Genomic DNA, 57,671 nt, shown 5'->3' with positions numbered 1-57,671 from the left:
TCAGCTCGAGGGCAAGATTCAGGAGCGCTACGGCATCGAAAAGGACCGTGTTCGCCGTGATATCGACGATTGGTATGGCCGCCAGCACTAACGATCAATGATCTTGGAAACCCCGCTCCTGCGGGGTTTCTTTTGTCCGACGCACGACAGAAAGGGAACTTTGTCCAGCCCAGCGAGTTGTTGGCAGGGCCACGAAAGTGGCCGTTTATGAACCCGAGGGAAGAATCGACACCGATGGCAAGATCCGCGCAAAAGAGCAGGCCGACAGCTCAAAGAGACGTCGTCTACGGCTGGAGCAACATCTACGACCTGACCGAATTCATCCGCGCCTATGATCTTCCGCCGCTGGAAGCCCGGCCATTGTTTCAGCAATATGGTCTGTCGCGACAGACACTTGACGCCGCCATGAAAGCACGCAAAAGTTGCGATTGACGCCACGTTTCGAAGATCGAGAAGTTCCTGCAAGGAGATAAAATGCGGCTCTTCCAGTGCGGCGCCTGTGGCCAGACGATTCACTTTGAAAACCGCAGCTGCGTGCGTTGCGGGGCCACCTTGGGATTCGATCCGGGCGATCTATCGATGCGCGCCCTGGTGCCGCTCGACAACGGGCTCTGGCAGATCCACGGCGACGGAACGCGGACCTTTCGTTTCTGCGACAACGCCGCCATCGATGTCTGCCATTGGCTGGTGCCGGCCAATCAGCCCGATCGATACTGCGCCGCCTGCCGCCACAACACCATCGTGCCGACGACCGACGGCGTCGGCCTTGAACGCTGGCGCAGAATAGGCCTGGCGCAGCGCCACCTGTTCTACTCGCTGCTGCGTTGGCGATTGCCGCACCCCACGCGCGAGCAGGATCCGGAGGGCGGGTTGGCGTTCGAATTCCTCGCCGACGCCGTCGACGCCTACGGCAACACCATTCCCGCCCGAACGGGCCACGAGAATGGTTTGATCAGCCTGCGCGCCTCCGAGGCGGAAGACGTCTTACGCGAAAGCGTGCGGGTTTCCATGAACGAACCCTACCGCTCCTTGCTCGGGCATTTTCGCCATGAGATCGGTCACTTCTATTGGCAGAAACTCGTTGCTGACGAGGCAACAAGGACCGAGGCGCGCGCGCTGTTCGGCGATGAAACGCAGGACTATGCGGCGGCACTGGAGCGCCACTACCAACAGGGCCCTCCCGACGACTGGCAGGAGCGGTTCATCAGCCCCTATGCGAGTGCCCACCCGTCAGAAGATTTCGCCGAGTGTTGGGCCCATCTCTTCCACATCGTCGACGCGCTGGAGACCGGGCGCGCCTTCGGCATGAATCTCGACCCGGTCGGGCATGGTGCGCTCGAAGCCGAGATCGCCTTCGATCCCTACCGGGCAGCGAGCGCAGAAGTCATTGTCGCGGCGTGGGTGCCGCTCAGCGTCGCTCTCAACGCCATCCAGCGGTCGATGGGCCAGCCCGACAGCTATCCCTTCGTCCTATCGCAGCCGGTTGTCAAAAAGCTCGACTTCGTCAATCGGCTGATCCTCGGTGCAGCGACCTCAAGCCGTTGAGAACGGCTGGGTCTAGGGTCAAGACGCAAGCGGAACAAAATCGCATTGTGCCGCGTTGCCCTGCGTTAGCAAGCGCTTGCGGAGGGAATTATGAGCCGCGCAGAAGCATTGGCGGCAGCGCTGGCGGGCGCAGCGGGGTCGCAGACGATTGAATCCAGAGCGATTCTCGACAGCCTTCCCATCGCGATCTACACCACGGATGCAGCTGGGGTCGTCACCTATTTCAATCGCGCCGCGGCAGAATTGGCGGGGCGCGAACCGCGGCTCAATGCCGACCGCTGGTGCGTCTGTTGGCGCCTGCATCGCCCCGACGGCACCGGGCTGCCGGCCGATCAGTGCCCGATGGCCGAGGCGCTTCGCAGCAAGCGCGCCGTTCGTGGCGAGGAACTGATCGTCGCGCGCCCGGATGGAGCGATGGTGCCGGTGCTTCCCTACCCGACGCCGATCTTCGATGCAGAAGGCGAGATGATCGGCGCCGTCAACGTCCTCATCGACATCGGCAAACGCAAGGCGGCGGAACAGGAACTGCGCGCCAAGACCAACCGTATTCAGGCGCTCGATCGCATCTCCAGGCTTCTGTCCAGCGACCTCAATGTCGAGCATATCGTGCAGACTGTGACCGACAGCGCCACCGAACTCACTGGTGCGAAATTCGGGGCGTTTTTCTACACCGTCGTCGATGAGACCGGAGAGCATTTCCAGCTCTTCACCCTGTCTGGAGCTCCGCGGGAAGCCTTCGAGAAACTCGGCCTGCCCCGCAACACGGCCGTATTCGCGCCGACCTTCAAGGGTGAACGGGTCGTGCGCAGCGACGATATCCGCAAGGACCCGCGTTACGGGCTGAGCGAGCCGCATTTCGGCATGCCGCAAGGGCATTTGCCCGTTGTCAGCTACCTTGCTGTTCCGGTGATCGCCCGCTCCGGGGCAGTGCTCGGCGGACTGTTCTTCGGTCATGACGCACCGGGTGTCTTTACCCGCGATTCCGAGGACGTCGTCGTTGCCATCGCCGCCCAGGCGGCAATCGCCATCGACAATGCCCGACTGCTCGCCGACAGCCAAAGACAAACCGAGAGCCGCCGGATCGCCGAGCTTTCGGCCCGCCACCTCGCATCGATCGTCTCATCCTCCGACGATGCGATCGTCAGCAAGGATTTGAACGGCATCGTCACCAGTTGGAACAGGGGCGCCGAGGCGCTGTTCGGCTATAGCGTGCAGGAGATGGTGGGAACGCCGATCATGCGCCTCATTCCGAAAGGCCATGAGGACGAAGAGGTGCAGATCCTCGACCGCATTCGCAGAGGCGAACGTGTCGATCACTATGAGACCAGACGACAACGCAAGGACGGCACCCTCGTCGACATCTCACTCACGATATCGCCGATCCTTGATGACGATGGGCGCATCGTCGGCGCTTCGAAGATTGCCCGCGATATCAGCGAGCGCAAGGCTTCCGAACTGGCGCTCGCCGAGCGCTTGCGGGAGCAGGCCTCGCTCTATCAATTCACTGAGCGGGTGCATCGCGCACGTTCGATCGCCGCCGTCTATGAGGCGGCGCTTGATGCCATTCAGTCGGCGCTGCGCTGCAGCCGGGCATCCATTCTGCTCATCGACGAAACCGGTACCATGCGCTTTGTCGCGTCCCGCGGGCTTTCGGAAAGCTACCGCCACGCTGTCGATGGTCACACGCCGTGGGGCGCGGAGGCACAGGATCCCAACCCGATCCTTATCGAAGATGTCGACTTGGCCGACATCTCGGACGACCTGCGCAAGGCCGTTGAAACCGAAGGAATCGGAGCGCTCGGTTTCATCCCGCTGGTTTCGGCCGGCCGGCTGATCGGCAAATTCATGACCTATTATGACACGCCGCACCACTTCGCCGGTTCCGAAATCGATCTCGCGCTGACCATTGCACGCCAGCTGAGCTTCAGCGTGCAGCGCATCCGGTCAGAAGAGGCAAGACGGCGAGCCGAAGATCTGCTGCGGCACAACGAGGCAAAGGAGCGCGCCAGGGCGACGGAGGTGCTTGCGCTCATGGAAGCGGTGCCTGCCCCGATTTGGATTGCCAGGACCCCGGATTGCCGGGTCATCAGCGGCAATAGAAGTTCGTTCGAACTGCTGCGGTTGCCGCCCGACAGCAATCCTTCGCTCTCGGCACCGGCAAGCGAAAGGCCCGTGCACTTCAAGGTCTATTCGCAGGACAGTTTGCTGTCGCCGGACGAAATGCCCGTCCAACGCGCTGCGCGCGGTGAAGAGGTCCGAAACTTCGAACAGGAGATCCGCTTTGACGACGGCACGTCCCGGCATCTCCTGGGCAATGCCACGCCGCTGTTTGATGCTTTGGGGATTCCGCAAGGCGCCGTCGCCGCATTCGTCGACATCACCGAGCGCAAGGAGAACGAACAGGCAATGCGCGACGGCGAGCGGCGGCTGCAGATGGCGCTCGAAGCCGGCCGGATGGGGGCGTGGGAATGGAACTTCGACACCGGCAAGGTGATTTGGTCGCCGGGCCTGGAAGCCCTTCACGGACTGGAACCGGGTACCTTCGGCGGCACACTGGATGACTTCAAGGCCGACATCCATCCGGATGACCTCGCCATGGTCGAGCTAGAAATCCGGACCGCGATCGACACGCGGGAGGACTACCACACATCCTATCGCATCTGCCGCCCCGACGGTTCCATTCGCTGGCTGGAAGCGTTCGGGCGTTTTCTGCCGAGAGCAGGTTCGTCGTCGCAGCGTCTGGCCGGTGTTTGCATGGACATTACCGAACGAAAGGATGCCGAGTCCCAGCGCAATCTGCTGGTCGCCGAACTCAGCCACCGCGTCAAGAACACGCTGGCGACGGTCACCTCAATTGCCCGCCAGTCCTTCGCTATGACCCCCGACCGCAAGGAGGCCGAGCAATCGTTCCATGCCCGTATCCGGGCACTGGCGCAGACGCATACCCGGCTTGCGGAGGCGACCTGGGCCGGGGTTTCCTTGGAAACGATCCTTTGCGACGAGCTGGCACCCTACAAGAACGAGAATGCCGGCAATGTCTCCTTCGGCGGTCCAGCGATCATGCTGTCGCCAAGGCACGCGCTTGCCCTTGGCATGGCCGCCCACGAGCTTGCAACCAACGCGGCGAAACATGGCGCGCTTTCGGTGGAGAGCGGGCATGTGGACGTCAGCTGGAGCCTGGACCCCGTCAACAAGGCGCTTCATATCGATTGGTGCGAAACGGGGGGACCCGCCGTAGCGTCGCCTTCGAGAAACGGGTTTGGCCGGCTGCTGCTCGAACGCGTCGTTGGCGCGGACCTCGGCGGCGAAGTCGAACTGGATTTTGCCAAGAGCGGCTTGAGGTACACGATCAAAATGCCCTACTCCGCAGGTGCTGAACGATGAATGGCGGACAACGCAGCGTCTTTGTTGTCGAAGACGAGTATCTGCTGGCGATCCAGATCCAGGATGATCTGTTGGCCGCCGGCTTCGCGGTCATCGGTCCATTCACCAGCCTGCGCAGTTCGATCGCGGCGGCAAAACGGGAGACCCCTCAGGCGGCGACACTCGATGTCAATCTCAACGGCGAGTTCGTCTACCCCGTAGCGGACGAGTTCCTCGCCCGAGGCGTTCCGGTACTGTTGCTAACCGGTTACGCCGCGTCCGACCTTCCCGAGCAGTATCGCAGTCTTCCCCGCCTCGCCAAGCCGTTCAACAGTCAAGACCTCATCCGCACCGTCGAGGCCCTGCTGACCGGCAAGTGACGATGGTGCGGCTCAGGTCGCGCGCTTCTTCGCGCGCGCGGCGTATCGGAGGAACCGCAGCAGACGATCCTCCTCGGCGCGCAACAGGCTGCGTTGCCTCGGCCGCGCCTCGAGCCGCCGCAGGTTGATCTTGGCATCCTTGTCGGCCACGGCGAGGATATCAGGGTGAACGTAGCTCTTGCGGCAGACGGCCGGGGTGTTGTGCAGCACGTCGGCGGCAGCTTCGCACATTCGCTTGACCGAGGGACGCCGACCCTCGGTAAGCGTCAGGCGGGCTTCGGCAAAGGCCGCGACGCTGCCCGCCCAGGTGCGAAACGTCTTGGCCGAGATCGGTGCGCCGGAGATGTCGGCGAGGTAGCGATTGAGCCGGCCGGAATCGATCGGATGCAATTCGCCGTTGGCATCCTTGCTGACGAAAAGCTGGCGTCCGGGCAGGTCGGCAATGTCCTCCAGCAGCCGCTGCAGCCGCGGACTGCGCAGTCGGCGAACCACACGCTTGCCGCCCTTTCCCATGAAGCGAAGCTCGATGCCCTCGTCGCGCAACTTGAGATGCCGTTTTAATAGCGTCGTTGCGCCATAGGTGCCGTTTTCCTCGACATAGGTGGCGCTGCCGACGCGGAGGCACGCCTGATCGAGCAGGGCCGCAAGCGCCGCCAGCACCGTGCGGGCATCGTCAAGCGGCCCATCCATGTGCCGGCGAAGGGTACGGCGAATTTTCGGCAGAGCCTTGGCGAAGTCGATCAACTGATCGAACTTAGCGTGGTTGCGCATTTCCTGCCACGCATCGTGGTAGCGGTACTGCTTTCGCCCGCGCGCATCGTAGCCCGTGGCCTGCAGATGGCCATTCTGTTTCGGGCAGATCCAGACGCGCTCATAGGCAGGCGGCAGGCCGAGTGCCGTGATGCGCGCCCTTTCGCCCGGATCCTTGAGGACGGAACCGTCCGGAAGGCGATAGCTGAAGCGCTTTCCCTTGCGGTAGCGCCTTATGCCCGGATCGGCATCAGTGACGTAAATGAGGTCGGGATCCATCGACGCAGATGACACGCGTTATGTCCAAGTCAAATCCGCCCCATTAGCACGAGGATCAGGAGAACGACGACCAGAACGCCAAGTATGCCCGAAGGGCCATAGCCCCAGTTGGTCGAATGCGGCCAACGCGGAAACGCACCGATCAGCAGCAGGATCAAAACGATAAGCAGAACAGTACCAAGCATGGCTCAATTCCCTAATACGTTGTTACGTGTTGGGAAAATGCAGCGGAGCCGCATTGGTTCCGCCGCCCGTCCAGCAGCAAACTCGCGGCTAGCTGCGACGGCCGTGGCGTCAACGCCTATGGCTCCCGTTCCCCGCTTCAGCTCGCGACGCGAATTCAGCTGCACTTGGAACCGAACCGGTCGCTCGCGAATTGTAACCAGACCGCAAGGGCATCGACGAGGGAGGAACAGGACCCGGATATGCTTGATCAAACAGGTGAGAAGCGACAGCACGTCGATGAAGACGGTTGGTGGACGGTGCATCGTGGCGATATCCCCATTGTCGGCACGGCGATACATGACGGGCATGGCCTGCGCGCCGATCTCCGCTCGCTCGTGGCGTTGTCCGACGACCAGCGCCTGCGGGAAGAAGACCCCTACACGGCCTATATCATTCAGGACCTGGCAAATCGGATAATCGTGCATCGTTCGCGCTTCGAGGTCGATCTCAACCGTGCCCGCGACGGTGCGGTCTACGTCGATCCATCGCAAGCCTGGGGGCTTTCCGTCTGGCGAGATGCGCTTCCCCGCGGGCTTCACGAGCGCTCGCTCGTCCTGCATGACGAATATTATCGCATGCTGCGGTCGATGCTGCTGTCGATCGAGCGGCGGCATGGCGGGTTCATCGTCCTGGACGTACACAGCTACAACCACCGCCGCGACGGACCGGACGCCACCCCTTCCGACCCCGCCGGGGCGCCCGAAATCAACATCGGCACCCATTCGATGGACCGCAGCCGCTGGGCGGATGTGCTTGAGACGTTGCTCAACGCCCTTCGACGCTTCGAATTTCGGGGCAGGCGATTCGACGTTCGCGAGAACGTCGCGTTTCAGGGTCGCGGCGAACAGACACGTTTCATTCATGAGCACTTTCCGCAAACGGGTTGTGCGATCGCCATCGAGTTCAAGAAATTCTTCATGGACGAATGGACCGGCGAGCCGGATTTCGAGGTGCTTGAGGCGTTGCGCGCGCTGACGGCGTCAACCGTACCCGGTCTCGTCAAGGCACTGGATGCACGCCAATGAAGAGTGCTGCCACCCAAAGAAACCGCGACCTTACCGATCATCCGGAAGGCGACCGCCAGGGACCCGATGACCGGAGGCTCGGCGAGATCATCGCCTGCCTTCAGGCCGGCAAGGCGGTGCGGCGCGACTTTGCCAGGGGCGGGCGCCTGCACATCGATCGACCGCTGCCTTTTCTCTGCGTGCATATTGCTGAGGCGAAGCACGCCGCCGTCGCACGCGAAATCACCCAGTCCAATGCGTCCTACCTCATCGCACCGGACTCCACGGCGGCGACAGCTATTGTCGAGGCGGTCGGCGGCGTGCTTCGCCAGCGGCTCGGCGCCTTCTTCGTGCTCGAATACGGCGAACTCGAACACGACGATCCACCTACCAAAGATGCACCCTATCTGCCGCCTTTCACCATTGAGGTCACCGCCGGCGAAGACCCGGTGGCGCAGGCCGCCGCGAAAGCCTTCGTCGGCTCCGTCAGCACGATCGAAGGAAAGTTTCGCACCGCCCATATGGACCTGCTCGCGCCGCAGTCGGCAAAAGAAACCGGCGGCAAGCCGTTGACAACATTCCCTCACATCCGCGTGCGATTTGCGCCGATCTATCGCGAGCCGGGAACCCGGAGGATCTATCCGGAGCTGCGGGAACGCCTGATTGCCAACATCTTCGATGCCGGTCTCAAGGCGCTGGCGGCAGCGACGCAAAGCGCGACAGACACGAGCGTTTCGACGCACCGGGCCTTCGGGAGAAAGACCTTCGTCGAGACGGTGACACGCACCGACCGCGCCATCGACGAGATTGCCTCGAGCTTCGATTTCCTCTTGGCGGTAACACCGATCAATGCCGATGCCGCCTTAGCGGAATTTGCTTCGAGCCGGTACGAAGTCAGCCCGCGGCTGCTCTATCGGCCGCTGACGCTTGAAGTCGAGGCCGCGAAGAAGAAGCTTTTTTCCATCAGCTTCGAGCACCTCGAAGATCCGCTCCTCTACGCGCTCTATCGCCAGAAGCAACAGGAACTCGACCTGCAGCTTTCCATGATCTCGGCCCGCGAAGGCCGCACGTTCGTCGAACTCGGTCGGGCACTCTACGGTCCGGTCGAGGCCAAACTTTTGGATGTCGCGACGGACATCCTGATGCGAACGCAAAAGCGGGTCGGCGAGCCCAGGCAGAAGCCAGTGGTTGACGACGTGGATTGCGCCTATGTTCGCAACCGGGCGCAAACGATGGTTTCGGCCTACAAGCGGCAATATGCCGATTTCACCGCCTCGGTGGAGCTGCGCGACGACATTCCCGCCGGAATGCTGGTGTCGAGAAGCCAGCTTCTGATTGCGCGCAGCACAACGATGAGCCGGCACCGTGTCGAGGCCCTGCTCAATCACGAAATCGGCGTGCATCTGCTGACCTACTTCAACGGCTCGGCGCAGGGACTGCGGCTCTTCCGCTCTGGTCTGGCGGGCTATGAGGGCATGCAGGAGGGGCTCGCCGTGTTTGCCGAGTATTTGAGCGGCGGCATGACGCTGGCGCGTCTGCGTCTCATCGCGGCCCGTGTGGTTGCCTGCGCGGCGATGCTGAACGGTGCGCTTTTCCCGGAGACATATCGGCTGCTCGTCGATCAGCATCGATTTCAACCGAACGACGCCTTCAATATCGTTCTGCGGATCTATCGCGGCGGCGGACTGGCAAAGGACGCCATCTATCTGCGCGGTCTTCTTCAACTGCTTGCCCACCTGGCCGCCGGCGGCAGCCTCGAACCCTTCTGGATGGGCAAGATCGCCGCCTCGCATTTTACCGCCATGCAAGAGTTGAGCTTGCGCGGCTTGCTGGGTGCGCCGGCGGTGCGCCCTATCTTTCTGGATGACGCCCATGCACGCGCCCGGCTGGACCGGGCACGTGGGGGAATTGCCCCGCTCGACATGGTCGCAGAGTAGGAGACCTGATGCGCATAGCCTTCTTCGTCAACGCCATCGAGACCGAGACAGCGTCCTATACGACGACGTCGCTGGCGCTCGCCGCACTCTCCCGAGGGCACGAGATCTGCTATGCCACCCCAGGGGATTTCATCCTGCGGCCCGACGACACGCTGATGATCCGGGCGCGCAGCCTCAACGGCACGAAGCCGAAGAAGCCGGAGACCTTCATTTCAGCCCTGAAGGCCGACGACGCGAAAATGAGCGTGGTCGACATCAGCGAGATCGACGTGCTGTTCTTGCGCAACGACCCCTCCGAAGATGCGGAGGGCCGGCCCTGGGCCACCAATGTCGGCGCGAACTTCGGTCGCGTCGCCTCGGAGCGCGGCGCGATCGTCGTCAACGATCCGTCCGGCCTTTCGCTTGCGCAGAACAAGCTCTATTTTCAGGACTTCCCCCAGGCCGTGCGCCCGACGACGCTGATCTCGAAAAACATCGAAGAGATCCGCGCCTTCATCGACGACCATCGTGACGGCGTTATCCTGAAACCGCTGCAGGGCTCGGGCGGCAAGAACGTCTTCAAGATAAAATCCAGTGACGAAGCCAACCTCAACCAGATCTTCGAAGCCGTCAGCGAAGTCGGATATCTGATCGCCCAAAGTTATCTGCCCGAAGCCACTGCCGGCGACATCCGGCTTTTCCTGATGAACGGCCGCCCGCTGGTTCGCAACGACGTCTATGCCGCCTTCCGGCGTGTTCCTGCCAAGGGCGAGGTGCGGTCCAACATCCACGCGAGCGGCACCGCCCAGGCGGCCACCATTACCCCGGCCATACTGGCGATTGCCGAAAAGCTGAGGCCCAAACTCATCGACGACGGCATGTTCCTGGTGGGCCTGGATATCGTCGGCGACAAGATCCTGGAGATCAATGTCTTCACGCCCGGCGGCCTGCAATCCATTCGGGCCCTGCATGCGATCGATTTCGCCGAAGAGATCGTAATCGCGCTTGAAAACAAGCTCGCCATTCGCGAAGCCTATGGCGGAGCCCTGTCGAACCGGGCGCTGGCGACCCTCTGACATCCCCTTCATCGCTTGGCCCACCGGACCAGGCGAATTCCGAAGCAGCGGAGCCGGGCATTACTCCTTGCGCGACGCCAGCAGCTTGTCGATGCGCATGCCGTCCATGTCGATGATTTCGAAGCGCCAGTCCTGGAAATCGAAGGTTTCGCCAACGTGCGGAAGATGGCCGAGGATCTGCAGCGCGAAGCCGGCAATGGTGTGGAAGTCGCCCTCCGGCCGGTCATAAATGCCGAGCCGCTCGAAGGCGTCGTGCGCCGACATCAGTCCTTCGATCAGCAACGAGCCGTCCGAACGGGTGACGATATCCGGATCGCTCGCTTCCGTGTCCGGCAGGTCGCCGGCAATCGCTTCCAGGAGGTCGGTCTGGGTGATGATGCCTTCGAGGCTGCCATATTCGTCGACGATGATCGCGAGGCGAACGGGTGCGGTCTTGAACGTTTCGAGGACGCGGAAGACGCGTGCCGATTCGTGCAGCACAAGCGGTTCGCGCATCGCCTTCATCGGATCGAGCGTCTGGCCGTCGAGCAGCTGATCGAGCAGGTCCTTCTTCAGCACCATGCCCAAGGGATAGTCGATACCGCCCCGGCCGATCAGCAGCTGCTCGTGATGGCAATCCCGGATGGTGCGCAGGATTTCCTCGCGCGTATCGTCGGCATCGATCCAATCGATTTCCATGCGCGGCGTCATGAAATCGGAAATCCGGCGATCGCCGATGTTGAAGATCCGCTCGACCAGCTCCTGCTGTGCAACATCGAGAAGTCCGGCCTCCTGGCTTTCAGCGACAAGCAGCTTCAGCTCGGTCGGCGAATGCAGCGATGCTTCGCCGGTGCCCGGCCGCAGGCCGACCAGCCGAAGCACCAGATTGCCGAGACCGTTGAGAGCCAGAATCGCCGGGCGCAACAGAAACAGAAAAAATCCGAGCGGGCGCACAACAGCAAGAGCCGTAACCTCGCTGCGCTGGAGCGCCAGGCTCTTCGGCGCCAGTTCTCCCAGCACGATATGAAGCGCGGTGATGATGATGAAGGAAATAGCGACCGCAATTGCATGCGAGCCGAACGACGCCCACGCCATCGGCAGTCCGCTCAACAGCGGCTCTATCAGATGCGCCAGGGCCGGCTCGCCCACCCAGCCGAGGGCCAGCGACGATATGGTGATGCCGAGCTGAGTGGCGGCCAGATTGGCATCGAGATTATCGACGGCATGCTGGAGCGCGCTCGCATTCATTCGTCCCCGCGCCACCAGCTCGGTCACCCGACTGCGGCGGACGGAAACCAAGGAGAATTCGGCCGCAACAAAAAAGCCGTTGGCGGCGACAAGCAGAAACACGGCCAGTATCCCGAGATAATCGAACATACTGCCATCCGAGCCGGACATGATCTCCCTTCGGGCGCGTCGCGCCTCGTGCTGTTGATATTGCGATCAGCCTAACATGCTCTTGTCGCACGCGGCAGACGGGGCGCAGGCGATCTTCGCAGCTCCCCCAGCATCCCAGAATGCGCCCCGACGGCCCTGCCAGCCGGCCGTATCGCCTGGTGCTAGTTACCACCTTCGAGATTCTTGAGCGCTTCCAGATCCGCATGCGAAACGAACTCGCATGCGAGCAATGTCTTGCCCGGAATGGCTTCGCTTTCACGCGCAACGATCGACACGACGCCCATTTCCGCCGTCGGCTGTTCGGCGTCCGGCAATACGCGCGCATAGCCCTTGGTGGACGTGCCGAGAATGCTGCTTTTTTCCCGCTCCAGCCGGTAGCGGGCCGCGAGTTCGTCCGCACGCGCGCCTTCGATCAGGACGCCGACGGAGCTACCGGCAAAGACAACCTCATTGGTCTTAAAGCCATCGCGCTCGATGTCGGAGGGCAGCTTGTAGACATAGGCCGTCAGCAACGACGTGTCGGGTTTCGTAAGCTTCTCGGCAGCGTCATAGAGCTCGGTTGCCGATTGCATCGTGTAGGGCGGGTTGCAGAGGGCGCCATCATAAAAGGCCGCTACGTCATCGGATGCAAGGGCCGCAGCTGGGCTTGAAACGGCCAGGACGGCAAGGGCACGCAGAAAAACTCTTGAAAACAAAATCATTACTCCAATTGGCCGTTACCAGGGCCGTTCCCCGTCCGGCTGATCGCCGATCGGCAGTTGCAGGCATGATCCAATACAGGCAAGGATTCAAAGTCCTGTCACCCAAGATCACAACATTCCCGAACTTTGCAGGCTTCGATCCCACGGGTCCTCGCAAATCTTGTTCGCACTGCAGCTGGCGGCTGTTGACAGCCGACGCGTCCCGCCCGCGCCGAGAGCATTACCGAGCCCGAAATCAGCGCAGCGGAACGCTGGACGTCCTGAACTCAGCCGTTGGTCAACGACCGGACTTGCTCCGGCGCAACCATTGTCCCACCGACCGCAAAAGTGGCTGAAGACAGCAAGTTCATAATGCATCAGAGGGATCGTGCACCGATTTCACGATAGAATAGCCTTCCGCCGTGAACGCATCGGCAATACTCGCGGTCAATGCCTCGCGCCATCGCCCACTGTGGCCTTCCGCACCGTCATGAGATGCGGTGAACGCATCCGCCTGAACCGGTTTAGCCGTCGAACCGGCCGTTCGAGATGTCCTCCGCCGACTTCACGGAAATCGCGACGCTGACACCTTTCATGACCGAGCCTCCCGCCTTCTGGAGATCAACGACGGCCTGCAAGGCGCCTTTGACCGGTACCGTCATCGGTGCAACCGTCCCTGCCTCCAGGTCGACAATGTAAAGGCCCTCCTCGCCGACGAGGCCTAAGATAGCGACTTTTGCCATGCTTGCTTCCCTTCTGTGTTCTATTCTCAGAAGCCTGCCTTCTTGAGACCTTCACGATAGATGTCTTTGTGCCATTTTTCCTTAATCGGCACGATGGACAACCAATTATCCACGTCAAACTCAGGATGGGTTTGGCGGACTCTCGTAACAAACACATGCGCCTTGTCGCGATGGCCGAGCATGGCCCAGCTCGCGGCCGCCAGCCGGTCGGCCAAGCTGGCATCTGCCATTCTGTCGATGTAGCCCAGAGCCGCCTCGAAACGCCCGAGGCCGTAGCAGGCGCCCGCCGCCGTCCACAGGTACGAATCCGGGCTTATGGGGTTGAGTTCAATGGCGCGCTCGATCGTCTGACACGCCGTATCCAGACGCGAACAATGGGCCAGGGCGTCGGCATGGTCGGCGATGACATCGGCATAATGCGGACTAAGCGTCTCCGCCAATTGCAGGGTTTCGACGCTCTCGTCGAGAGCGCCCTGCAGCAGCTTTGCCACGCCAAGCTCGCGGTAACCATCCGCCATATCGCTGCTCGTCTCAATTGCCTGCAAGGCATAGGTTTCCGCCGACCTCAGCAAATCTGCCTCGCCTCGCGCTGTGAGCAGCCACTCTTCCGAATAGGTTCGTGCAAGCGAACTCAAAGCCGGCGCGAAATTGGCGCTTTCCTGCAAAACCGCCTTCATCTCCTTTCGGGCCCGATGCAAATTGGGCAGCGTCAAGCGGTCGAAGAACTGCCGTCCCAGGAGATAGCGGTGATAGGCGGTCGGATTCCGATCGAAATTGGATCGCGTGATCCGGTGCCGCTCGATCTCGCTTGCCACGGAGAAGGCCAGGCGCCCGGATATGTCACGTCTGTTCTGCGCGAAACGCGCGCCATCGAGGCTGAGCCGCTCGGCCCAAACGATCTCGCTGGTCGGGAGAAACACGAGTTGCGAGAACAAGGAAAGTTCCTCATCCACGCCGCTCAACCGCGTCTCGAGCACATAGGTCAGGCCATGGTGCTCAAGCATCGCCAGTTGGTCTTCGGTCTTGCGGCTTATCTGCAACGCCGAATAGGGTGCGAGCACCTGAACGCTGCTCAGGACGCAGAAACCAATGGTGATGTCCTCCAGAAGCGAGGTCACGATCATCGCGGCGGCGGGTTCGCGGCTGTAGTTATTGGGTGGCAGCAATGCCAGGCGCGGCAGGCAAGCTGTTGGAGGTTCAACCAGTCCGGCCGGATTGATCGCCTCCACGGTTGCTGCGCGGGCGGCGATCTTGACTGGCGGCGATTGACGCTTCTCCTTCATCCAGGATGCGAGCATCTCGTTGCGCCGTTCAAACGTGCGTCGAAGATGATCGACCTCTCCCTGCACATCGTAGGCCTGCAGCAGGAATTTTCGCGCGATCTGGTCGTTTGAGTCCGTCAGGAAAACGTGAAGCGCAGCCTGTTGAACGACGGCGCGTTGCTCGGCTGTCTTGGCCAGAGACGCCATTGTGCGCAGGGCGTGCTCAAGCGCGGCCGACTGCCGCTCTCGTTGCTGCGCTACCCAGCGACCAAACAGGGGATTCCGAAGGTCGGTTTCGCCCAGAAACACCAATCTGAGCCGGTCGACAAGCGTTTTGAGTTCATCGAACGAGCCCTGAGGTTCGGCCGTCGCCAACAGCGAAACATCACATTTGAGCAAGGATGGCCTGATCTCGACCTCGCGGCTCGAAAATGCAAGAAAATGCGCATCGAGTTCCGTTTGACGGCTCCTGATCCGCAAGACCAACCTGCGAAGATTGGTAAATGCCGTGGAAGGCGCTCCTCTACCCCAAAGCAGTTCGGCGACTTCCGTTCTGGTCGCGGTCCGCCGCCCGGTCGAGATGAGGTAAGCAAGGATCACCAGTGCCTTTGCGGAAAAAGGGATGGCCTGCCCTCGCTCATCGAGCAACTCCAGACCACCAAATGTCCGCAGGGAGAATGCAGTGGACTGTGGTTCGCCGCCTGAATCCAATCGCCCGACCCCTATCAGATTCCAACACGATCCTAAGTTGAAGTATTCAGAAGGCCATGGCGAAGTCAACTTACAGTACCAAAAAGGGCGTTGAGACTATTACGAAACGCGCGGAAGGTTGTTCCGATCAGCACCACCCGTCTAGGGTCAGGACCTAATTCGGGGCGATCGCCTTCGCCCCGGCAGAACTGAGATGAGCGCACCGCCAGACGCCATAGGCGGAGTGCGTGTCCCAATCGTAGTAGAAAGCGGCCGCCAACCGCCCCGACGACATCAGCTGGCGAAAGACCGACCGTATCGCCGCAACCGCATTGGCACGCTTTCGGTCGTCAAGCGGGCAGGAACGGGCGGAGTTTGCCACACCCCATTCGGTGATCCAGCAGGGCTTGCCACTGTCCCCCGCCCCGCAGAAACGCAGGAGTTCACTGATATATCCGGTAAGCTTCGGCCCCACCTTACGTCCCGGATAGACATGAATGCCATAGGCATCGATATGGTCGTCGAGCCCAAGCAGTTTAAGGAGCGAGATCACCTCCTCCGGGTCAAGCCGCTCCATGCCCCTTTGATCTGCCTCGTCGGCACTCATGTCGGACAAACCGGCGGAGATGACCGCCGCATCGCTACTATGGATCGTCGCCTTCAGCTCCTGCCGGGTAATTCTGGCAATCTCGACATAGGTTGCCAAACCACGCTCGAAGGCCACGCTGGTGCGGATATCGGAGGCGCGACGCGGCGTCGAAGCACCAGGTTTTCGAAAGACGATCAGGTCGCCATTGTAGGCACTGTAGTTGATCTCGTTACCAGGCTCGACCGCCATGAGCTTGACGCCGGCCTCGTCCATCCGTCGAAGCGCTGCCTTGAGGTTTTCGCGGTATCTCGCCGGGTCGAGGTCGGAAAGCCGGCGAATGTCCCAGATGCGCCCGAAGCCGGTGCGGGCGCGCACCTCATCCGCATAATAATCCGGGTTGCTCAGCTGGATCTCCAGCAGGATCTTCAGCCCGAGGCCATGGGCGATTTCGACCGCGTCGATGCTCCGGTCGACCGGGGCCGACAGGGAGAGCCGCACGTGGGTTACGCCGCTTGCGGCGATGTCGCCCAGGATTTTTCTCTGCTCGTCCGGTGTCAACCAAGCCAGGTTGACCCGATTGATTCCAACAATACCGGCCGGCTTTCGGTCCCGTCCGAACGCCGAGCCCGGTTCTAAGGCAAGAAGCGAAAGCAGCGCGCAAAGAAGCACCATGCGCGCCGCAACACTCGACCGTCCGCGCTCAAATGCCGATCTGACCGAGCACATTTCTGAAGTTGGCCTCGCAGGCCTGATAGCGGTCGATGGCCGCCTCTGAGTCGATCTTGGACAGGAAGTTCGAGAGATAGGTCCGCTTGTCCGCCTCGCGGTTCCAGGTCGCCGCCTCGATATAGGGGAAGCCGATGAACTCCAGCATTTCACGCATACGGTCGTCCACCGCAATCATCAATGCGGGCACACCGGCCTGCATGCCGATGATGCAGCCGTGGAACCGGCGGCCGAAGCACATGTCTCTGGTCGTCGTCCAGCCTCGCCATTGGTTGGTGTCGAAGAAAGCGATCAGCTCGTGTTCGCGCTGCCACTTCTCCTTGTGCTTGTACTGCGTTGCCCCGGTAATCCGTCCACTTGCACGATCGTAGACCGGGATCATGTCGTCTCCCGGCAGATCGAGATTGTAGGCGATGACCTCGTCCTGGACGACATAGCTGGCAACGGACTTCGGCCCCAGCAATGCGTGCGCGTCGACGAGCGTGTCGGCCACGCTGCCGAGGTAACCACCGAAGGCGATCCTTTGCGCGTCGGCCAAAGCAGGATTGGCGAGTGCTGTGAGTGACCGGACCATCTCGTTCGGCGCGAAGTAAAGCGAGGGGCAACCCGTCGGCTTGACGAATTTCATCCCCTGCTCTCTCAGGAACTCCGCGGTAAAATAGCCGCGCGTGAGAAAGAAGCTTTCGCGGTTCCTGAGCACGTCCAGGAACTTGAGCGTCCCGGCCGGCAGCAACTCCTTGAGCCCTTCCTTGCGCTGGATGCCGATGCCCATCACCACCACGGGCATTTTCAGCTTGGCGAAAACCTCGGCTTCGAGATCGGCAGAGTATCCGGGCCGCAACAGGTTGGCGGAAGCAAAGACGCAGATATCGAATTCGCGGTTTGCCTGCTCGTAAAGATCGTCCGAGGTGCGATTGTTGACGAGGTGCCAGAAGGGCACATAGGTGACGTCATGCGCCCGAAGGCTTTTGGCGGCACCTTCGCCGATCAGGTAGTTGCCGGTATTGGCAATTCTCCTGACCTGGGAGAGGAAGTCCTTCTTCGCCGTCACCTCGTCGAAGAAGGGTCGGTGGTGCACCGTCAGGCCGGAAACCGAGCCGATCGTGCGCTGCAGATACGAGGGGATCCCTGTCAGTAAGATACGCATAACTGTCCTTTGAACGAGCAGTAGGGAGGATGTCGGGTTCAGCTAGTGACCGATGCCGATTTCTCGCAAAGTCGAACGGAACGTACGCTCGCGATCGGAATATCTGTCGACGAGTTCCGATGCATTGAGCTTTGCCAGGTGCCCGGCAACGAATTCGCTGCGGTTCTCAGCACTGTCGATCTCGTTGATATCGACTGCGGGCAATCCGGTGTAACCGAGCATTTCGCGCATGCGGTCGTCCACCGCGACCATCAGGCTCGGCACGGCCGCCTGCATGGCGATGATCGAGCCGTGAAAACGGCGACCCAGATTGAAATCCATCGACGAAGCCCAGGCTCGCCACTGGTTGGTGTCGAAGAAGGTGCGCACCTGGAAAGCCTTGCCGAGCCTGTCGGCCCCGGGATAGGCGAGGTTGCCCACCATCGTTCCCGACGCGGTGTCGTAGACGCGTCCCTCAGCATTGGGCTCGACGCTCATGTCGAAGTGGAGAAACTCGTCCTGGACCACGTACTGCGGCACGCTGTTGCCCCCGGGCAGGGCCTTCGCATCCAGGACCGTATCCTGGTTGCCGCCGAGGTAACCGGAGAAGATCGTCCGCGCCTTGCCGACGTCGACCTCAGGCAGCTTTCGTAGCGATTTGCGCATATTGTCGGGCATGAAGTAGACGGACGGGCAGCCCGTCGGCCGCACGAACTTGAAACCTTGATCCTTGAGAAAACCTTCGGTTTCGAAGCCGCGCGTTAGGAAAAAGTGCTCACGCTCCTTGAGAATGGCCAGCAGCCGTTTCGTGCCCTCCGGCAGATTGTTCTCCAGGTCCTTGCGGTTCTGCTGCCCGATGCCGAGCATGACGATCGGCATCTTGAGTTGCTCGAGCACATCCGCCTCCGCGTCAGCCGAAAGCCCCTTGCGCAGCAGATTGGCGCAGGTGAAGACGCAGATATCGAAATTCGCGTTGAATTCTTCGAGGCCGACGCCATTCTTGGCGCAATTGTAGAGATGCCAGAACGGCACGTGCTTGGCGTGGGGTGAAAGCGCACGCAGCGCCCCTTCGCCAATGAGGTAGTTGCCGGTGTTGCTGATATTGCGCAGCTCCTGCAGAAACTCCTCTTTCGTCTCCGGCTGTTTCTGGCGCTCCGCATAGGAGACGGACAAACCGTGGGCGCCGTTGACCAGGCGCGTGTAGTGACCGGGAATACCCGTCACAAGAATCCTTGCAGGCATGCAATCGACCTTTCTGCTTAAAAAACCGGCGTGGGCTCAACCGGCCGCCCGAATGCCAGCGTCGACCGCTGGATCCGACGGAAAGACGGCGGTTCTTGCCTGGGACGAATTGTCGACCCAGGTGTCGCACCACGCGAGAAACTGCGAAAACGAGGATGTCCACGAACGGCGGGATGCAGTCTTGATGCAGCCCTCGATCAGCGGAGCAAGTTGGTCCGGGTTGCGGGCAACCGTTTCGATGGCCTCGGCCATTGATCTCACGACTTCGGGATCGGCTGCCGCGTGGATCAGCACACCGTCCTCCCCATCGATGATCAGTTCGTCGACGGCCCCAACCGACGTGGCGATCGGAACGCATCCGAGCTGCTGCGCCTCGGCAATGGCGAGCGGCGCACCCTCCCAGCGCGAGGGCATGACGAGCACATCCGCCCAGGACAGCGCCTTGATGAGTTCCTTACTGGCGAAGGCCGGCGGACGGACGTCGACGCCGAGATCCCTCAATCGCTCTGTCCATGAAACGCTCGAATCGGCAAGGATTTCGCCGCCGACGGCGCGCGCCTCGAATGGCACATTCCTCGCCCTGAGCTCAGACAGCGTCGCGGCCAGTCGGTCGATCCCCTTCTGCCGGTCAAGCCGCCCCAGGTAGAGCACGCGCAGGCGCGCATCGCTGCGTGGCTGCCGCCGGGCGGCAACAACATCGGTCTGAACTTTGGGTGGAACCGAAAAGCCCGCGCTGTTTGCGACCGCAAAGACTTTTGCATGCGGCACGCCGAAGCTGTGCAGATAGGTCTTCAGCTGTTCCGAGCAGGTCAGGAACGCGTCATAGCAATGCTCGTGGGCGATGGCGGCAAAGGGCTGTCCCGCGGGGCGCTTGAACGCGGTGTTGTCGACGACGTGAAGGTAACATGCCGTGCGCGTCCCCTCGGAGCGCAGCCGGGCGATGAGCGGATGGACGGCCATGACATGGTTGTTGATCACCAGATCGAACCCCGAAAGCTGGCCCTTCAACGCCTGCCAATCGACCCCATGCTCTTCGGCGATGAAATCCTGTCCCAAGAACGAGCCCGAGCCTCCCCAGGCAGGAACGCCGGCGTCCCAGAAGTGGATGTGATCAAAGCTGGAATCGAATTCGTCGATGACATCCATCTTGGCGCTGCCGAGGACGAACAGATGCGTCTCGAAACCGGTTCGCTTCAGTTCTCGCGCGACGGCATAAACGACTTTCTCGGCTCCACCGAAAGAGGCGTTCGGTACCAAGAGGGCGACGGTCCGCTTGCCGGAACTATGGCCGAGCGGCAGGATCGGTGAACCGCCGACTTCCCTTCGCAACTCCCTGTATAGCTCTCCATAGGGCACCAGCCGCGACGGACGCCATGTCCACCGCTTGCCCGCCGTATGGCGCAAGGGGCTCGAAGCAATGGCATTGATGCAGTTGATCATCATCTGCTGCGGCGTGATCAGCGATCGGCGCGGCAGGCTTTTGGGGAAGGGAAAGCGCACTTTCAGCAACGTCACCGTCGGCCAGACCTGCTGGTTGCCGATCGATGCGAACCACTCCAGCGCATTGTTCTGGATCACGTCTCTAACCAGCGGCGTCGGAAGGAAAACAAGGTCAGCCGGTCCGACATTCTGCGAACCCGCCGGCAGGGCAATCGCCTCGATCCCGCGCTTCACACCGTCATTCGCAAGCTGCACGAACAACGCATTGGTGTTTTCGCTCAACCGCTCCAGGTGGGCGAGAATGTTTGGAAGCATGCGCGAGCGCAGCAGCAGATCGAAAGCCGAACCGCTGCCCGCCACGAGAAAGGGGGGGAAATGCACATTGTCGGGTTCGCCGACATTCGCCCAGAATGCCGGTATGATGTCATCCAGACGGAGCACGGTCGGCGTCTTGGTCGGATCGGTAAACAGCGAGATCGACGCATTTTCGGTACGGGCGAAGAGATAGCGCGGGGCTTCCTCATGCTCGAAATCGACGAGCATCGGCCGTCGATACAGGGCCTTGTGGCGTTTTCGCAGATAACTTACCGATGTGGCGCGTTCCCGATTGGCTTCCTTGAAGCGGCTTTCGGCGCGCAAGCGATACTCAAAGACCGTGTCGTGGCATGGCACCCCGACGAAGCCGTTCTCAATGCAGGACAACCAGAATTCCCAGTCTTCAAATCCGTTCTGCCTGTCGTCGCTGAAGCGCACGCCGGCGCGGAAAACGTCGATGGAAATCAGGGATCCCGTGTCGCAAATATTGTCCGTGATGCAGTGAGCCAGCCGCGAATACTGATTGCCGTAATGCGCGCGCCAAGACACCGAGAACGTGTCGATGTTGGTATAGACCCAGCCACAAGCACTGCTGTTGAGCCTTTCGTAGAGCGTCTCGATCGTGCGGGGCAGAACGCGATTGTCGGCATCGAGGAAATACACCGCCCGAGCCTCGGGCAGATGCTCGACAATGAAGTCGATGGCGCGGTTGCGGGCACCACCCGGTCCCGCATTGCGGCCGAATATCACGTGAATGAAAGGATGGGCCGCAGCGTAGAGCAACAACTGGTCGAACGTTTCGTGGCACGGGTCTCCATCGACCGATACGACGATCGCAAGCCGGGATGTGCTGAGATCGGATGCCAAAGCGGATTCGATGGCTTCCAGGACAAGTGCCGCATGACCGTAAAGCGGCATCGCGATGGCGATGAGATCGGCCTCCGGATTACCTGGCATTCAGGGCCTCCGTCGATTGCTTTACCAGTCGGAAGCTCGACAACTTGAGCCAGCAAAAATCGACGGTATCACCCACGGCCCGGCTGAGGATGATCAGATCCATTGGAACGCGGATCGCCTCGTCCATCTGCATGCTGATGCTTATGGATTGCTGAGCACCGACCTCCCGCCAGCCGCTGAACAGGGTCGAAGGTTTTGCCGACCCCTTGCGTGCGAGTTCGGCGACTTCCGAGCGGGCGTTCGAACTGGCCGGGCTCAAGAGAAAGCTGACGGCCGCCGGCGCGCCTTTGGGATGATCGATAATGGCGCTCGCCGACAACGAGACCGTACCAGGCTCGATGGCGCGATTGATCGCGCCGGCTGAGATACCGCTCGGCAAAGGGTGACAGACGATCGCATGTTCATGTTCCAGGAACCGGATGGTCTGGAAATCCGGGACGATTGGGGTCACCGAAACGTCGGCGATCTGGCTGAGCTTCTCCAGCCCAAGCCTGTAGTCGACGGTGAATTGCCCTTCCAGCAAGCTGGTGGGGGCAATCATGTTCGCCGTGCTCGCAGGCTTCACCCCCGGCAAGCCCGTAAATACGCGAAACGCGAGCGGGCGCAGATCGAGATCTGGATGCGGGTGTTCCGATCGCGCCGAGTATCGCTCACTGGCGATATGGTGCCCGAGCGAAAGGCCAAGCGCGTCCGAGCCGCTGGCAGATACACGCAGACGAAGGGTTCTGGCAGCCCCGCCACAGGCACGCGGCAGAGAAAAGAAGTTCCAGCCGGAGACCAGGCCGACAAAGGGAACATTCCATTCCGCAACACCTTCGCCACTCTCCAGATAGGTCAGCGTGACGATCAGTTCGCCACTGCCCTTCGGCAGCGAGTGAAGGTGAAGGGCGAACCCGGCGACACCGAGACTGGAGACGGGCAGAAGCTGCTCAATGAACGCGCTGCTCAGCAGCTGCCCCACACCCTCATCCTTGGGATCGGCAAAGGGATCATGGGCAAAAACTTCGGCAACCGGCTCCCAGTTTCGCGCGTGGAAGGCGTCTTCCAAAAGGCGATAGTTTTCAAAGAGCTCTTCGCGCTCACGCCTGAGCATGGCGAGTTCTGACGTGATCGAAGCCGTATATCGGGCAAGCCGCCCCACGCCGTCTTCGGCAAGCGCACGCAGGAGAGCCGAGCTCTCCGCCACATTGGCGGGGTCAAGACGCAAGACCGCCAACTCCGGGATCGTGCGCAAGCCGGACAGCCGCGCCAGCCCCTTCTTCAGGTCCGCCTCACCCTTGTCGGAAAAGGCGACCGCGGCGAGCGGAAACGCATCCTTCAACGTGTCGAAGGAACCACCATCGGCTTCCAGGTAGTCCACCAGATGGGCAACATTGCTGCCCTGCAAGATCGCCCGATCGCGATCCGATGCCAGCAACAGCTTCTTCAAACCGAGCCGGGGCCCCAGGGTGGATTGTCTTACTTCTTGCACGTAACGCCCTCTGAAGAAACGATAACGCATATCGATGGAGTTTCTGAATTGGCATCGCCTATATTAGCGAGGCGCCATTCATCACACAGACTACGTAGCAGTGAATTTCGCAGTGCACAACGGGAAAATACATGCAAACGGCGACAATAAACTTCGTATATACTTCAATATTTGAAGTAATACTTAGGTCGTTATCAAGCCATTGCCGGCCGCCCCGTCATCGTCGTCATGAGATCCCTCTGGCGCAGCAGGCAATCCTCCAGCCGGAAGCGCCGCTCGATGGTCCTTCGCGCTGCCGCCCGCATGCCGACGGACGCCTGCGGATTGCTTACGGCGCCGAGGATTGCTTCGGCGAGCGCGTCGGCGTCGAAGAACGGCACCAGAATACCGTTGTGACCCGTGCGGATGACTTCGCGAACTGGAGGCGTGTCGGATCCGATGACCAGGGCACCGCATGCCATGGCTTCGAGCACGGACCAGGAAAGCACGAAGGGGTAGGTCATGTAGACATGCGCCGCAGAGACCTGGAAAAGCTGGCGAAGAATATGATGCGGGACGACACCTGGAAAAATGATGTTGTCCGGCGCCACGTCGAGCGAGGCGAGCAGGTGCGATTTCCACGAACCACCACCAGGAGGAGGAGGCCCGTAACTGGTTCCGTCACCTCCGACGAAGACGAAAACCGTGTCGGGACGCTTTTTGACGACTTGAGCGGCAGCCTGCAGCGCCTGGGGAAAACCACGATAGGGTTCGAGATCCCGCGCCACAAAGGTGACCACCGGCGGATCGTTGGCCTTCAGCACACGACCGTCCGGAAGCCTTACCGACGCGGCAGGGTTGGGACGGAACTGCGCGGTATCGATACCTTCGTGACAAACGGCAATGCGCTCCCGCGTATCGGCGGGATAAAGGCTCTTTTGCCACTCTGTCGGACTGATGCCGCCGTCCATGGATTCCAGCGACAGCAGTTGCGCGACATTGCGCAGCCGCAATCTCTTGCGCTCTTCGAGGTCAGGTTCATCGTCCGGCGCGAAGCCGATGTCAGCGCCGTGCGACCGATAGAAGAACTCGCAATAGCCAAGGGCCGGAACACGAGGAAGGGCATCCTTGACGAACATCATGCTGCCCCAGCCGATGTGGCCGACGACGATATCCGGCGTCATGTCCTGTCGTGTCATCGCATCGAGCGTTTCGGCGACGCGATGTCCGATCCTGGCATGGTGATCCGGCACCGCCATGTGTCGAGCGATCGCCGCGGACATGCGCGGCCCGGGCTCGGCCCTATGTCGAATGACACGCACGGACGGAATCTTCTGATCCACGGTTTCGGTGATCAGGCTGACGCTGTTGCCTGACCGCACCAGATCAGCCGCCAACGCGGCGAACTGGCCGAAGCCGCGCCGATGAACAAATGCCACATGCATGCTATCTAATCCGCTACCTGAGTGACGTACACATTGAGTTCCGCCCGGTCACATGTCGTAACGTGACACGCTGCCCCAAACGAGTTCGAGTTGATGCAGGGTCTGGAAGGCGGTCTCCAGGTTCTGGCGATCCTGATGACCACGATTGAGCGCCCGCTCATAGGCCATCGCTGCATCGCGCAAGTTCGCCCTCAGCAGCCGGCCTTTTTCCGTCAGCTTGATGCGCGCCGAACGCTTGTCGCGCTGAGAGGCAACCCGATCGATGTAATCCCCATCGGCCAACTGCTTCAGGTAGTACGACACGTTCGAGCCGACATAGTGTCCGCGATCGAGCAGCTCGGCCACCGAAAGCTCGGCATCTCCGATCGCCAGCAAGACCATGGCCTGAGCTGGACCGATGTCGTCGACACGCAGCTTGGTCAGCTCGGCGCGCACCAAACCGGAAAACCGCCTGCTCACCCTCTCCATCAGGCGCGCAAGCTCGAAATAGGTTAGCTGTCGGCAATCGCTTGCGGCTTCGGCTTGATCGTGGGCTCCTACCGCCTTCGATGTCTGGTCCTCCTGCTGGAGCAACGACACATCTTTGATCCCCGTGGACGGATAGAGTACTCTTTCATTCATCCAACTCTCCATTTCGAAATTTACTTCAAATCTTGAAGTAAATTGAACTACAACACTCCCCTCCCACGACCCCGAACTTGCATTACCTCTTACTTTTGTGCCACACATGGCGAAGCAATACTATTATTCGCCCTAAATGTAAGCCAGACGTCCTCCACGGATGGCTTTAACGTTAACTTCAGGCAACCGCCCATGCGTGATACTGTTCGGAACGAGACGAGAAACAACGGTCAAATTTTAGGGGTTATGCGCCGGGATGAGATTATCAATCCAAGATTGCTAATACTGCAAGCCAAGCGTGTGTTTCTATCCGTATCGCTTTACGCCGCGCTGCTCAGTGTCTGCATAAGCCTGCTTCAGCTCACGATACCGCTGTTCATGTTGCAGATTCATGACAGGGTTCTCAACAGCCAGAGCTTTGATACGCTCACCATGTTGACGCTCCTGGCGATCAGCGCATTGGTCGTCTATGGGGTCCTGGATCTCATCCGAGCCCTTGCTTTCCAGGCGATGGGCAGCGCCATCGTGCGAAGGCTAAATGCTCCGGTTCTGGCATCGGCGGTCCAGGCGTCGGTGAACCAGGGGCTCAGCCGTGCCGCCCAATCCCTTCGCGACCTGTCGGAACTTCGCGGTTTCCTCACGTCATCGGCAGTGGTCGCGCCGCTCGACGCCGCATGGTCCCCGATTTTTCTAGGGGCGTTGTTTCTGCTGCACCCACTGTTCGGCCTCATCGGCGTCGTGTCGATCGCATTGCTCGTTTGCTGCGGGCTCGTCAACGACATGATGACGCGCCAGCTCACCAAGGAGGCCAACCAGGCGAATGTCGAAGCGGTCTCCAAGATCGCCGGCTCCCTCAGGCACGCCGAAGCGATCGAGGCGATGGGCATGTTGCCGGCGCTCGCCAAGCGCTGGCGCGCCCTGCAAATTCACGCTTTGGGCGCGCTCGAAACCGGAGGAAGCCGAAGCAAGGCGATGACGTCGCTGACGCGCAGCCTGCGGTACTCGATCCAGGTCATCACGCTTGCAGCGGGTGCGCTGCTGGTGCTTGACCAGGCCATCACCCCCGGCGCGATGATGGCCTCAAGCATCCTCGTCGGTCGCCTGCTTATCCCCTTCGACACGATCATCGAAAACTGGCGCCAATGGGTGCTCGCCGTCGCCGGCTGGCGTCGGATCGAGGCGGCGATCGGCGAAGATCTGGCGGTCCGCCAGACGACGCCGACACCGCATTCGGCCGGTGACATGATTGTGGATAAACTCGTCTACGCCGTCCCCGGCGTCGAAGTGCCAATCATCAAGGGCATTTCCTTCTCGCTTTCCCCCGGCGAAGTGTTGGGCGTGGTCGGCCCATCGGCCGCCGGCAAGTCGACGCTTGCCCGGCTGTTGGTCGGCATCTTGAAGCCGACATCGGGCGGGGTCTTTCTCGATGGCCACAACACCTATCTCTGGGAGCGCGGGTCCTTCGGGGAATCGGTCGGTTATCTCCCCCAATCGGTATCGCTGCTGGAGGGCACGATCCGGGAAAACATCGCCAGAATGGAAGATGGCGATCCCTACAAGGTCATCGAGGCCGCGCGGCTGGCGGAGGTGCACGAGATGATCGGCCGTCTGCCGCTCGGCTACGACACGCCCGTCGGCGATGGCCATCTTACGCTTTCCGGCGGACAGAGGCAGCGCATCGCGCTGGCACGTTGCCTTTACAATCGCCCGCGCCTCGTCGTCCTCGATGAACCCAATGCCAATCTCGATTCCCTGGGAGAACGCGCTCTGGTCCGCGCGATCCAGCGCATGCGCGACCAGGGCGCCATCGTCATCATGATCGCGCATCGACCATCGATCATGCAGGTCGCCGACAAGCTTCTCGTCCTCGAAAATGGTCGTATCAGCCAGTTTGGGCCGCGAACGGACATATTGACTGCTGTGCCAGGGCCTGGCGAAACGTTGCGCGAGGTTGCTTCCGCATGACAGAAAAACCTATGCTTCCGCTTCGCGTGCAGCCGTCCGAGGTCGACGTCAAGCCCCCGGTAAACGTAACCTCTCAGCCAGCACCGACCGCGGCCGATGCCGATGATGCGCATGCCGAACGCGCTCTTCGCCGCCTGATGGTCGCGGGGCTTGCGACGATCATCGTATCCTTCGGCGGCTTCTTCACATGGGCGGTATCGACGGAACTCAGCAGTGCAACCGTTGCCAATGGCAGCGTCATCGTCGATTCCAAACGCAAGACGATCAGTCATTTCGAAGGAGGCGTGATGGGACGCCTTCTGGTTCAGGAAGGCGAACAGGTCACGGTCGGGCAACCGCTCATCCTGTTGGAAGACACGCGGGCACGTTCGAACCTGAACGCGCTCAACAGCCGTCGCATCGGCCTCATCGCCAGGCTCGCCAGGCTTAAAGCGGAACAAGACGGCGCGGCCGCAATCGCCTTCCCGAAAAAATTCGGCGAAGCCGGCGAGATCGCGGTCGATGAAGCGATCAAGGCGGAGAATGTCTTCTTCGACAAGCGACGCGAGGCCAAGGCGGGGCGCGTCGACGTTCAGACGAAAACGATCGAGGAATATGGAGAGCAGACGAAATCGCTGCTCATCCAGCTCGAAGCGACCGACCGGCAGATCGCGCTTATCACCGAACAGCGCACCGCCATCGCCACGCTGGTCGAGAAAGGCTTCGTGCAGCGCGCAAAGCTCATAGAAGTCGACACGCGCCTGAGCGAACTCGCCAGAGCGCGCGGCGAACTGGCAGGCGACAAGGCGCAGGCTGAAAAGGCAAGGGCTGGCGCCCAGCTCGCACTGATCGGCATCGAAAGCGAGTTTCAATCGACGATCGCCGGAGAGATCACCACGGCGCGCATCGACCTGACGGATGTCGAGGAACAGATCATCGCGGCCAAGGATGTCCTGCGGCGCATGGAGATCCGCTCTCCGCAGGCAGGCGTGGTCAGCAACATCTGGCTGCGCACCCCCGGAAGCGCGGTCACGCCCGGCCAGCCGCTGCTCGAAATCGTACCTGAAGACGAGCCATTGGTCGTCGAAGTACGCGTGAACCCGCGCGACATCGACAGCATATCGGTGGGCTCCGCGACGCAGATCAGGCTGACCGCCTACAATCAGCGCTCTCGCCTGCCCTTCAATGGGGCGGTGACCTACGTTGCCGCAGACCAATCGGTCGACGAGAAGTCGGGCGTCTCCTATTTCACCGCTCGCGCGAAGATCGATGCGGCGTCTCTTGCCGCCGATCCCGATGTTCGCCTGTATCCGGGCATGCCGGCCGAGGTGCTGATCGTGCACAAGGCGCGCCGCGCTATCGACTACCTGGTATCTCCGCTTACAGAAAGCTTCAATCGCGCTTTCAGGGAAGATTGAACTGACGGCCGTGAGCGGGATACCGAGTAAATTACTACAAATATTGAACTAGTTTGCGGATAAACTAACTACTTATTTGCTGAACAATGTGCATAGTTTAATTTTTGTATTGATTTCACATGAAAAATAACAATAATGTCGCGAAGATTTCATGATTTAATCTGGAATCCCTGTTGAAATATATTCCAGGCCGATGCACACTCCCGGCGCATCAACATCGACGCGGTCGGTGGACGTGCGATTTATCCACCAAGAGGAGAGGCAGATGGCCACACTAGAAGGCGGCGCATACGACGACGCGCTGTTCGGCTCTCGCTTCAACGATTTCATCCACGCCCGAGCGGGTGATGATTTCGTGAGCGGCGGCAACGGACATGACATCATTTTCGGCGACGAAGGTGACGACCAGCTATTCGGCGGCAACGGCAACGATGCGCTGTTTGGCGGCGAAGGCGACGACGTTCTCTACGGCGAGAACGGCAACGACACGCTGATCGGCGGATGGGGTGACGATCTCCTATTCGGCGGCAAAGGCAGCGACATATTGCTCGGCGGTCAGGGCAACGACTTCCTGTCCGGCGGCAAAGGCAGCGACACGCTGTTCGGCGCTGGTGGCAATGACGTCATCGACGGCGGCGCTGGCGACGACCTCCTGGTTGGCGGAGCCGGCAGCGATGTCTTCGTATTCGACGGCGGCGGCGGTAACGACGTCATCCTCGACTTTACGCCCGGCGAAGATCTGCTGCAGATCTCGAAGGGCATCAACGGTCTCGATATCACCACGCCTGACGACCTCGCCTCGCGGATCACTCAGGTCGGCGGCAATGTCATCATCGACCTCGGCCACGGCGATTCCCTGACCCTGGTCAATGTCGACGTCGACGACATTCACGCAAATCCCGAGAACTATTTCACGGTTCACTAAGCGTGGACGAGGCGTGCCCTGCATTCCTCCCGCAGGGCGCGCACTCCAAGAGGGATCGAATTTGCCGTTCAGCGAAATCAAGCAGCCGAATGCCGATCACCGGGACGCAAAGGCATTCCGTTTAGGATCGGACCTGGCTGTTCTCATCTGGGATTTGCCGCCGGCGCTGCCAAGTCCGACGCGGCCGGTGCTGACGATGTCAAAACCGCCTGTGCCGCTCGTCAGCGTAACCCTCCCGCTCGTCGACGGACGACAGCGAACGCTGTGGGCCATGCGCACGACGAGGGTGCCGATGTCGGCCGTCATTGCCGTCGAAGACGGCGTCAGCGCGGTCCCGATCAGCATCGAACCGGCAAGCAGCCTGCCTCCCCTCGACATGGAGCAACTGTTCCTGGAACTCGCGCCCGAGGCGCGCATCAGATTTCTCAACGTCTTGCTGTCGACTTGGCGAAGCGCATTCAAGGTCGCCGGCGATCCATATTTCTCACTTATCGTCGAAGACGCCCTCAACGCATTGGCGCCGATGCCCCGGCCGGCGCGCATTGCCTGCGAGCTTGGCCGTGGCCGGTTTTTGATCGAAACGACGATCAATCCGGAGTTCGACGACAAGCTCGCCATCTATGTTGTGGGCTCGGCAAGCGTCAGCCAGTTGCGACCCAAGGCAATCATACGCCGCCGCACGCGAGGAGCCTGGCAGGCCTGTCACTTCATCGCCGAGATGCCAAGCCTCAGCCCACCTTTCCAACTTGTGCTCTTGAGCAAGAACGGCGGCGCCATAAGGCAGCTTTCCGAGCGCGAAGCGCAATGTCCAAACCTGACGCGCTGGTGGGCAGACAATCGCGACGCCGTCGAACTGCGCGAACTGCTCGTTCAGCATCTCGCCACCTGGCCGAACGGTGGACCGGCTACCGCGATCGACCTGCAGGTCCGGGCGCCGTTGAAAGAGCGGCACGTTCCGAGAGCGGCACAGCAGCCATCCGGCCAGGTCGACCTGGCGCTCGCACTTTCCGACAGCCTGCTCGTCGGCGGCTGGTATCATGATCCATCATCCATGCTGGCCGGCATCGACTATCTGCAGGCGGATGGGAAAACGGTGCCGCTCGACGGCAATATCTACGAATTTCCCGGATGGGCGCAGACGCAGGCCGACAAATCGAAGACGGATGTGACCGGCTTTGTCGCCCGGCTACCTCTCGATCAATCGCTCGGCCCGCTGCTTCAGCCACGTTTTCAGATGCGGTTGGCCTCTGGCGCTGTGAAGCCTCTCATCCCGCCGCCGCAACCCTTCGAACCCGTGCTGCAGCGAAACCAGATCCTGCGCGCTGTCCCGCCGCAACACGCCATCGATGACGCATTCCGCACGATACTTGCGCCGGCGCTCAGAGAGGTGGAGCAACGTCTGGGCAAGACGGTAGAGGTCAAGCGGACGAGGGACTACGGCCTGCCGCAGCATGCGCCTCTCGTTTCCATCGTGATCCCGCTCTACAAGGTCCTCGACTTTCTTCGCTTCCAGCTGTCGGGCATGGCCACCGACCCCTGGCTCATGGAAAACGCGGAACTGGTATTCGTTTTGGATTCCCCGGAAATTCAGGACGAGACCGAGCACCTCCTCGGTGGGTTGCATCTGCTGCACGGTTTGCCCATGCGACTGGTGGTCATGAACCGGAACGGCGGCTACGCGCGGGCCTGTAATACCGGGGCGCGGATGGCGCGCGGCTCCATGCTCGTCATGCTCAATTCCGATGTCGTCCCCTGCGAACCCGGCTGGGTGCAGACCCTGATACAACCGATCATGAGCGGGGCATTCGGCGCAGTCGGCCCCAGGCTGATCTTCGAAGACAGATCGCTGCAGCATGCAGGTCTCTATTTCGGGCGCGACCAGCGGGGGATCTGGCTGAACCACCACTTCTACAAAGGCATGCCCAGTGACTACGTGCCGGCGCAACACGCTCGAACGGTTCCCGGCGTTACCGGCGCCTGCCTCGTCACCTCGAGGGATATCTACGAGAGCGTCGGCGGCTTCACCGAGGACTATATCATCGGCGACTATGAAGACAGCGACCTCTGCCTGAAGATCCGTCGGGCCGGCTTCGAGATCGGCTATGAGCCGTCGGCCTGCCTGTATCATTTCGAGCGCCAGTCGATCCGGCGCAGCCAGGACTACATGCGCGGGGTCGCCAGCCAATACAATTCTTGGCTCCACACCCAGCGCTGGGACGGTGACATCGCCGCGCTGATGGCGCGCGACTATCGGTCGCCGAGCGGATCCAAGATCGCGTCTCCCGATCGCACAATTGAATGGACGAATGCATGATCGATGCCCTGCCGCGCGATGAAATCGGTGCATCACCGCCACTGGACGACGCACATCTTCGCTGGCTGACCGACAGCGTGTCGCGCAACCGGTTCCTTCCGCAGCCGGACGCGAACAGCATTTTTGTCGGCGACGGTGATTTCCGGGCGATCGGCGCGGAGTTTCTCGGACATTTCATCCGCATGGGCGGCTTGCGTGCCAGTCATCGCGTTCTCGATATCGGCTGCGGCATCGGCCGCATGGCTGTGCCGCTCACCCAATATCTCGATGGCGACCGCGGCCGTTACAATGGCCTCGACCCCGTAGAGGGCGGCATCCGCTGGTGCCGGGCAACGGTGACGCCAACCTATCCGAACTTCACCTTCCAACGCCTCGATATCGCCCATGATCTCTACAACCCGACAGGGACGATCAAGGGCAGGGAACTGAAACTGCCATTTGCCGACGCGCAGTTCGATTTCATCATCATGACGTCGGTCGTCACGCACCTGCCGGCTGACGAGGTCATGGCCTATCTGGCGGAGATCGTCCGGGTCCTGGCACATGGCGGCCGTTTGTTCATGACCGCCTTCATCGTCGACGACATCGCCAGGCGAAATGCCACGGGGCGGCGCGATCCGCGCCTTGCCTTCGAGCGCGCCGGTCAAGGGCCTTGCTGGTTCGTACCGGGTCAGCCACCGTTGGCCGCCGTCGGCTTCGATGACGGCTTTCTCGAGGGCGCGTTCAATCGTACCGGCCTCTCGGTCGCTCTCAAGTCCTACGGCCATTGGCGCGAGCCGGGCGGCACGCATTATCAGGACGTTCTTGTGGGTGAGCGTCAACGGAGCCGCGCATGAGCAAGCGCATTCTCGTGGTGGCCCACAATCACCCGGCCCTTCATCCCGGCGGCACTGAGGTCTTCGCGCATGACCTCTTCCGCGCCTACCAACGAGCAGGTCACGAGGCGCTGTTCCTGGGCGCGGTCAATCAGGTTCATCGCGAGGCGAGACCGGGCACGAGTTTCCAGGCCATCGGGCCGACGGGCGACGAAATTCTGCTTTGGGCGGGTCATTTCGATCGCTTTTTCATGAGCCAGATCGACCTCTATGGTTTCGTGCCTGATCTCACGGACCTGTTGCGCGAATTCCAGCCTGATGTCGTGCATCTTCACCATATCCTGCTGATGGGCGCCGAGTTTCCGCATATCGTGCGCAGGACCCTCCCTGCATGCAAGATCGTCATGACGCTGCATGACTACTACCCCATCTGCCATCATGACGGTCTGATGGTGCGAACCGACAGGCGGGAGCTCTGCCATGGTTCAAGCCCGGACCGCTGTCACGCGTGCTTCAAGGACATCAAACCCGACCGCTTCGCGCTCAGGGAACAACATCTCAAGGCGCTCCTGAGCACGGTTGATTGTTTTATCGCGCCGAGCGAATTCCTGAAACGCCGATATGTCGACTGGGGAATTGCCGAAAACCGCATCTCCGTCATTGCCAACGGCCTTCCGCCCCGAGCACTCGAAACCGGCAAAGACAAGCCCAAGACCGGCCGCCCCGTCTTCGGCTATTTCGGCAACCTGAACCCTTGGAAAGGGATCAAGGTGCTGCTGGAGGCGGCGCGCCAGCTCATCGCCGATGGCGTCGACTTCGAGCTGCGCGTCCACGGCGGCGCGCCGTTTCAGACCCAGGAATTCGTTGCCGATATCGACCGCCTGTTTTCCGAAACCGCACCCTTCGTCCAGCGGCGCGGACCCTATCGACGGGAAGACGTCGCGGCCCTCATCGGCGCCGTGGACTGCACCGTCGTCCCCTCCATCTGGTGGGAAAATGCGCCGCTGGTGATCCAGGAGGCGCAGGCTCAAGGCCGCCCGGTGATCGCCAGCAATATCGGCGGCATGGCGGAGCTGGTGAGGAACGGCGTCAACGGACTGACCGTCGCACCCGACGATCCGCGTCAGCTTGCTGCGGCCATGCGCCAGATCGTCGAAAAGCCGACGCTTCTTCGTCAGCTTTCCGGCCGAGCCGTTCGCCCCGATGACATCGACACGACAGCCGGGCGTTACCTCGCTCTTTTCAATCTCCAGCAGGTTCAGGCCGCATAAAGAGGACCCATGGCTCAAGTCGCAGAGAAACTCGACACGCCGCCGCCCGAGAACGAAGGCGCCAAACCCATCAACGGTCGCGTCGATGCCATCGATGGCGGACGCATGTTCGGCTGGGCTCACGATCCCGCCGCCCCCGGCCAACGGCTTAAAGTGCGCGTGCTCCTCGATGGCGCACCGGTCGCCGAAGCGATCGCCGACCGCAATCGCCCGGACCTCCGGCGAAACGGGATCGGTGACGGCCAGCACGCATTCGAGATCGCCCTGCCGGAGGCGGTGCAGAAGCGCAGCCGCGATCTCGTCGTCATGGCGTTTACGGGAGACGACGCGGGGCAGCCCCTGCGCGTACCGCAACCAGACGAACAGGCCGCCGAAGCGCTGATCGCGGCACCGTTAACCAGGGTGCTCGACAAACTGGATGTGCTGATGGCTGCGCAGCGTCAGCTGCAGATTTCCCAACGTTCGCTGCAGCGTGTACCTCATATCGGTGCAGATGCGGCGGAGACGGACGGAGCGGACGATCCGAACGCGGGCATCGATGGCCTTCGTGCGGAGATGAGCCGGCGGCTTGACGATCTGGACGTGCATCTGCTGCGGATGGATGGCGTCGTGGCAGGCATGGAGAAGACACTTGCCGCTCTGCAGAAGCGCGCCGGCGGCGACACCAAACCGCTCGTGCTGCTCCTCTTCGTTCTGATGGGGTTTGCAGCGGGGGCGCTGCTGGCATTGCTGGCAAGATGATGATGCGGCCGGCGACAGCGACCGACGAAAGGTCCACCAGCCCGACCGGCTCCCGGACCGATGGAGCAGCCTTGCGCCTCGGGAAGGGCCGCGCCCTTTGCAGCAGGATCGATCAGGAAACCGTGCTCGTCCTCGGTAGCGGACGTGCCGGGGGCCGTGCCATTTCGGTCAGGGCCAATGACGCGAGGTCCTCACTGGACGGCGCTTCTGTTGCAAGCTGGGCCTTGTCGGCGTCATCGCCAACCGCGATGCGCGGCTTCGCCGCGCTCCTGACACAGCCGAAGCCTGACATTCCCATCTCGACGATCGACGTTGACGATGGGCGTATGAGCGAGCGTTTCATCGTCACTCCCAGACAAATCTCGATCGAAGAGGCGGCAACCCTTATCGCGCAAACGGCGGCAGGAGAAACTGTCGCCGTCGCCAATCGCCTCGTCGACCAGCTCATGGTGCAGCCGACGAACCGCAACAGGATTTCCGCCGGACTTTCGCTGATCAAGGCCCTGCAGCCGTCCGACGGCTTCATCGAATTGGTCGGAGAGACCCATGATGGTGTCATCGTCATCATGGGTTGGAGCCGCGCGTTCGTTCCCGGCCGTTGCCAGGCCTATCTTCTAGCCGGCGCAACGACAGTTGCCGATTGTTTCGTCGCCAGTTTTGCCCGACCTGACATACCGGAGGGCGAACTTGGCTTCATCGCCGTTCTGGAAACGGGCGGACGAGTGCGCGCCGACACTCTCAAAGGCATCATATACAATGCCGGGGGAGGCTGGCACCTGACACCGGCGCATTCGCGCGTGCAGGTCAGCGCGGCCCTGGACATCCCGGACCACATCCGCTCGGTACTGCTTGAAGCCCGGGCCACCCCAGAGGCCATGCTGCGCCTACGTTCGGCGGCAAACGGCTTTACCGGCAAGGACACGGTATCAAGCCTCCCATTGCCGGTTCGCATGGACGTCGATCGGGTTTTCGAGACCGATGACGGCGACATGCTGATTTCCGGCTGGCTGCTCGACCCGGAGCACCACGTCTCCTCCGTCAAACTGCGGCGACCCGGCACGGAGGCCAGGCTCGATGACGTGTGGACGCGGCTCGATCGGCTCGACGTTTCGCAAAGCTTCGCCGATCAAGCCGCATTCCGGGCATCACTCGACGGCGACGATCAGGCCCACGGATTTGTCGCCCATGCGAGACTGTCTGGCGGCAATCTCGACGCAACACCCTATCTTGAGCTGACCTTAAGAGAGGGTCGCCGCGCCTTTCTGCCCTTGACGCCCAAGCGGATGCCCGCACGAAGGGCCGCACTCCAGCAATTGTCGTTGTTCGATGCTGCCAACTGGGCGCTGCCCGCGATTGTCGATCATCAGATCGTTCCGCTGCTCTCCAAGGCCGCCTGCGCTGCGCCGCGCGTGGAAACGATCATCGACGTTGGGGTGTTCGACGAGACCGCCGGCGTTCCCATCGTCGTTGGATCCACCGTCGGTATGACTGAAGTCGGGCCGCTCCTTGCTCTGCTTGCCCTTGATCCGCAGACGTGCTGCGCTCCGCTCGTGATCGTTGTCAGCAAGCCCGCCTTCCAGAGGGATCTCGTCCGTTTACGGCAGCTGGTACGGTTTTACGGGCTCTCGGTCCGACTGGTCTGCGCAGCCGCAGCGCAGGATCGCTTCGATCTGATGGCGGTCGGGGCGGAAGTGGTCTCGTGTGGGACCATCGTAACGATGTCGGGGTCGCTCGTGCCGATGGCCAAAGGTTGGTACGGCGCACTGACGATGGTCGGAATGGCCCACGTCGGAAGCGTGATTTCGCCGATGCTCGCCTATGACGATCACTCGGTGAAATGGGCGGGAAGCTGGCTCTCCGAGGACGGCGATCAAATGCTGCTCGATCGCTATGCTGGTTATCCGCTGATGGCGATTGCGGCACTGCAATTAACCCGCGTCGACGTCGCGTCGCTCGAATGCTGCATCATGCCGCGTGAGGCCCTGAAGGACGCGATGCGCGATTGCGGCGTCTATCTTGGCTCAAAACAAAAGGCCTGCGAGATAGGCCTGCGGATCAACCAGGCAGGCATCGCTGCCTACTTGCTGCCATCGACCCAATTGCTCGGCTGCGACGAGCCGACGTCGGCAGAGCAAAACGGCAAGCTTGCCGTGCTCGCCGAACGCATCGATGCGGAAATACTCAAGTCGCGGTGGCGAAGCGGCCACCAAAGCCAAACATCGTTTGACAGGATTTCCGCATGAGGGAGCAAAAGCTTCGCGTCCTGGTGATCTCGCATGCGCATCCCTCGTTTTCGCTCGGTGGGGCGGAGATCGCCTCGCACAACCTGCATCGCGGGTTGAATGCGATGGAAAACGTCGAATCCGTGTATCTGGCGGCTGCATCGCCTCCGCTGCAAAGACACGCGTCGTCCGCGCTCATGAGTGCGCGCCTCCCACAGGAAGAGGTGCTGTTCCACACGGATACCTATGATCATTTTCACCTGGCGAATGAGGACGTCTTATCAATTGAGCGCGACCTCCTGCGGTTCGTGCGCGATGTGAGACCGGATGTCATTCATTTCCATCACGTTCTGGGCTTCGGTCTCGAAGCGCTCTATGCGGTGCGGTCGGCGCTGCCCGACGCCGTCGTGCTTCTCACCCTTCATGAGTTCGTGCCGATCTGCCACAATCACGGGCAGATGGTGAAGCGGCCGACAGGCCAACTTTGCGAACAGGCCTCGCCTACGGCCTGCAACAGCTGTTTTCCGGATATTCCAGCATCAAGGTTCCTAAGGCGCGAGGCGCTCGTGCGCACAATGCTCCTCGACATGGTCGATGCGTTCGTTGCGCCGAGCGCCTTTCTCGCCACGCGCTACGCCGAGTGGGGCATCGATCGACAACGCATTCATGTCATCGAAAACGGGATCATGGGCGAAGAGGCGACGCCCGCCCGCGAACTTGCGCGAAGCGACGCGCCCCGCAATCGCTTCGCCTTCTTCGGTCAGATGACGCCGTTCAAAGGCGTCGACGTGCTGATCGATGCCGTTGGCCGCGTACCGGATGAAATTTGGGGGGACGACGCCTACCTGATGATCTTCGGCGCGAATCTCGAACGCCAGCCGGTCGAATTCCAGGAGCGGATGAAGAAGCTGATCGAGCGAGCCGGTCGCCGCGTGCGCTTCTACGGCAGCTACCAGAACGCGGATCTGCCAAAGCTCATGCGCTCCGTCGACTGGGTGATCTTTCCATCGATCTGGTGGGAGAACTCACCGGTCGTCATCCAGGAAGCGCTGCTGCACCGCCGGCCGATCATCTGCTCCGACATTGGCGGCATGGCCGAGAAAGTCCGCGATGGTGCCGATGGCCTGCATTTCCGCGCCGGCAACGGCCAGCATCTCGCGGACCGGATCGTCGAGGTCCTGAACGACGACACGGTCTGGGACCGCTTGCGCAGCACCATGAGGGGTCCCTTCAGCGCCAAGGATTGCGCCCGGGAACACCACAGCGTCTATCGCAGCCTGCTGCGCGCGAAAGACAATGCCGCGCAGCGCGAACAGCGCGTCGAGATGCGCGTCTCGTCACAGTTTCAATGACGGAATAAAGCTTTTGGCACGCATATTGGTCATGATCCCCGCCGGCGAAGTCTACGCCCATGACAGCGTTCGCTGGTATCAACATCAAGACGTCCAGTCTCACATCAACACCTACCATAATATGGGTGATGCGTTCGTCTTCGACTCGTCGCTGAAGCTGTTACGTTTCGAAGAACTCGGTGTCCTCGAAATATCGGAATTCAGGCCACGCGAAATCGCCCGGCTTCGGGAGGAATACGATTACGTATTCCTGCGCGGATCCAATTACATTCACGACGCCATGAACTGGGAGGCGGCCGCAACGGTCCTGAAGGCGCTCGGCCTGCCCGTCATCGGCTTCGGTATCGGCGCACAGGCGCCGGTGGATGGCAAAATCAGGCTCTCCGACGATACGCGCGCCGTCCTGCACTTGATGTCCGAATCGACGACCTCGATCGGTGTGCGTGGGGCCTATTCGGCCGAAGTTCTCTGGGACCTCGGCATCCGCAATGTCCGGATCGTCGGGTGCCCCACCGCCTTCCGGCTGAACGACCCGGAACTGCGCATTACGCTGCCGCCGCTGGAACAGGTCCGCAACGTCGGGGTCACCGTCAGGCGGGAAGTCTCCGACGCCTACGCCAAGGACATCGAACGTTATCTCGGCTTCCACCGAGACCTGGTGAAAACTATGGCCGGACGCTTCGAGACCGTACTGTTGACGCAAGGCGAGGTCGAGGAGAAGAAGCTCGTTCTGGGAAACGAAGCGCAGCGCGACGAAGCAATCGCTGCGCTCAAGGCCGACCATTGGACATCATCATGGTATCTCGATGAAACGATGCTGCGCCTTTACCAGCAAAGACTTTTCTATTCCGATGTCGTTGCCGATTACGAACGGCTGATCCGTGCCCAGGATCTCGTGCTCGGCTATCGTCTTCACGGCAATCTCATGGCGCTGGCGAACGGGGTACCGTCGATCTACTGCACCTATGACAGCCGAACGGCCGAATTCTCAGACACATTCAAGATCCCCAGTTTCGACATCTTCGGGCAGGCGGAGTTCTGTCTCGAGGACTATTGGGACCAGGCGCTTTTCGACAGGTACAACCGTGCCTGGTTCCACACCTACGACGAAATGTACCGTTTCCTCACTGAAAATGGTGTCGCGCATAAGATGCACGACATCCTCAAATCCCCACAGGCGAAAATCTCCCGAGTTGCCTGAAGCGAAGAGGTGTGAACATGCAAAACGCGAAGATGCAGAACAAAGTGCGCAAGGCGATCATCCCGGCCGCCGGATTCGGTACGCGAATGCTGCCGGCGACGAAAAGCGTTCCCAAGGAACTCCTGCCGATCGTCGACCGGCCAATCCTTGATTACATCGTCAGCGAGGCGTTTGCCGCGGGCATCGAACACGTCATCATCGTCACCGGCCGCATGAAGGGTGCGATCGAGGACTACTTCGATCACGCATTCGAGGTCGACGCGACGCTTCGGCGGGCCGGCAAGAACCCGCTTGCCGATCGTCTGGCGACGGCAACGCCCGATGTCGGAAGCATCTCATTCGTGCGCCAGCAACAGGCCCGTGGCCTTGGACACGCCGTCTGGACCGCGCGCCACATCGTCGGCGACGAACCTTTCGCGGTGCTGCTGCCTGATATGCTGATGGTCGATCACGAGCCCTGCCTCAAATCCATGACGAGCCTCCACCAGCGACACGGCGGCAATGTCGTGGCGGTCGAGCGGTGCCTGCCGGAAGAGGCCCACAAGTTCGGCATCGTTTCCTTGAAGCAGACCATTGCGGGCGCTCTGGTCGATGGCCTCGTGGAAAAACCGGCACCGGGCACGGCGCCAAGCAACCTGTTTATTTCCGGGCGCTATATTCTCCAGCCCGAGATCTTCAACATCCTCGAACGCCAGGAGCCCGGCGCAGGCGGCGAGATCCAGCTGACCGACGCCATGATCACTCTGATGAAAGACCAGGAAATTCGCGCCTTCGAATTTGGCGGCCGCACTTTCGACTGCGGAAATCCTGCCGGCTTCGTCGCGGCCAATCTGCATATGGCAATGACGCGCGCCGACATTGCAGCGGGGATCTCCGGCGAGATGCATGCGCTGATGGCGCCCATCCGCGCAATCGCCTGACAGCGTCACCCCTGTTCTTGGCGCGTTGCTATTCGGCCCTCCGGCCGATCTCGGGCCGGCCGTCTTCGCCTGAAGTCGGCCGGTCAACCAAACGCCGCGAGCTTCGTCATGCGCATTGACGTCGGCGTTGGCCTGGTGGAGGGGGAGAAGCTCGCAACACATCGCCTTCAAAAGCCCACAACGGATGCCCGGATCAATCCCGGCGCCTGCCCCTCACGATGGTGCCCGCTCCGCTTCCATGTATATTTTTTTCATTTCATCACCGTAAGCTCACAAACCGCGCCATAGTGCGCGCATGTCGCTATGATCCGCGATACTCCAGAGTTGAGCGATTTCCCTTGACCATCCAAGAGTACTGGTCACATTTGTTGCGCATCGCCTAATATTCCGGTGGCAAGACAGCGTCGTTCTGCATAGAAATTCGACACATCACCGAAGTATCCCCGTTGACAGCCGCGCTCGTCTATCACACAAATTGTGAAAATAATTTTCAACGACGACCCGGAATACACAAGGACATCCCTGCCCCAAGACACGGGCATGCGGACAAGTTGACAGCACGATATTTCGAGGAGCAATGCGCATGACCAGTCAGCGACTCATCATGCTGATCTTTTTCCTCCAGCCGATCGCTTTTGGCGCCTGGCTGCCACGCATTCCCGACATTCAACAAAAGCTCGGCCTCGGACCGGCGGAACTGGCACTGGCACTGCTCGGGATGCCGGCGGGCATCCTGCTCACTCTGCCTTTCGCCGGACGCTTCGTCGCCTGGATCGGCGGCCGCGCCACCATCCTCTATGGCTTTGTGGTATTCCTCGGGCTGGTGTGGCTGCCGACATGGGCGCCAAACATCGAAGCGCTTTTTGTTACGCTCGCCGCCGTCGGGGTGGCATTGGCCACATTGGAGCTCGGCCTCAACGTCGAAGCTGATGCCATCGAGAAGCGTTCCGGCCAGTTGATCATGAGCACATGCCATGGCTTCTGGAGCCTCGGCATCATGGCCGGCAGCTTGGTCGGCATCGGTTTTGCCGCGGCCGGTGTGTCGCCGGAATGGGCCGTGCTGATAGCAGCGGCGATCATGTTACCGATCAGCCTGTTGGCAGCAAGAGCGCTGCCGGACCTGCACCCAGCAGAAGCGCACCAGGCGGACACCACCCAAACAAGGCGCCGCCGACCAAGCCGGGCGTTGCTTGGTATCTGTTTCTTCGTTTTCGGCATCACCATGACCGAAGGCGCGGTGGCCGACTGGTCGGCGGTTTACCTGCGCGACGTCTTCGGGCTCACCAGCGCCAGCGCCGGTTTCGGCTATTCGATCTTCGCCTTCATGGTCGCGGCTGGGCGTTTTGGCGGTGACCGCCTCAAGGCAACTTACGGGCCCATCGCCGTGGCCCGGGCATGCGGACTGGCGAGCATCGCAGGCTTGTTCCTGGTGGTGGCAAGCCCCGCGGCCTGGGCCGCGCTCGCCGGCTTCGCCGCGATGGGCTTCGGCGTCTCGGTAGGCTTCCCGCTTGCCGTCACGGCCGCTGCCGACCAAAAGGACCGGCCAGCGGCAGCGAGCGTCGCCATCCTGTCTTTCGTGGCGCTCCTCGGCTTTCTGATCGGGCCGCCGATGATCGGGCTCGTCGCAGAGCACAGCGACATGCGTTTCGGCTTGGGCATGCTTATTCCATTCCTCGCCGTAAGCTTGATGCTGACCGGTAGGTTGAAGCCAACCACGAACGCAGTTCCCGCGTTGGCATCGACCTGACGTCGCAATTGGTGGGCGCTCCAAGTGGTGAGACCCGAAATGGCCACGCTCGTCCTCGGATCAAAGCCATTGTCGATTGCCGCCTCGCCACTCAGTGGTGGTATCACGCCGCCCTTAGATGCCGTGCTGATTCAGGAGATATTTCGTCGCCGCACCCTGGTCGAAGCTTTCGCAGCCTTGCGCGGCATCATCCAGTGAAACGCGGATGAAACCGCCGAGGCTAGACCGTCTCCGCGGCAGCGCGTCGAAGGAGCCGCAGCGGGACAATGCGGAGCACTTCCCGCTATCGACGACGCGGTAGACAAGCGCCGACTTCTGCTCAATGTTTGAAAACGATCGCATCGCGCGACCGATCGCGCCGGATTGACGAGCCCGCGATCGGCATCTTGATATGACAGCAATCCGATGGCTCAGATTGCTTCGGGAGGTGGCATGGCATTTGAACTTTACTACTGGGATGGCATCCAGGGTCGCGGTGAATTCATACGCCTGGCGCTGGAAGAGACCGGTTCGAACTATGTCGATGTCACGCGGGAGCCGGACCGCGGGACTGAGGAGATGATGCAGATCATCAATAGCTCGTCAGAGGCGCATATTCCCTTCGCGCCTCCCTTTCTCAGGGACGGCGACCAACTCGTCTCGCACGTCGCCAATATTCTTTTCTATCTCGGCCCGAGGCTTGGTCTTGCCCCATTGGATGAAGCATCGCGCTGGTTTGCGAACGGCCTTCAACTGACGATCACCGACTTCGTCGCGGAAGTGCACGACACGCATCACCCGATCGCAACCTCAAAATACTATGAGGACCAGAAGGACGAGGCGAAGGCGCGGTCATTCGAATTCGTCAGGAATCGTCTCCCGAAGTTCCTCGACTACTTCGAACGCGTACTGACACAGAACTCGGCACAAGGCGGCCATCTCGTCGGTAACGGCCTTACCTATGTCGACCTGTCGATGTTCCAGATGATCGAAGGGCTGCTCTATGCCTTCCCCAAGGCGATGACAGGCCACGAGTCCCGCTATCCCGGTCTTGCACGCCTGCACCGGCTGGTGAAGAACAGACCCGCGATCGCTGCTTACCTCGCATCGCCGCGACGATTGGCCTTCAACGAAAGCGGCATTTTCCGCAGGTATCCCGAACTCGATATCGATCGATGATCGCGGCGCGCCATAGACGCCCAAACTAGGCCCGATGCCTCGGGGATAGTCCGTGGAAGACAAGACCGGCTATCTGCGGGTCATGCGCATCGGCAGCCGAAATTCGACATCGCATTCGAGAAGACCATCTGTCCATCCTGCGGAGGGAAGATGCCGACATCACGCGTTTTGCGTTGCCGCGACAGATTTCATTGCGTCCGCCCGTTTCTTCCAACATAGTTGATGCAGCCCACGTTTATTCACACACGTGAGGAAACCTGCATGCGCCGCGTCGAAGAAGAAGAGCACCGCCACAATCGCGACCCCCTGCTGATCTCAGCGATTATCGCGTCGACATTGTTGATTCTCGGCGCCACGTTGCTGATGATGCTGATCTAGACCCGTCGCCCGGCTTGGGGCCATTGCCGAAGCGCCTTAAGTACGGCCGCCAGCCGGCCCGTGTCCTCGCGCGGTGGCCCTGCGGGGCGGGCGGCGACCCCGAACGCTCTTCGGGGCAGCTGGCGCAGCGTCTCGTCTAGAGCGTCTCGCAATCTCCAGGATTCGCTTGCTGCGCCTCACGCTCTTTTTTTGCGCATGTCGTTATCGCAAAATCGCTGCACACTTTTGCGCGAACTTTAGTGAGCGGTATAAGCGCCATCCACCAGATGGTAGCTACCGGAGATAAAGCTCGCTTGTTCGGACAGGAGAAAACAGACGAGCGCTGCAACTTCCTGCGGTGTACCGCGTCGACCCATTGGCTGAAGCGCTTCCAGGCGGCGGTTGCTGGCGAGCTCGGACTGCTCGGACAGCAGTGGCGTTTCGATCAAGCCGGGGCCGACAGCATTGATACGGACACCCCTCTTTGCATACTCGATTGCGGCGACCTTCGTCAGGCCGACAATCCCGTGCTTGGCTGCCGTATAGGCCGATGCGGTCGGCAGGCCGACGGACCCCAGAATGGACGACATGTTGACGATGGAGCCGCCCCCTTGCGCCGCCATCGCAGCAATTTCGTACTTCATGCAATAGAATACGCCGTTGAGATTGACGCTTATCAGCTTGTCCCAATCGTCTACCGGGTAATCTGCCGTCCCCCTTCGGACGCCGTCGATCCCAGCATTGTTGACGGCCAGATGCAGGCCCCCGTGTGTCTGAACAACGGACTCGACCAGCTTCTCCACTTCCGCGGCCCTGGCAACGTCGACCGCCAAGGAAAAAGCATTGCCGCCGGATGAACAGATCTCGGCCGCCACCGCACGCGCGGCGTCGGCATTGATATCCGCTACGACGACCCTCGCGCCCTCGGCGCCGAGCTGACGGGAAACGGCAGCACCTATTCCAGATCCTGCGCCGGTTACAAGCGCGACTTTGCCGGCGAAGCCAAGCTCCATTCTGTGCATCCTTGTTCGAGAGCCCAATCGACCAGAGACGGACGCAAGCTGCAAGAAGTTTCATCCATTGTGACGTGCTTCGTCAGCCTGCACTTGCGAAAGGTGAAGTGCAATGGTCTTGGTGCTTTCTGCACTACTAGTTTTCTCCGCAACAAAATGAAGAATAGCGACTTGGCCGGTGAACGCTTGAGTGTTAAAGACGAAACAGTGCTGACCGATTACTAGTAGGTGGATATGAACAGTGACCGCGTTACCCGGCGGGCGATTCTGCTCGGCAGTTTGGTTTTAACGGCATCTGGATGCACCTCAACAGCACAGCGATTGGGCGAGCCCATTCTTTCTGCCCTCGGAGGAGGGCCGTCTTCTCGTTATCGACGCCGGAATGTGGGTTATGACGGAAGCGAACCCGCTGGAACGATCGTCGTCAACACGTCGGAGCGTTACCTCTATCTCGTTGAAGGCGGAGGTCGGGCCATGCGCTACGGTATCGGCATCGGGGAAGAGGGACGCACGCTCAAAGGCGAAGCAAAAATCGGCCGCAAGGCCGAGTGGCCCTCGTGGAGGCCAACCGAAAACATGATGCAGCGCAAGCCGCATTTACGGCAATACGCCGGTGGCGTCGGCGGCGGCCTGCACAATCCTCTTGGTGCAGCGGCCCTTTATCTCTACCGCGGTGGGCAGGACACGATGTTCCGGCTGCATGGAACAAACGAGCCGTGGACCATAGGTCAGGCAGTATCGAGCGGATGCGTCCGATTGACCAACGAGGATATCGTCGATCTGTACAACCGCACCCCGGTCGGAACGAAGGTTTTCGTGATTTGATCGCGCTTTTATGTTCAACGGCACAAAATGTGTTCTTTTTGCACTAGGCGTCCGCGTCGAACGCCCTATTAATATAAGCGTTGCCTTCGATAAACCTATTCCATGATGAGGAGAGGACGTCTTGATGAGCAGAAATCTAATCGTGATCGCTACCTTGCTTTCCGTCGTCAGCCTGAGCGGCTGCGATACTATTGGCAAAGGCAAAGGCAAAGCACCGCCGCCTGCAGTGGAGACGGCTGAACCTGCGCCTGTCTACAAATAATTTGAACATCTGATGTGTGGGGAGGGCCAGTGCTCTTCCCACACCATCCCAACCGGCTGGACCGGCATTGAAGCTGTCAGCCTTGCCGGACTGCGATCATCGGAGTTCAGGAGATAGCTCACAGTGATGCCGCTTATGAGAGGCCGACTAACGCTAGTGGTGATGCTGGCGTTTGCGGCGGCTGCCTGCCAATCAGAAGATCAGAAGCCCCAACCGCGTTTTGTCTCCAGCAGCAGCGGCGCACCTGCGATAAGCGCAGATGTAGCCAGGGAAAGCGGTTACTTCATCGAATTCCGATCCCGTTATGCCCTGAGTTACGGCCACACCTACGTCATTTTCGGGCGTACGAACAAGGCCGGAGGCATGATCAATCCCGAGGTGGCGGGGCTTGCACCGGCGACGACCAGCGCCACCCCCTATGTCCTCGGGCATTTTTTGCCGGTTCCTGCCGAAACGGGAGCGAGCGACGGCGATCTCGAGGAGGAGTACAGGTCGGCAAGCTGGCGCGTCATGCTGACCGAGGCAGAGTACACCAAGACTGTCGCCTATATCAGACAGCTTAAGGCGAAATCGCGCTTCTGGCAGGCTTCGGTCTACAACTGCAATGCGTTCGTGGCGGACATCGCGCGCTCCATGGGATATAAGACGCCCAGCATCTGGCTTAGACCGCAACAATTCGTTACCAAGCTTCGGCAGATGAATGCGGGCTAACGGCGATCAGTCCAGAATTTTGTGTCCAATCGATCGTAGATCGCAGAAAGGCTTCGGTGATTTGAAGTGAGCGTATCGATGGCCGCTCTGGGCAAAATCGTGTGGGTGATCGGCATCATCGCCTGGTACTTTATTCGCGTCCCGTTCGACCGCCGCGCCAAGCGCGTTCGCGTCGTCAGCAACCGCCGCTCGCCTGTGGACATGTTCGGGCTTGCGTCCGGGCTTTTGGGCCTTGCGATCGTTCCGTGTTTTTACGTGGCCACCGGCATTCCGCGTGCGGCCGACTATCCCGCCCGTCCGTGGGTCCTCGCACTCGGGGCGGTCATTTTCCTTGCTGCCCTGTGGATCTTTCGTCGGACTCATAAGGAGCTTGGTCGAAACTGGTCCATCACGCTGGAGATTCGCGACAAACACGAGTTGATCTCCCGCGGGCCATACGCCTTTGTTCGCCACCCGATGTACACGTCGTTCATGCTGATGGGCCTCGGCCAAGCCTTGCTGCTGTCCAATTGGGTGGCGGGGCTAGCGGGCCTGGTCGGGTTCGCAGTGCTTTTTTTTCTAAGGGTGGACAAGGAGGAGCGTATGATGCTGGAGATTTTCGGTCCTGAATACCGCGACTACATGCAGAGGACCAAGCGAATCGTCCCTTATCTCTATTGAAGGTGGCATGATGCGAGGCCGAGCCATCAAGCTTTCGGCGCCGCGGCGCCTTGTCTGCGATCTGATGCGGTTTTCGATCGGGGTGCCGCGCGTTACCGTTCAGCGGCAGATGAACCTCGACCCACTGCAAAAAGCCAGAATCGCCCAAACCAGCAGGCCTTCCTGGACCGTGCTGTTCCTGAAGGGATACGCGCTTCTTTGCCGGGAGACGCCCGAGCTCCGGCGCGCATACGTCAAACTTCCCAGACCCCAGCTCTATGAATATCCGGAAAGCGTGGCGTCCATCGCCCACGAGCGCGAGCATGACGGTGAGCGGGCGGTCCTGTTGAGCAAGATCAAGTGTCCGGAGCGCCGCCCGATCCCGGAACTGGCCGCCCTGATCGATGCGGCGCGATCGCGTCCGGTGATGGAGATCAAGGAGTTTCGACGCGCCCTGAAGGTTGCCCGTTTGCCGGGGCCAATCCGTTGGCTGCTCATGTGGCTTGGGCTCAATCTGGGGTCACGGCGGGCGCACTATTTCGGCACCTTCCAGCTGTCTGTCTACTCGGGCCTCGGAGCAGAGTCGCTTAACCCACTGACACCTCTGACCACACTCCTCAATTACGGCCCAATTTCCGAGAGCGGTTCGGTTACCGTCCGCATCCATTACGACCACCGGGTCATGGATGGAGCCAATGTCGCGCGCGCGCTGGAGCGCTTCGAAGCGATCCTGAACGGTGACGTCGCCGACGAAGTATTGAACCTTGCTCAAGGCGAAACCGTTCAGGCGCCCCCGTTGTCGCGGAAGACCAAATGATGGCACAGTCCGAAATCCGACCGGCCGTCGTGGTCGCCGGCGCCTCACGCGGTATCGGCAGGGCAATCGCCAAAGTTGCGGCCCGAGAAAAACGGCCGGTCGTGCTGGTCGCACGATCTCACGACGATCTGGCGGCATCGGCAAACGAGGTTCGCGAGGCCGGCAGCGAAGCATTCATGCTCGAGCTCGATCTGTTCTCGCCCGACGCGTCATCGCGTCTGGCGGACTTTCTAACGGCAAACAACCTGTGCTGCGACGTCCTGGTCAACAGCGCCGGCTATGGTTTGCGGGGTGCGGCAACAACGCTCCCCATCCCGGATCAGCTGGGGATCATCGACCTCAACATACGCGCCCTCACTGACTTGTCCCTCCATTTCCTGCCGGAGATGGTCGCGCGTGGCCGCGGTGGCGTGCTCAACCTTGGCTCCATTGCCGGCTTCATGCCGGGCCCCAACATGGCGCTGTACTACGCCAGCAAAAGTTTCGTGCGGTCATTTTCGGAAGCCCTTCACCAAGAGCTGCGCCGCACCGGCGTCACCGTGACATGCGTTGCTCCCGGCCCGGTATCGACTGACTTCCTTCAGCGATCGGGTGCCGACCGCGTGCCGCTTTTCAAGGTCTTGCCGAGGCTCGACGCGGACTACGTCGCCGAGCGCGCTTGGCGCGGGTTCAAGTCGGGGCGACGTCTCGTCGTGCCGGGCCTTTCCGCGAAACTGGCGGCGTTCGCGGCCGCGTGGCTGCCATCCGCAATCATGTTGCCGCTGATCGGCCGACTGCAACGGCGTAGCAATGACCCTTGCCCTTGCGGCTCCGGCATCAAGTTCAAACATTGCTGCGGCGCGCATCCGCGACGTGGTGGCTGACCCGCAAACCGGCACGGGAAACCGCTGATTAATTTTGCCGCGATCGCCGGCTTCGAAGCTTGCTGACGAGATGGCCCCCCGGGTTTCGCCAGATCTCATTGCCGTTGCAACATCTGCGCATTCGTAGCCGACAGCGCGACTGTCGCAGCCGACGCCGGCCTCTGAGCCTGATGCGCGTGGGCTATGGCCGGTCGTTGCAGCCAGTGACTGGTGCGGTCACTTTGCCTCTGAACGCAAGGCGGCCCGATCCTTGAACTTGAGAGCTTAGAAGCCTGACAGCTGTCAGGCTTCTTGTTTGAATTCTGCTCTGCGTTCTGCAACTCTCAACGAGCAGCTTCCATCGCGACCTCACGCACGAACCGATCCGGTACCGGACGCGTAGGAATGGGTATGCGGGCGCGGACGGAAACACTACAATCGCTGTCCATCGCAAGGCGTCAAAACCAGCACGGACCGGGTCTAAGGCTATGCACAAGTACACCGTCACCGTTACCGAAGAAATCGAGGCCGATACCGCCGAGGAGGCCGCTTTGCTCATGTATGAGGAACTGACCAGGCGACCGCCGCCATTACGTTATTCGGTCACCGATGAGGCGAAGACCACCACCACCCTCACGCTGGATCGGGAAAAGGCAGACGAGTTCGCCAGTGTCGACCACACCGCCGACCCTGGAAACTGGTAATGTCTCTTCATAGAGGCTCACGCGCATAAGCATATTGGCATGGTGGCCACAGAATACTGTTGCCATAGAGCAACAGTATTCTCGCCGATCATTGCAATTCGAAATTGCGTCTTGCGGAAAGAACATTCCCATGCGACGTTATATTGTCGGCAACCCACATTGGAGGAGGCGTGAGATGACATATACTCTCTTGAACATGCGCACCTCTGGTGGATTCGTTGCTGTGCTCGGGATGCATCGAGCATCCTGCTTTGACCCATCGGGTTCACAAAGCGCCTAAACGCTGACCGTCAACGGTTCGGCATTTCCCAATTGACCTAACGTTACCGGCCCGCGGCGCGCACATTTGCGTCCAAGCCCAAATCAACATTTAGAGGACCCGATCGCGTCGCAGCGTCGGGATGAACACATGCGTGAAACATCATTTCCGGTCGCCGGCACTCTGCCGGCAGCCCTCGACGAACTGTGCCGTACGTTCGGCATCTGGAGAACGACCATCGGCCTCGTTCGGGCAGCCTGGCGGCAGCGCCGGCTGATCAACCAGACGACCGGTCTCTCCAACCGGATGCGTCGCGATATCGGGCTTCCCGAAACCGACGAACCGCCCGACGATCCCTGGATCTCGGCATGGGCATCGCCTCGGTGGGCTCCGGCCGTTCGGATCAACTGAGGAGGTAACGCAACCGCCAGGCCCGTCAGGGCAAAGCGGTAGTGAAGCCGCCGTCGCAGCACGGGCACCACGCCAGTGGTGCCCGTGACCTGCCGCTACAGCGCCGCGCGGCAAATATGACGGGCTAAGGACGATGTGGCACCCTATCCATGCTGCAAATTTTGCCCTTCGATCGGATCCGATTTACGGATTTATGCGGTCGGACAGCGACGAGGACATCATAGCGGCAAGCCGGCCACCAGGTTCATGGTAGCAGCGTCCAGCCGAAGATGGCTCCATCATCCCCATGTCAGTGGATCGAGACGCAAGTAGAAATCAAGACGCGCGCGATCGGGTGCCGCAATCCCCAATGTTTCGAACAGGATTTCAGAGGCCCGCTGTTCCTGATTCGGCCTCGCCCAGCTTTCACGGGCGTTGGCGGTCATCAGCGCCAGATCGGCGTAGCGGTCCGCCGTTCCGAGGCGACCGAGATCGATCACGCCGGTGCAGCGAAGAGTTCGAGGGTCGACCATGAAGTTCGGCATGCACGGGTCACCGTGACAAACGACCTGGTCCCTTGTTTCCTGCTCGAGGCGAACCACGAGTTCGCGCTCCACGCGCGCCAGCAGCTCGCGCGCGGGCGTCTCCTGATCATCGACCGAGAGGAAATCGGGATTGACGGCATCCCGGGTAACCACGTCCGCGGCGCGCGCAAACATCTGCGCCAGGCCGCGATCGAATGGGCACCCGCCAGCATCCAGCGCATGGAGAGCACCGAGCTGCTGCGCCATGGAGGGCCAGGCACCAAGCAGGTCGGCAGCCGAAAGATCGACTGCCGGGATGCCTTCGATTGCAGAAATGATCAGGCAGGCACCTTCGTCGGCAATGCGCCAATCGATAACCTCAGGGGTCAAAACACCTTTGTCGCGCAGCCACAAGAGCCGGTCGCGCTCCCCGACAAGGTCCGCGGAACGTTCTGTCGCCGCCGCTTTGGCGTAAGCTCGCCCGTCGCCGCGTCGGTAGACGAGATCCCCCGACTCTCCCCTGATGACGGGGATCCAGTCGGAGGGTGAAGGTTTGAGTAATGCCTGTGCCCAATCCACAACGACGGCTCCCGGGTTTCGAAACTGCTGCTTTAACTGGGTGTCGCAAACAACAATTGCAAATTGCGGTATGCAACTTGGCCAGGATAACGTGTCGGCGGATCCCAATTACCTGATGGGTCATTGCTTTGGGCGCCGATATCGCGAACTTATTTGCCGGTCGGCCCCGCAGACAGATGTTTGGCAGCGGAGCTGCACTCCCGTAAGAAAACGAAGGGCAGAGATGAACCAGGCGCTCGCACTAATCGCAATTGTCGTCCGGGACTATGACGAGGCGATTGATTTCTATGTAAACAAGCTGGATTTCGCTCTGGTCGAGGACACCTATCAACCTGAGCAGGACAAGCGCTGGGTCGTCGTCAAACCTGTGGGCGACGGCAATACCTCCTTGCTTCTCGCACGCGCCTCTACTGCTCATCAGCAAAACTACGTCGGCGACCAGGCGGGTGGACGGGTCTTTCTCTTCCTGCGCACGGACGACTTTTGGCGCGACTACAACAATCTGGTGAAGCGAGGCGTTGAATTCGCCCGGGAACCCAAGGAAGCGTCCTACGGTATCGTCGCGGTCTTTAGGGATCTCTACGGCAACCTTTGGGATCTGGTGCAGTTTACCGATGGCAGGAGCTGAGGACACTTGCGTTCATCCGTATCGATCGCCATGACCTGGGCAAACGATTGCCGTCAGTCTTAACGACGGGTCGGGTTCGATGCTTCCGACCATTTGACGATTATCTCCGGCGCAGCGTTGATCGCTTAGCTGGGCTTGACTTACATATAGCTCGGCGGTTATTGATCTAACCCATAGCCAACGAGTTATTGAATTGTGACACCGCAGCCCCACGAGATTCTGTTCAAAACGCTTGCCGATCCGACGCGACGGGCGATCTTCGAGCGGCTATGCCGCGACGGCGACCAGACGGTCGGGGCGCTGACGGCGCATGCCGGGATCTCGCAGCCGGCGGTTTCCAAACATCTCGGCGTCCTGAAGCGCGCCGGCCTGGTGCAAGATCGGCACCAAGGTCGCCTGACGCACTATAGCGCGCAGCTCGGCGCGCTTGACCCGCTGGTCGGCTGGGCAAACCAGATGACCGGGTTCTGGCACAACCGCTTCGACGACCTCGAAGATTTGCTCAAAAGGATGGATCAATGATCGAAACAGCAACCGAAACGCTCACCGTCGTCGTCGAACGGGAGGTGCCCTATCCGGCGGAGAAGATCTGGCGCGCGCTCACCCAGCCGCACCTGATCGAGGAATGGCTGATGAAGAACACCTTCAGCCCAGACCAGGGGCACCGTTTCAATCTCACGGCCGACTGGGGCGCCGTCGACTGTCAGGTGCAAGCGGTCGAACCCAACAAGTCACTGTCCTACAGCTGGGACACCAAGGACCTGAAGAGTGTCGTCACCTGGACACTCACGCCCACGGGCGCCGGGACCCGTCTGCGCATGGAACAATCCGGTTTCCGGCCGGATCAGCAGCCCTACTATCAAGGTGCGCAGGCCGGATGGCCAAGGTTCCTTTCAGCTCTCGAGCAAGTCTTGGAGCGGCTGGACTGACGATCAGACCTAAATCGTGTGTTCGCGCCGGGCGGATCATCCGATCCGTTCCGGCTGGTATTTTGAGGAGGTGCCCATGAACTGGAACAACTGGATTCGTCAAATTCACCGCTGGACGTCGCTTGCCTTCGCAGTGGTTGTGGCTGCGATCTTCATAGCCTTGGGAGTTGGCAAGCAACCCGCCGAATGGGTCTATTTCCTGCCCCTGTTCCCACTCGCCATCCTGGTCGCCACCGGTCTCTACATGTTCGTGCTGCCATATCTCAACGGGCGGCAGACCGCCGGATAGGCGCAAGCACAATGGTGAGCAAGACGCCCAGAAAGCCGGCGAACTCATCGGAGAAGCCGGTGGCAGCAAAGGCAGCCAAGCCGGACGGGACGGCACCCGTGCAGCCCGGCAACGTGACCCTGCTGTCGGGTGGCAACCCACAGATCGCCAAGGGTTATGGAGACGCCCCCGTCCAGGCCTATATCGCGGCCATGCCGGGCTGGAAGAGCGATGTCGGGCGGCGCCTCGACGCGCTCATCGAACGCACCGTCCCCGACGTATACAAGGCCGTCAAATGGAACTCTCCGCTTTATGGCCTTGAGGGCGACGGCTGGTTCCTCGGCATCCATGTCTTCACGAAGTACGTCAAGGTGGCGTTCTTCCGCGGCTCGTCGCTCAATCCGATCCCGCCCGGCCAGTCGAAGCAGAAGGATGTGCGTTATCTCGACATTCGCGAAGACGACCAACTCGATGAAGAGCAATTCGCCGATTGGGTAAGGCAAGCCAGCCAACTGCCCGACGAACGCATGTGACAGTTCGCAGATGGCGTCTCGCCAACCCACCGCGCCCCTTAAGGCTTTATTAAGCATAGCTTGAACGTGGCCGTCCGATGGGCTTGGGGACGCGCACGGCTTCACCTAAGTACACGCTCCTCACCCGATGCTGGGTGATTTGATGGAGTGACATGATGTCAATGGAAAATGAGGCTGCCGCGCAAGCGCTGGCCCTCGATCGTTCGGTCAGCGATGCCGAAATAAATATCGCCATCTCCCATGCACAGAACGCAATCGAGGCCGCGGGTGAGACGCAGTCACCAGGGCTGCGCCGCGCGATACAGGTCAAGGATGCGCTGGAAGGCGCGCTGCGGATCCGCGGCAAGGCCGCCGGCCAGTGAACCGACAAACTCCGCAGGCTTAATGATCCTCGGTCAGTCCAACAACACTGCGCGCGCCCGATAGATCCGCACCTTAAACAGGATTTACGATGCAACTGATGTCCATGCCGGCTGTTGCCGGCATATCCTTGGGCGTTGCGATCGCCATCATATTCTCCCGAAAGCACCGTGGGAAACCCGCCGGCGAACGGGCGCTCGTCTCGCTCGGAAGTTTCCTCGCGACGCTGCTCGCGCTGTTCGTTCTCAATTTCGCGATCTTCTGCTTGCAGCAGCCTTAAAGCGCGCCGCGATCTCCAGGATTCGCTTGCTGCGCTTTAAGCTCTTGCTTTTGCGCATGCCGTTATCGCAAAACGGCACACTTTTGCGCGACATGCCTTGACGCGTGTCCGGTCGAACCTCTCGATGTGCCCCGGCTAGGCAACCGCCCGCAACGCCGGATCGGGGATAGGCACTGCGGCCATCAATGCCCTGGTATCGGCCTGCTGAGGATCCTCAAAAAGCGCGTGCCCATCTCGACGATGCGACCCGCACGCATCACGGCGACGTGGTGCGACATGCACTCGATCACGGCCATGTCGTGAGAGACGAAGAGATAGGCGAGCCCCACCGTCTCCTGCAGTTCCAGCATCAGGTCCAACGCGCTTGGCCCCTTCGGGCGTTCTTGCATCGACACTCAGGATGTCGATGCAAGAACCGACGGGAGTGCGGATAGGGATGGTGTCACGAAAAGACGATCGTCGGGAAGTAGAACGACACGACCCAGATAGTCAGAACTTCCGGCTGATGGCGATCTTAAAGTTTCGCCCCGGCATCGCCGAAATCCCGTCGCTGAGATAGGGCTCGTAGTATTTGTCGAAGATGTTGTCGACCGCCAGATGCACCTCGCCGCCCTGCATGAGGCCCGATGTCGGCGTCCAGTCGAGGAAGAGGCCGTGCACCGCGTAACCGACGCTCGGCGGGCGAGCATAGGTCTGTCCGCCCTGATTGTAGGGCGTCCGGTTCTGGTCGTCGACGAAGGTGCCTGTCCAACCAAAGGCGAGGTCCTGGTCCGGCACCTTGATCCCGGCCGTGGCGATGACGGTCAAGGGGGCGAGATCGTTGATATAGGTGTCGGGACCCCAGATATTGTTGACGGCACCGGTCCGCTCGCCCGTCATCCAGGACACGCCGAGATCGGCGAACATGCGCTCGGTCTCGTAGTGCGATTGCAGCTCGATGCCGCGAATGTCGTAGGACGGCGTGTTCCAGTAGAACGGGACGTTGCCCGACACGCCAGCGAGGTTCGCCGAGCCGAACCGACGCGTCACCGGATTAGAAACGTGGTTGTTGTAGAACGAAATGCGCGTCGAGAGCATGTCGCCCGTCGTCAGCACGTCGTTGAAGCTCATGTCGACGCCGATATTGAAGGTGCTGTTGCGCTCGACATCAAGATCGCGGCTGGTACCGGAGGCCTTGGTCAGCACGCTTTGCGCCGAGTAGATCTCGTCGATGTTGGGCACCCGCATCGCGTAGGCCCAATCGGCAAAGAACCGCACCGTGGGGGTCGCCTCCCAGGATAGGCTGATTGCCGGCGTCACGCCCTGGTGCGACACGGCAGAATAATCGTGTCCGGCCAGCGGATTGTTAAAGCGCGGCGCCTCGTTCGGCACGCCCTTGGAGCGCACGTGATCAAAGCGCAGGCCCGGCGTCACGGTTAGGGTATCCGTCAGTTCGATCCTGTCGCGAACGAAGGCAGCAAAGGTCTTCTGGGTGCCTTCCGGCATGAACCACGGCGCGTAGTAGCCGTAGTTGTATTGCGCCTGGGTCCGGTTGGCGACATCGTACATCCAGATGTCGCGGTCATGATCGAAATACTGGACGCCATAGTTCAGGCTGTGCGACAGGCCAGCCAGCGTGAAGTTGGAGGTGTTTTCAGCCTCGAACTTGATGTCGGTATAGGTGGCATCGTTTTCGAAACCGCCGGTCGATGCGCTCGGATTGAGCCCGGGAATATCGGGCCGCGTCGCGTGCTGGCTGGTCGACGAGAAGCTGGCCATCATCCGGTAGTTCACCAGATCGCTGTCGCCGGTATAGCTGTAGTTCAACGTCGAGGTGAAATCCTCGATCTCGCGCCAGGTGAGCAGGCGGCGCATCGCTTCCTTGTAGCCGTAGCGGGCGATGTTGAACTCCGACGGCGCCGATTGGCCGCGAATGGCAGCCACCGGCCCCCAATTGTCGTTCTGGCCGTAGGCGACCGTGCCCCTGATCTCGTGGCCGTCGTATTCGGCACCGACATTGGCAAGCAAGGTCGTCAGCTTCGAGTTGGAATAGTTGTAGATCTCGCCGCCGCCGACGCGCATGTCGTCGCTCTTGCGCCATGTCGCCGCCAGAAGGCCGTCATAGGTCACAGGCCCGCCGAAATCCGACTTTCCGTAGAGGGCGCCGGTTTCCAGGAACTGCTTGTTGGCGCTCTGGAAGCCGGACTTGGCCCAGACGCCCCATTCTTCGCCCGGCCGCAGCATGTCGGTGGCGTCCTTGGTTTCCATCAGCACGGTGCCGCCGAAGCCGCCGTTGCCGTAGCGCACCGAGGTCGCGCCTTTTTCGATCTCAACGCGCTTGAGCAGCTCGGGCTCGATGAAGACCGTGCCCTGGTCGTATTTCTCGAAATTCTTCGGCGCGCCGTCGAGGATGATCCGGACATCCGATTGCCGGGCGAAGCCGCGGATGGCGAGCGTCTGTCCTTCGAGGCGGACGCCACCGCCCATCGACACGCCAGGTGTCTTCTGCAGCAACTCCGGAAGGCTCGAGGCCTGGGCCTTCTCGATGTCCTCGGCATCGAGCACGGCGACATTCGGCGCGCGATCGCCGCGCTTGGCATCACCGCGCACGACGATTGGGGCGAGCTTCGTGCCGTCGGTATCGACAGGCGTCGATACTTCGGTGGCGCCCATAAGTTTTACCGTCGAGCCGCCGACGAACCGGTAGCGGACGCCGGTCCCGCTCAGCAGCCGCGACAGCGCCTCATCCGCCGTCATCTCGCCGGCAAGACCGGCCGTGCTCACGCCTGACGCGACTGAACTGTCGAACACGAACTGCAGCTTGAGCTGTGTCGCCAGACGGTTGACGGCCGCAGTCAGCTTGCCGGCCGGCACGTCGACGTGATGCACCAGCGCATCCTGCGCGAGGGCGCCGGTGACCGCAAAGGCAAACACAGTACCTGCCATAAGCAGGTTGAAAATTTCGGGGTGGCGGTATCCGCCGGTCGCATTCGAATATGGCATGACAGTCCCAGACAATGAGAGATGGCCGAGAAAAGGCCGGGTCTGGTGGTTGGACGAACGAGGCGCCGCTTCAGGGACACCTCGCCTCGAAATTTTTTTAGCGCAGGATCGTGGCGTAGGGCCCGATCCGGGTGACCTTGATATCGAAGGCTTCGGCAAGACCTTGCAATGCCCTGACGGGATCGGAGAGATCGAAGCTGCCGGACACCCGTCTGGCGCCGACAGCGGCGTCGGCGATCAGGATCGTGCCCGGCACGTAGCGCCCGATTTCCTCGACGACCGACGCGATGGTGCGTTCCTCGAAGATCAGACGCCCGTTCCGCCAGGCGGCCGCCAGCAGCGGATCGATCGGCTTCATATCGCCGAGCCCGCCCTGATGGTTATAGCTCACCTGCTCGTTGACCTCGACGCGGCGCGGCGCCGTCGCCGTGCCGGTGGCACCCGACCCCGCGTGCTCAAGCCCGGTGACGCTTCCCCCGTCGTCGGCCAGATTGACGTCGAATGCCGCCCCGGGCGCCGTCGCGGTTCCCGCCCCCGCCT

54 protein-coding genes and 1 pseudogene (2 of these 55 running past the window's edge) are annotated in these 57,671 nt (G+C 60.9%); 37 read left to right on the top strand and 18 right to left on the bottom strand.

What is annotated here, in order from left to right:
- The 5 genes from AC244_RS06140 to AC244_RS06120 all read left to right on the top strand — a co-directional run.
- Positions 1-91, top strand: the 3' portion of a protein-coding gene (locus tag AC244_RS06140; protein ID WP_053247920.1) for a CsbD family protein. Its footprint begins 110 nt before the window's first position; the window shows 91 of its 201 coding nt (coding positions 111-201); the start codon falls outside the window, past its left edge; its stop codon occupies positions 89-91.
- Positions 92-234: 143 nt separating this feature from the next.
- The gene (locus tag AC244_RS06135) at positions 235-432 is read left to right on the top strand and encodes a hypothetical protein (protein ID WP_053247919.1); all 198 of its coding nucleotides are present in this window, start codon (positions 235-237) and stop codon (positions 430-432) included.
- 42 nt (positions 433-474) lie between these two features.
- On the top strand, positions 475-1,545 hold the full coding sequence (locus AC244_RS06130; protein WP_053247918.1) for a putative zinc-binding metallopeptidase: 1,071 nt from the start codon (positions 475-477) through the stop codon (positions 1,543-1,545).
- Between the two features lie 90 nt (positions 1,546-1,635).
- Positions 1,636-4,929 carry a PAS domain S-box protein gene (locus AC244_RS06125; protein WP_053247917.1) on the top strand — a complete coding sequence of 1,098 codons (3,294 nt, stop codon included), beginning with the start codon at positions 1,636-1,638 and terminating at the stop codon, positions 4,927-4,929.
- Positions 4,926-5,288 carry a response regulator gene (locus tag AC244_RS06120; protein ID WP_053247916.1) on the top strand — a complete coding sequence of 121 codons (363 nt, stop codon included), beginning with the start codon at positions 4,926-4,928 and terminating at the stop codon, positions 5,286-5,288. Before AC244_RS06125 ends, AC244_RS06120 begins: the two co-directional genes overlap by 4 nt.
- A gap of 12 nt (positions 5,289-5,300) precedes the next feature.
- On the opposite strand, the gene AC244_RS06115 is transcribed toward AC244_RS06120, so the two are convergent.
- Together AC244_RS06115 and AC244_RS35010 are read right to left on the bottom strand one after the other, a co-directional pair.
- Entirely contained in the window at positions 5,301-6,317 is a 1,017-nt protein-coding gene (locus tag AC244_RS06115; protein WP_053247915.1) for a DNA topoisomerase IB, read from the bottom strand.
- A gap of 29 nt (positions 6,318-6,346) precedes the next feature.
- Positions 6,347-6,502, bottom strand: a complete 156-nt coding sequence (locus AC244_RS35010) for a DUF3309 family protein (RefSeq protein WP_082366752.1) — start codon at positions 6,500-6,502, stop codon at positions 6,347-6,349.
- Between the two features lie 240 nt (positions 6,503-6,742).
- Here AC244_RS35010 and AC244_RS06110 point away from each other — a divergent pair, with 240 nt between their 5' ends.
- The 3 genes from AC244_RS06110 to AC244_RS06100 are packed head-to-tail and all read left to right on the top strand — an operon-like array spanning position 6,743 to position 10,538.
- Positions 6,743-7,567, top strand: a complete 825-nt coding sequence (locus AC244_RS06110; RefSeq protein ID WP_053247914.1) for an N-formylglutamate amidohydrolase — start codon at positions 6,743-6,745, stop codon at positions 7,565-7,567.
- Positions 7,564-9,483 (top strand): flavohemoglobin expression-modulating QEGLA motif protein, encoded by a 1,920-nt coding sequence (locus AC244_RS06105; RefSeq protein WP_082366751.1) that lies wholly within the window; start codon positions 7,564-7,566, stop codon positions 9,481-9,483. The genes AC244_RS06110 and AC244_RS06105 overlap by 4 nt, the downstream gene beginning before the upstream one ends.
- Before the next feature lie 8 nt (positions 9,484-9,491).
- Entirely contained in the window at positions 9,492-10,538 is a 1,047-nt protein-coding gene (locus AC244_RS06100; protein WP_053247913.1) for a glutathione synthase, read from the top strand.
- A gap of 60 nt (positions 10,539-10,598) precedes the next feature.
- Here the strand turns inward: AC244_RS06100 and AC244_RS06095 are convergent, their stop codons facing one another.
- From AC244_RS06095 to AC244_RS06045, 11 genes are all read right to left on the bottom strand, one after another.
- Entirely contained in the window at positions 10,599-11,915 is a 1,317-nt protein-coding gene (locus AC244_RS06095) for a hemolysin family protein (protein WP_053247912.1), read from the bottom strand.
- Between the two features lie 161 nt (positions 11,916-12,076).
- A complete protein-coding gene (locus tag AC244_RS06090; RefSeq protein WP_414735882.1) occupies positions 12,077-12,610 on the bottom strand; it encodes a hypothetical protein in 534 nt (177 codons plus the stop codon).
- 509 nt (positions 12,611-13,119) lie between these two features.
- Positions 13,120-13,338 carry a hypothetical protein gene (locus AC244_RS06085; RefSeq protein WP_053247910.1) on the bottom strand — a complete coding sequence of 73 codons (219 nt, stop codon included), beginning with the start codon at positions 13,336-13,338 and terminating at the stop codon, positions 13,120-13,122.
- A gap of 26 nt (positions 13,339-13,364) precedes the next feature.
- Complete coding sequence (locus tag AC244_RS06080; RefSeq protein WP_053247909.1) at positions 13,365-15,311, bottom strand: hypothetical protein; 1,947 nt, start codon at positions 15,309-15,311, stop codon at positions 13,365-13,367.
- A gap of 154 nt (positions 15,312-15,465) precedes the next feature.
- Positions 15,466-16,548, bottom strand: a complete 1,083-nt coding sequence (locus AC244_RS06075) for a hypothetical protein (protein ID WP_053248385.1) — start codon at positions 16,546-16,548, stop codon at positions 15,466-15,468.
- 31 nt (positions 16,549-16,579) lie between these two features.
- Positions 16,580-17,752 (bottom strand): polysaccharide pyruvyl transferase family protein, encoded by a 1,173-nt coding sequence (locus AC244_RS06070; RefSeq protein WP_053247908.1) that lies wholly within the window; start codon positions 17,750-17,752, stop codon positions 16,580-16,582.
- Positions 17,753-17,794: 42 nt separating this feature from the next.
- Complete coding sequence (locus AC244_RS06065) at positions 17,795-18,973, bottom strand: polysaccharide pyruvyl transferase family protein (RefSeq protein WP_053247907.1); 1,179 nt, start codon at positions 18,971-18,973, stop codon at positions 17,795-17,797.
- 36 nt (positions 18,974-19,009) lie between these two features.
- Positions 19,010-21,685 carry a glycosyltransferase gene (locus AC244_RS06060; RefSeq protein ID WP_053247906.1) on the bottom strand — a complete coding sequence of 892 codons (2,676 nt, stop codon included), beginning with the start codon at positions 21,683-21,685 and terminating at the stop codon, positions 19,010-19,012.
- On the bottom strand, positions 21,675-23,156 hold the full coding sequence (locus tag AC244_RS06055) for a DUF6212 domain-containing protein (protein ID WP_053248384.1): 1,482 nt from the start codon (positions 23,154-23,156) through the stop codon (positions 21,675-21,677). Before AC244_RS06055 ends, AC244_RS06060 begins: the two co-directional genes overlap by 11 nt.
- 194 nt (positions 23,157-23,350) lie before the next feature.
- Positions 23,351-24,580 (bottom strand): glycosyltransferase family 4 protein, encoded by a 1,230-nt coding sequence (locus AC244_RS06050; protein WP_053247905.1) that lies wholly within the window; start codon positions 24,578-24,580, stop codon positions 23,351-23,353.
- A 48-nt stretch (positions 24,581-24,628) separates the two neighbouring features.
- Entirely contained in the window at positions 24,629-25,201 is a 573-nt protein-coding gene (locus AC244_RS06045; protein WP_082366750.1) for a MarR family transcriptional regulator, read from the bottom strand.
- Positions 25,202-25,393: 192 nt separating this feature from the next.
- Here AC244_RS06045 and AC244_RS06040 point away from each other — a divergent pair, with 192 nt between their 5' ends.
- From AC244_RS06040 to AC244_RS05975, 14 genes are all read left to right on the top strand, one after another.
- Entirely contained in the window at positions 25,394-27,166 is a 1,773-nt protein-coding gene (locus AC244_RS06040; RefSeq protein WP_053247903.1) for a type I secretion system permease/ATPase, read from the top strand.
- Positions 27,163-28,563, top strand: a complete 1,401-nt coding sequence (locus AC244_RS06035) for an HlyD family type I secretion periplasmic adaptor subunit (protein ID WP_053247902.1) — start codon at positions 27,163-27,165, stop codon at positions 28,561-28,563. Before AC244_RS06040 ends, AC244_RS06035 begins: the two co-directional genes overlap by 4 nt.
- A 265-nt stretch (positions 28,564-28,828) precedes the next feature.
- A complete protein-coding gene (locus AC244_RS06030; RefSeq protein WP_053247901.1) occupies positions 28,829-29,488 on the top strand; it encodes a calcium-binding protein in 660 nt (219 codons plus the stop codon).
- A gap of 196 nt (positions 29,489-29,684) precedes the next feature.
- Positions 29,685-31,802 carry a glycosyltransferase family 2 protein gene (locus tag AC244_RS06025; protein ID WP_234716859.1) on the top strand — a complete coding sequence of 706 codons (2,118 nt, stop codon included), beginning with the start codon at positions 29,685-29,687 and terminating at the stop codon, positions 31,800-31,802.
- A complete protein-coding gene (locus AC244_RS06020) occupies positions 31,799-32,638 on the top strand; it encodes a class I SAM-dependent methyltransferase (RefSeq protein WP_053247899.1) in 840 nt (279 codons plus the stop codon). Before AC244_RS06025 ends, AC244_RS06020 begins: the two co-directional genes overlap by 4 nt.
- The gene (locus tag AC244_RS06015; RefSeq protein ID WP_053247898.1) at positions 32,635-33,888 is read left to right on the top strand and encodes a glycosyltransferase family 4 protein; all 1,254 of its coding nucleotides are present in this window, start codon (positions 32,635-32,637) and stop codon (positions 33,886-33,888) included. Before AC244_RS06020 ends, AC244_RS06015 begins: the two co-directional genes overlap by 4 nt.
- Before the next feature lie 9 nt (positions 33,889-33,897).
- The gene (locus tag AC244_RS06010) at positions 33,898-34,629 is read left to right on the top strand and encodes a hypothetical protein (RefSeq protein ID WP_053247897.1); all 732 of its coding nucleotides are present in this window, start codon (positions 33,898-33,900) and stop codon (positions 34,627-34,629) included.
- 71 nt (positions 34,630-34,700) lie between these two features.
- A complete protein-coding gene (locus AC244_RS06005; protein WP_152975865.1) occupies positions 34,701-36,872 on the top strand; it encodes a hypothetical protein in 2,172 nt (723 codons plus the stop codon).
- Positions 36,869-38,203: a glycosyltransferase family 4 protein gene (locus AC244_RS06000; RefSeq protein ID WP_053247895.1), complete on the top strand. Its 1,335-nt coding sequence runs from the start codon at positions 36,869-36,871 to the stop codon at positions 38,201-38,203. Before AC244_RS06005 ends, AC244_RS06000 begins: the two co-directional genes overlap by 4 nt.
- 13 nt (positions 38,204-38,216) lie before the next feature.
- Positions 38,217-39,404 carry a polysaccharide pyruvyl transferase family protein gene (locus tag AC244_RS05995; protein WP_053247894.1) on the top strand — a complete coding sequence of 396 codons (1,188 nt, stop codon included), beginning with the start codon at positions 38,217-38,219 and terminating at the stop codon, positions 39,402-39,404.
- Positions 39,405-39,421: 17 nt separating this feature from the next.
- Positions 39,422-40,324 carry a UTP--glucose-1-phosphate uridylyltransferase gene (locus AC244_RS05990; RefSeq protein WP_234716858.1) on the top strand — a complete coding sequence of 301 codons (903 nt, stop codon included), beginning with the start codon at positions 39,422-39,424 and terminating at the stop codon, positions 40,322-40,324.
- Positions 40,325-40,907: 583 nt separating this feature from the next.
- On the top strand, positions 40,908-42,071 hold the full coding sequence (locus tag AC244_RS05985) for an MFS transporter (protein WP_053248382.1): 1,164 nt from the start codon (positions 40,908-40,910) through the stop codon (positions 42,069-42,071).
- A gap of 39 nt (positions 42,072-42,110) precedes the next feature.
- The gene (locus tag AC244_RS37440; protein WP_202596058.1) at positions 42,111-42,269 is read left to right on the top strand and encodes a hypothetical protein; all 159 of its coding nucleotides are present in this window, start codon (positions 42,111-42,113) and stop codon (positions 42,267-42,269) included.
- A 234-nt stretch (positions 42,270-42,503) separates the two neighbouring features.
- Positions 42,504-43,229 carry a glutathione S-transferase gene (locus tag AC244_RS05975; RefSeq protein ID WP_053247892.1) on the top strand — a complete coding sequence of 242 codons (726 nt, stop codon included), beginning with the start codon at positions 42,504-42,506 and terminating at the stop codon, positions 43,227-43,229.
- 614 nt (positions 43,230-43,843) lie between these two features.
- Here AC244_RS05975 and AC244_RS05970 read toward each other — a convergent pair.
- Positions 43,844-44,599, bottom strand: coding sequence for an SDR family NAD(P)-dependent oxidoreductase (locus tag AC244_RS05970; protein ID WP_053247891.1), 756 nt, complete (start codon positions 44,597-44,599; stop codon positions 43,844-43,846).
- Positions 44,600-44,833: 234 nt separating this feature from the next.
- Here AC244_RS05970 and AC244_RS05965 point away from each other — a divergent pair, with 234 nt between their 5' ends.
- The 8 genes from AC244_RS05965 (at position 44,834) to AC244_RS05930 (ending at position 50,069) form a co-directional block, all read left to right on the top strand.
- On the top strand, positions 44,834-45,424 hold the full coding sequence (locus AC244_RS05965) for a L,D-transpeptidase (protein WP_053247890.1): 591 nt from the start codon (positions 44,834-44,836) through the stop codon (positions 45,422-45,424).
- Between the two features lie 124 nt (positions 45,425-45,548).
- Complete coding sequence (locus tag AC244_RS05960) at positions 45,549-45,686, top strand: hypothetical protein (RefSeq protein ID WP_053247889.1); 138 nt, start codon at positions 45,549-45,551, stop codon at positions 45,684-45,686.
- Between the two features lie 126 nt (positions 45,687-45,812).
- Entirely contained in the window at positions 45,813-46,397 is a 585-nt protein-coding gene (locus tag AC244_RS05955) for a hypothetical protein (RefSeq protein ID WP_053247888.1), read from the top strand.
- A gap of 78 nt (positions 46,398-46,475) precedes the next feature.
- The gene (locus AC244_RS05950; RefSeq protein WP_053247887.1) at positions 46,476-47,057 is read left to right on the top strand and encodes a protein-S-isoprenylcysteine O-methyltransferase; all 582 of its coding nucleotides are present in this window, start codon (positions 46,476-46,478) and stop codon (positions 47,055-47,057) included.
- Positions 47,058-47,067: 10 nt separating this feature from the next.
- On the top strand, positions 47,068-47,853 hold the full coding sequence (locus tag AC244_RS05945; RefSeq protein WP_053248381.1) for a hypothetical protein: 786 nt from the start codon (positions 47,068-47,070) through the stop codon (positions 47,851-47,853).
- Complete coding sequence (locus AC244_RS05940) at positions 47,850-48,716, top strand: SDR family NAD(P)-dependent oxidoreductase (protein WP_053247886.1); 867 nt, start codon at positions 47,850-47,852, stop codon at positions 48,714-48,716. Before AC244_RS05945 ends, AC244_RS05940 begins: the two co-directional genes overlap by 4 nt.
- 467 nt (positions 48,717-49,183) lie before the next feature.
- Complete coding sequence (locus AC244_RS05935) at positions 49,184-49,399, top strand: hypothetical protein (RefSeq protein WP_053247885.1); 216 nt, start codon at positions 49,184-49,186, stop codon at positions 49,397-49,399.
- A gap of 409 nt (positions 49,400-49,808) precedes the next feature.
- A complete protein-coding gene (locus AC244_RS05930; RefSeq protein WP_063934078.1) occupies positions 49,809-50,069 on the top strand; it encodes a DUF1127 domain-containing protein in 261 nt (86 codons plus the stop codon).
- 278 nt (positions 50,070-50,347) lie between these two features.
- Here AC244_RS05930 and AC244_RS05925 read toward each other — a convergent pair whose 3' ends face one another.
- Positions 50,348-51,151: an APH(3'') family aminoglycoside O-phosphotransferase gene (locus tag AC244_RS05925; RefSeq protein WP_063934077.1), complete on the bottom strand. Its 804-nt coding sequence runs from the start codon at positions 51,149-51,151 to the stop codon at positions 50,348-50,350.
- Between the two features lie 223 nt (positions 51,152-51,374).
- On the opposite strand from AC244_RS05925, the gene AC244_RS05920 reads away from it, so the two are divergent.
- The 7 genes from AC244_RS05920 to AC244_RS05890 all read left to right on the top strand — a co-directional run bounded on the left by AC244_RS05920 (position 51,375) and on the right by AC244_RS05890 (position 54,149).
- Positions 51,375-51,779 (top strand): VOC family protein, encoded by a 405-nt coding sequence (locus AC244_RS05920; protein WP_053247884.1) that lies wholly within the window; start codon positions 51,375-51,377, stop codon positions 51,777-51,779.
- Between the two features lie 195 nt (positions 51,780-51,974).
- Complete coding sequence (locus AC244_RS05915) at positions 51,975-52,301, top strand: ArsR/SmtB family transcription factor (RefSeq protein ID WP_053247883.1); 327 nt, start codon at positions 51,975-51,977, stop codon at positions 52,299-52,301.
- Positions 52,298-52,708 carry an SRPBCC family protein gene (locus AC244_RS05910; RefSeq protein ID WP_053247882.1) on the top strand — a complete coding sequence of 137 codons (411 nt, stop codon included), beginning with the start codon at positions 52,298-52,300 and terminating at the stop codon, positions 52,706-52,708. The genes AC244_RS05915 and AC244_RS05910 overlap by 4 nt, the downstream gene beginning before the upstream one ends.
- 76 nt (positions 52,709-52,784) lie before the next feature.
- Complete coding sequence (locus tag AC244_RS05905) at positions 52,785-52,997, top strand: hypothetical protein (RefSeq protein ID WP_053247881.1); 213 nt, start codon at positions 52,785-52,787, stop codon at positions 52,995-52,997.
- An 11-nt stretch (positions 52,998-53,008) separates the two neighbouring features.
- Complete coding sequence (locus AC244_RS05900) at positions 53,009-53,509, top strand: DUF1801 domain-containing protein (protein ID WP_082366748.1); 501 nt, start codon at positions 53,009-53,011, stop codon at positions 53,507-53,509.
- A 155-nt stretch (positions 53,510-53,664) separates the two neighbouring features.
- The gene (locus tag AC244_RS05895; RefSeq protein ID WP_152975864.1) at positions 53,665-53,871 is read left to right on the top strand and encodes a hypothetical protein; all 207 of its coding nucleotides are present in this window, start codon (positions 53,665-53,667) and stop codon (positions 53,869-53,871) included.
- Positions 53,872-53,960: 89 nt separating this feature from the next.
- The gene (locus AC244_RS05890) at positions 53,961-54,149 is read left to right on the top strand and encodes a hypothetical protein (RefSeq protein WP_053247879.1); all 189 of its coding nucleotides are present in this window, start codon (positions 53,961-53,963) and stop codon (positions 54,147-54,149) included.
- 135 nt (positions 54,150-54,284) lie between these two features.
- Here the strand turns inward: AC244_RS05890 and AC244_RS05885 are convergent.
- The 3 genes and pseudogenes from AC244_RS05885 to AC244_RS05875 all read right to left on the bottom strand — a co-directional run.
- Positions 54,285-54,508 (bottom strand): annotated as a pseudogene (locus AC244_RS05885) (ABC transporter ATP-binding protein); the annotation flags it as partial.
- Between the two features lie 130 nt (positions 54,509-54,638).
- Entirely contained in the window at positions 54,639-57,131 is a 2,493-nt protein-coding gene (locus AC244_RS05880; protein ID WP_234716857.1) for a TonB-dependent receptor, read from the bottom strand.
- Between the two features lie 97 nt (positions 57,132-57,228).
- A protein-coding gene (locus AC244_RS05875) for a FecR family protein (protein WP_053247877.1) crosses the window boundary here: on the bottom strand, positions 57,229-57,671 show its final stretch. It continues 535 nt past the right edge of the window; 443 of the gene's 978 nt are visible here — the last part of the coding sequence; its start codon lies beyond the right edge, outside the window — the gene reads right to left on this strand; its stop codon occupies positions 57,229-57,231.

Source organism: Ensifer adhaerens (assembly GCF_001270265.1).
GTDB classification, from domain to species: Bacteria; Pseudomonadota; Alphaproteobacteria; order Rhizobiales; family Rhizobiaceae; genus Ensifer; species Ensifer adhaerens_B.
The sequence above is the reverse complement of the archived record's forward strand: the minus strand, read 5'-3'. Positions and strand labels throughout refer to the sequence as shown.

What these genes read in the sequence shown, in the direction of transcription:
- AC244_RS05920 (WP_053247884.1), top strand. Translation starts at nt 51,375, where the DNA reads ATGAACCAGGCGCTCGCACTAATCGCAATTGTCGTCCGGGACTATGAC.
- AC244_RS06060 (WP_053247906.1), bottom strand. Translation starts at nt 21,685, where the DNA reads ATGCCAGGTAATCCGGAGGCCGATCTCATCGCCATCGCGATGCCGCTT.
- AC244_RS37440 (WP_202596058.1), top strand. Translation starts at nt 42,111, where the DNA reads ATGGCCACGCTCGTCCTCGGATCAAAGCCATTGTCGATTGCCGCCTCG.
- AC244_RS06115 (WP_053247915.1), bottom strand. Translation starts at nt 6,317, where the DNA reads ATGGATCCCGACCTCATTTACGTCACTGATGCCGATCCGGGCATAAGG.
- AC244_RS05905 (WP_053247881.1), top strand. Translation starts at nt 52,785, where the DNA reads ATGAACTGGAACAACTGGATTCGTCAAATTCACCGCTGGACGTCGCTT.
- AC244_RS06105 (WP_082366751.1), top strand. Translation starts at nt 7,564, where the DNA reads ATGAAGAGTGCTGCCACCCAAAGAAACCGCGACCTTACCGATCATCCG.
- AC244_RS05930 (WP_063934078.1), top strand. Translation starts at nt 49,809, where the DNA reads ATGCGTGAAACATCATTTCCGGTCGCCGGCACTCTGCCGGCAGCCCTC.
- AC244_RS06125 (WP_053247917.1), top strand. Translation starts at nt 1,636, where the DNA reads ATGAGCCGCGCAGAAGCATTGGCGGCAGCGCTGGCGGGCGCAGCGGGG.
- AC244_RS05940 (WP_053247886.1), top strand. Translation starts at nt 47,850, where the DNA reads ATGATGGCACAGTCCGAAATCCGACCGGCCGTCGTGGTCGCCGGCGCC.
- AC244_RS35010 (WP_082366752.1), bottom strand. Translation starts at nt 6,502, where the DNA reads ATGCTTGGTACTGTTCTGCTTATCGTTTTGATCCTGCTGCTGATCGGT.
- AC244_RS05975 (WP_053247892.1), top strand. Translation starts at nt 42,504, where the DNA reads ATGGCATTTGAACTTTACTACTGGGATGGCATCCAGGGTCGCGGTGAA.
- AC244_RS05900 (WP_082366748.1), top strand. Translation starts at nt 53,009, where the DNA reads ATGGTGAGCAAGACGCCCAGAAAGCCGGCGAACTCATCGGAGAAGCCG.
- AC244_RS05965 (WP_053247890.1), top strand. Translation starts at nt 44,834, where the DNA reads ATGAACAGTGACCGCGTTACCCGGCGGGCGATTCTGCTCGGCAGTTTG.
- AC244_RS06135 (WP_053247919.1), top strand. Translation starts at nt 235, where the DNA reads ATGGCAAGATCCGCGCAAAAGAGCAGGCCGACAGCTCAAAGAGACGTC.
- AC244_RS06000 (WP_053247895.1), top strand. Translation starts at nt 36,869, where the DNA reads ATGAGGGAGCAAAAGCTTCGCGTCCTGGTGATCTCGCATGCGCATCCC.
- AC244_RS05895 (WP_152975864.1), top strand. Translation starts at nt 53,665, where the DNA reads ATGTCAATGGAAAATGAGGCTGCCGCGCAAGCGCTGGCCCTCGATCGT.
- AC244_RS06025 (WP_234716859.1), top strand. Translation starts at nt 29,685, where the DNA reads ATGTCAAAACCGCCTGTGCCGCTCGTCAGCGTAACCCTCCCGCTCGTC.
- AC244_RS05970 (WP_053247891.1), bottom strand. Translation starts at nt 44,599, where the DNA reads ATGGAGCTTGGCTTCGCCGGCAAAGTCGCGCTTGTAACCGGCGCAGGA.
- AC244_RS06070 (WP_053247908.1), bottom strand. Translation starts at nt 17,752, where the DNA reads ATGCGTATCTTACTGACAGGGATCCCCTCGTATCTGCAGCGCACGATC.
- AC244_RS06020 (WP_053247899.1), top strand. Translation starts at nt 31,799, where the DNA reads ATGATCGATGCCCTGCCGCGCGATGAAATCGGTGCATCACCGCCACTG.
- AC244_RS05990 (WP_234716858.1), top strand. Translation starts at nt 39,422, where the DNA reads ATGCAAAACGCGAAGATGCAGAACAAAGTGCGCAAGGCGATCATCCCG.
- AC244_RS05935 (WP_053247885.1), top strand. Translation starts at nt 49,184, where the DNA reads ATGCACAAGTACACCGTCACCGTTACCGAAGAAATCGAGGCCGATACC.
- AC244_RS06065 (WP_053247907.1), bottom strand. Translation starts at nt 18,973, where the DNA reads ATGCCTGCAAGGATTCTTGTGACGGGTATTCCCGGTCACTACACGCGC.
- AC244_RS06085 (WP_053247910.1), bottom strand. Translation starts at nt 13,338, where the DNA reads ATGGCAAAAGTCGCTATCTTAGGCCTCGTCGGCGAGGAGGGCCTTTAC.
- AC244_RS06050 (WP_053247905.1), bottom strand. Translation starts at nt 24,580, where the DNA reads ATGCATGTGGCATTTGTTCATCGGCGCGGCTTCGGCCAGTTCGCCGCG.
- AC244_RS05890 (WP_053247879.1), top strand. Translation starts at nt 53,961, where the DNA reads ATGCAACTGATGTCCATGCCGGCTGTTGCCGGCATATCCTTGGGCGTT.
- AC244_RS05960 (WP_053247889.1), top strand. Translation starts at nt 45,549, where the DNA reads ATGAGCAGAAATCTAATCGTGATCGCTACCTTGCTTTCCGTCGTCAGC.
- AC244_RS06015 (WP_053247898.1), top strand. Translation starts at nt 32,635, where the DNA reads ATGAGCAAGCGCATTCTCGTGGTGGCCCACAATCACCCGGCCCTTCAT.
- AC244_RS05945 (WP_053248381.1), top strand. Translation starts at nt 47,068, where the DNA reads ATGCGAGGCCGAGCCATCAAGCTTTCGGCGCCGCGGCGCCTTGTCTGC.
- AC244_RS06095 (WP_053247912.1), bottom strand. Translation starts at nt 11,915, where the DNA reads ATGTCCGGCTCGGATGGCAGTATGTTCGATTATCTCGGGATACTGGCC.
- AC244_RS05985 (WP_053248382.1), top strand. Translation starts at nt 40,908, where the DNA reads ATGACCAGTCAGCGACTCATCATGCTGATCTTTTTCCTCCAGCCGATC.
- AC244_RS06100 (WP_053247913.1), top strand. Translation starts at nt 9,492, where the DNA reads ATGCGCATAGCCTTCTTCGTCAACGCCATCGAGACCGAGACAGCGTCC.
- AC244_RS05950 (WP_053247887.1), top strand. Translation starts at nt 46,476, where the DNA reads ATGGCCGCTCTGGGCAAAATCGTGTGGGTGATCGGCATCATCGCCTGG.
- AC244_RS06035 (WP_053247902.1), top strand. Translation starts at nt 27,163, where the DNA reads ATGACAGAAAAACCTATGCTTCCGCTTCGCGTGCAGCCGTCCGAGGTC.
- AC244_RS06030 (WP_053247901.1), top strand. Translation starts at nt 28,829, where the DNA reads ATGGCCACACTAGAAGGCGGCGCATACGACGACGCGCTGTTCGGCTCT.
- AC244_RS06040 (WP_053247903.1), top strand. Translation starts at nt 25,394, where the DNA reads ATGCGTGATACTGTTCGGAACGAGACGAGAAACAACGGTCAAATTTTA.
- AC244_RS05910 (WP_053247882.1), top strand. Translation starts at nt 52,298, where the DNA reads ATGATCGAAACAGCAACCGAAACGCTCACCGTCGTCGTCGAACGGGAG.
- AC244_RS06045 (WP_082366750.1), bottom strand. Translation starts at nt 25,201, where the DNA reads ATGAATGAAAGAGTACTCTATCCGTCCACGGGGATCAAAGATGTGTCG.
- AC244_RS06010 (WP_053247897.1), top strand. Translation starts at nt 33,898, where the DNA reads ATGGCTCAAGTCGCAGAGAAACTCGACACGCCGCCGCCCGAGAACGAA.
- AC244_RS05955 (WP_053247888.1), top strand. Translation starts at nt 45,813, where the DNA reads ATGCCGCTTATGAGAGGCCGACTAACGCTAGTGGTGATGCTGGCGTTT.
- AC244_RS06110 (WP_053247914.1), top strand. Translation starts at nt 6,743, where the DNA reads ATGCTTGATCAAACAGGTGAGAAGCGACAGCACGTCGATGAAGACGGT.
- AC244_RS06130 (WP_053247918.1), top strand. Translation starts at nt 475, where the DNA reads ATGCGGCTCTTCCAGTGCGGCGCCTGTGGCCAGACGATTCACTTTGAA.
- AC244_RS06120 (WP_053247916.1), top strand. Translation starts at nt 4,926, where the DNA reads ATGAATGGCGGACAACGCAGCGTCTTTGTTGTCGAAGACGAGTATCTG.
- AC244_RS05880 (WP_234716857.1), bottom strand. Translation starts at nt 57,131, where the DNA reads ATGCCATATTCGAATGCGACCGGCGGATACCGCCACCCCGAAATTTTC.